This window comes from Cupriavidus sp. GW821-FHT02F09, from assembly GCF_059421605.1.
Genome location: NZ_JBWKVH010000003.1, coordinates 282526 through 331528 on the forward strand (window position 1 = coordinate 282526; position 49003 = coordinate 331528).

The 49003-nt window shown below is 66.0% G+C and carries 45 protein-coding genes (1 of these 45 cut by a window edge); 23 read left to right on the forward strand and 22 right to left on the reverse strand.

Going from position 1 to position 49003, the window contains the following annotated elements; all coding sequences use genetic code 11:
• A protein-coding gene (locus tag AC07XB_RS05785) for a thiamine pyrophosphate-binding protein (RefSeq protein WP_492826543.1) crosses the window boundary here: on the reverse strand, positions 1-797 show its beginning. The gene continues 907 nt to the left of window position 1, outside the view; the window shows 797 of its 1704 coding nt (coding positions 1-797); it begins with the start codon at positions 795-797; its stop codon lies off the left edge, out of view.
• Between the two features lie 280 nt (positions 798-1077).
• Here AC07XB_RS05785 and AC07XB_RS05790 point away from each other — a divergent pair, with 280 nt between their 5' ends.
• The 6 genes from AC07XB_RS05790 (at position 1078) to AC07XB_RS05815 (ending at position 6290) form a co-directional block, all read left to right on the forward strand.
• Entirely contained in the window at positions 1078-2169 is a 1092-nt protein-coding gene (locus AC07XB_RS05790) for a Bug family tripartite tricarboxylate transporter substrate binding protein (protein ID WP_492826541.1), read from the forward strand.
• Between the two features lie 123 nt (positions 2170-2292).
• The gene (locus tag AC07XB_RS05795) at positions 2293-3387 is read left to right on the forward strand and encodes a malate/lactate/ureidoglycolate dehydrogenase (RefSeq protein WP_492807345.1); all 1095 of its coding nucleotides are present in this window, start codon (positions 2293-2295) and stop codon (positions 3385-3387) included.
• Positions 3388-3431: 44 nt separating this feature from the next.
• The gene (locus tag AC07XB_RS05800) at positions 3432-3806 is read left to right on the forward strand and encodes a 5-carboxymethyl-2-hydroxymuconate Delta-isomerase (RefSeq protein ID WP_043355096.1); all 375 of its coding nucleotides are present in this window, start codon (positions 3432-3434) and stop codon (positions 3804-3806) included.
• Between the two features lie 143 nt (positions 3807-3949).
• Positions 3950-4741 (forward strand): 2-dehydro-3-deoxyglucarate aldolase, encoded by a 792-nt coding sequence (gene garL / locus AC07XB_RS05805; RefSeq protein ID WP_492807343.1) that lies wholly within the window; start codon positions 3950-3952, stop codon positions 4739-4741.
• Between the two features lie 8 nt (positions 4742-4749).
• A complete protein-coding gene (locus tag AC07XB_RS05810) occupies positions 4750-5676 on the forward strand; it encodes a LysR family transcriptional regulator (protein ID WP_492374258.1) in 927 nt (308 codons plus the stop codon).
• A 92-nt stretch (positions 5677-5768) separates the two neighbouring features.
• A complete protein-coding gene (locus AC07XB_RS05815; protein ID WP_492826539.1) occupies positions 5769-6290 on the forward strand; it encodes an OsmC family protein in 522 nt (173 codons plus the stop codon).
• A 15-nt stretch (positions 6291-6305) separates the two neighbouring features.
• On the opposite strand, the gene AC07XB_RS05820 is transcribed toward AC07XB_RS05815, so the two are convergent.
• The 3 genes from AC07XB_RS05820 to AC07XB_RS05830 form a co-directional block, all read right to left on the reverse strand.
• Positions 6306-7688: an FAD-binding oxidoreductase gene (locus tag AC07XB_RS05820; RefSeq protein ID WP_492374260.1), complete on the reverse strand. Its 1383-nt coding sequence runs from the start codon at positions 7686-7688 to the stop codon at positions 6306-6308.
• 284 nt (positions 7689-7972) lie between these two features.
• Complete coding sequence (gene garD, locus AC07XB_RS05825; RefSeq protein WP_492826537.1) at positions 7973-9568, reverse strand: galactarate dehydratase; 1596 nt, start codon at positions 9566-9568, stop codon at positions 7973-7975.
• A gap of 78 nt (positions 9569-9646) precedes the next feature.
• A complete protein-coding gene (locus AC07XB_RS05830) occupies positions 9647-11002 on the reverse strand; it encodes an MFS transporter (protein WP_492826535.1) in 1356 nt (451 codons plus the stop codon).
• Positions 11003-11511: 509 nt separating this feature from the next.
• On the opposite strand from AC07XB_RS05830, the gene kdgD reads away from it, so the two are divergent.
• Positions 11512-12426: a 5-dehydro-4-deoxyglucarate dehydratase gene (kdgD, locus tag AC07XB_RS05835; RefSeq protein ID WP_492826533.1), complete on the forward strand. Its 915-nt coding sequence runs from the start codon at positions 11512-11514 to the stop codon at positions 12424-12426.
• A 94-nt stretch (positions 12427-12520) separates the two neighbouring features.
• On the opposite strand, the gene AC07XB_RS05840 is transcribed toward kdgD, so the two are convergent.
• A complete protein-coding gene (locus AC07XB_RS05840; protein WP_492807334.1) occupies positions 12521-13480 on the reverse strand; it encodes a LysR family transcriptional regulator in 960 nt (319 codons plus the stop codon).
• A gap of 100 nt (positions 13481-13580) precedes the next feature.
• On the opposite strand from AC07XB_RS05840, the gene AC07XB_RS05845 reads away from it, so the two are divergent.
• The 4 genes from AC07XB_RS05845 to AC07XB_RS05860 all read left to right on the forward strand — a co-directional run bounded on the left by AC07XB_RS05845 (position 13581) and on the right by AC07XB_RS05860 (position 17930).
• Positions 13581-14849 carry a CaiB/BaiF CoA transferase family protein gene (locus tag AC07XB_RS05845; RefSeq protein ID WP_492374266.1) on the forward strand — a complete coding sequence of 423 codons (1269 nt, stop codon included), beginning with the start codon at positions 13581-13583 and terminating at the stop codon, positions 14847-14849.
• Positions 14849-15880, forward strand: coding sequence for an NADPH:quinone oxidoreductase family protein (locus tag AC07XB_RS05850; protein WP_492374267.1), 1032 nt, complete (start codon positions 14849-14851; stop codon positions 15878-15880). The genes AC07XB_RS05845 and AC07XB_RS05850 overlap by 1 nt, the downstream gene beginning before the upstream one ends.
• Positions 15856-16902, forward strand: a complete 1047-nt coding sequence (locus AC07XB_RS05855; protein ID WP_477132411.1) for a tripartite tricarboxylate transporter substrate binding protein — start codon at positions 15856-15858, stop codon at positions 16900-16902. Before AC07XB_RS05850 ends, AC07XB_RS05855 begins: the two co-directional genes overlap by 25 nt.
• Before the next feature lie 113 nt (positions 16903-17015).
• Positions 17016-17930: a helix-turn-helix domain-containing protein gene (locus AC07XB_RS05860; protein ID WP_492807331.1), complete on the forward strand. Its 915-nt coding sequence runs from the start codon at positions 17016-17018 to the stop codon at positions 17928-17930.
• Positions 17931-17939: 9 nt separating this feature from the next.
• On the opposite strand, the gene AC07XB_RS05865 is transcribed toward AC07XB_RS05860, so the two are convergent.
• The 6 genes from AC07XB_RS05865 to AC07XB_RS05890 all read right to left on the reverse strand — a co-directional run bounded on the left by AC07XB_RS05865 (position 17940) and on the right by AC07XB_RS05890 (position 24753).
• Entirely contained in the window at positions 17940-19529 is a 1590-nt protein-coding gene (locus AC07XB_RS05865; RefSeq protein ID WP_492370812.1) for an FMN-binding glutamate synthase family protein, read from the reverse strand.
• Between the two features lie 64 nt (positions 19530-19593).
• A complete protein-coding gene (locus AC07XB_RS05870) occupies positions 19594-20556 on the reverse strand; it encodes an alpha/beta hydrolase fold domain-containing protein (protein ID WP_492370813.1) in 963 nt (320 codons plus the stop codon).
• A gap of 177 nt (positions 20557-20733) precedes the next feature.
• Complete coding sequence (locus tag AC07XB_RS05875) at positions 20734-21198, reverse strand: HU family DNA-binding protein (protein WP_492370814.1); 465 nt, start codon at positions 21196-21198, stop codon at positions 20734-20736.
• Positions 21199-21544: 346 nt separating this feature from the next.
• The gene (locus tag AC07XB_RS05880; RefSeq protein WP_492826530.1) at positions 21545-23227 is read right to left on the reverse strand and encodes a class I adenylate-forming enzyme family protein; all 1683 of its coding nucleotides are present in this window, start codon (positions 23225-23227) and stop codon (positions 21545-21547) included.
• Between the two features lie 132 nt (positions 23228-23359).
• Positions 23360-24322 carry a cyclase family protein gene (locus AC07XB_RS05885; protein WP_492826528.1) on the reverse strand — a complete coding sequence of 321 codons (963 nt, stop codon included), beginning with the start codon at positions 24320-24322 and terminating at the stop codon, positions 23360-23362.
• Between the two features lie 188 nt (positions 24323-24510).
• Positions 24511-24753 (reverse strand): hypothetical protein, encoded by a 243-nt coding sequence (locus AC07XB_RS05890; RefSeq protein WP_416052523.1) that lies wholly within the window; start codon positions 24751-24753, stop codon positions 24511-24513.
• 141 nt (positions 24754-24894) lie between these two features.
• On the opposite strand from AC07XB_RS05890, the gene AC07XB_RS05895 reads away from it, so the two are divergent.
• Genes AC07XB_RS05895 through AC07XB_RS05905 form a run of 3 tightly spaced genes read left to right on the forward strand, consistent with a single transcriptional unit; the run spans position 24895 to position 27324 of the window.
• Positions 24895-25287, forward strand: coding sequence for a PepSY domain-containing protein (locus tag AC07XB_RS05895; RefSeq protein ID WP_492370816.1), 393 nt, complete (start codon positions 24895-24897; stop codon positions 25285-25287).
• A 6-nt stretch (positions 25288-25293) separates the two neighbouring features.
• Positions 25294-25995, forward strand: a complete 702-nt coding sequence (locus AC07XB_RS05900) for a response regulator (protein ID WP_492826526.1) — start codon at positions 25294-25296, stop codon at positions 25993-25995.
• Between the two features lie 3 nt (positions 25996-25998).
• Entirely contained in the window at positions 25999-27324 is a 1326-nt protein-coding gene (locus AC07XB_RS05905) for a sensor histidine kinase (protein ID WP_492826524.1), read from the forward strand.
• Between the two features lie 60 nt (positions 27325-27384).
• On the opposite strand, the gene AC07XB_RS05910 is transcribed toward AC07XB_RS05905, so the two are convergent.
• Positions 27385-28404: a DUF1338 domain-containing protein gene (locus AC07XB_RS05910; protein ID WP_492370819.1), complete on the reverse strand. Its 1020-nt coding sequence runs from the start codon at positions 28402-28404 to the stop codon at positions 27385-27387.
• A gap of 134 nt (positions 28405-28538) precedes the next feature.
• Here AC07XB_RS05910 and AC07XB_RS05915 point away from each other — a divergent pair, with 134 nt between their 5' ends.
• Positions 28539-29450 (forward strand): LysR substrate-binding domain-containing protein, encoded by a 912-nt coding sequence (locus tag AC07XB_RS05915; protein ID WP_492370820.1) that lies wholly within the window; start codon positions 28539-28541, stop codon positions 29448-29450.
• Positions 29451-29469: 19 nt separating this feature from the next.
• Here AC07XB_RS05915 and AC07XB_RS05920 read toward each other — a convergent pair whose 3' ends face one another.
• Positions 29470-29967 carry an Mpo1 family 2-hydroxy fatty acid dioxygenase gene (locus AC07XB_RS05920; protein WP_309409184.1) on the reverse strand — a complete coding sequence of 166 codons (498 nt, stop codon included), beginning with the start codon at positions 29965-29967 and terminating at the stop codon, positions 29470-29472.
• A gap of 146 nt (positions 29968-30113) precedes the next feature.
• On the opposite strand from AC07XB_RS05920, the gene AC07XB_RS05925 reads away from it, so the two are divergent.
• Entirely contained in the window at positions 30114-30824 is a 711-nt protein-coding gene (locus AC07XB_RS05925) for a Crp/Fnr family transcriptional regulator (protein ID WP_492370821.1), read from the forward strand.
• Positions 30825-30886: 62 nt separating this feature from the next.
• Positions 30887-31744: an arylamine N-acetyltransferase family protein gene (locus tag AC07XB_RS05930; RefSeq protein WP_492807320.1), complete on the forward strand. Its 858-nt coding sequence runs from the start codon at positions 30887-30889 to the stop codon at positions 31742-31744.
• Between the two features lie 9 nt (positions 31745-31753).
• Here the strand turns inward: AC07XB_RS05930 and AC07XB_RS05935 are convergent, their stop codons facing one another.
• Entirely contained in the window at positions 31754-32527 is a 774-nt protein-coding gene (locus tag AC07XB_RS05935; RefSeq protein ID WP_492826523.1) for a TraB/GumN family protein, read from the reverse strand.
• A gap of 341 nt (positions 32528-32868) precedes the next feature.
• Between AC07XB_RS05935 and AC07XB_RS05940 the strand changes: the two genes are divergently transcribed.
• The 3 genes from AC07XB_RS05940 (at position 32869) to AC07XB_RS05950 (ending at position 36578) form a co-directional block, all read left to right on the forward strand.
• The gene (locus AC07XB_RS05940) at positions 32869-33633 is read left to right on the forward strand and encodes an SDR family oxidoreductase (RefSeq protein WP_492370824.1); all 765 of its coding nucleotides are present in this window, start codon (positions 32869-32871) and stop codon (positions 33631-33633) included.
• A gap of 200 nt (positions 33634-33833) precedes the next feature.
• A complete protein-coding gene (locus tag AC07XB_RS05945) occupies positions 33834-35576 on the forward strand; it encodes a class I adenylate-forming enzyme family protein (RefSeq protein ID WP_492826522.1) in 1743 nt (580 codons plus the stop codon).
• Between the two features lie 144 nt (positions 35577-35720).
• Positions 35721-36578, forward strand: coding sequence for an acid phosphatase (locus AC07XB_RS05950; protein ID WP_492826521.1), 858 nt, complete (start codon positions 35721-35723; stop codon positions 36576-36578).
• A gap of 48 nt (positions 36579-36626) precedes the next feature.
• Here AC07XB_RS05950 and AC07XB_RS05955 read toward each other — a convergent pair whose 3' ends face one another.
• From AC07XB_RS05955 to AC07XB_RS05970, 4 genes are all read right to left on the reverse strand, one after another.
• Entirely contained in the window at positions 36627-37385 is a 759-nt protein-coding gene (locus AC07XB_RS05955; RefSeq protein ID WP_492370827.1) for an SDR family oxidoreductase, read from the reverse strand.
• Between the two features lie 61 nt (positions 37386-37446).
• Complete coding sequence (locus AC07XB_RS05960; protein ID WP_492826763.1) at positions 37447-37953, reverse strand: CreA family protein; 507 nt, start codon at positions 37951-37953, stop codon at positions 37447-37449.
• 16 nt (positions 37954-37969) lie between these two features.
• The gene (locus AC07XB_RS05965; RefSeq protein WP_043355051.1) at positions 37970-38455 is read right to left on the reverse strand and encodes an acyl-CoA thioesterase; all 486 of its coding nucleotides are present in this window, start codon (positions 38453-38455) and stop codon (positions 37970-37972) included.
• A 191-nt stretch (positions 38456-38646) separates the two neighbouring features.
• Positions 38647-38928 carry an HU family DNA-binding protein gene (locus AC07XB_RS05970; RefSeq protein WP_017226623.1) on the reverse strand — a complete coding sequence of 94 codons (282 nt, stop codon included), beginning with the start codon at positions 38926-38928 and terminating at the stop codon, positions 38647-38649.
• Between the two features lie 609 nt (positions 38929-39537).
• Between AC07XB_RS05970 and AC07XB_RS05975 the strand changes: the two genes are divergently transcribed.
• Together AC07XB_RS05975 and AC07XB_RS05980 are read left to right on the forward strand one after the other, a co-directional pair.
• Entirely contained in the window at positions 39538-40740 is a 1203-nt protein-coding gene (locus tag AC07XB_RS05975; protein WP_492370828.1) for an ammonium transporter, read from the forward strand.
• Positions 40741-40968: 228 nt separating this feature from the next.
• Complete coding sequence (locus tag AC07XB_RS05980) at positions 40969-41799, forward strand: mechanosensitive ion channel family protein (protein ID WP_492807313.1); 831 nt, start codon at positions 40969-40971, stop codon at positions 41797-41799.
• Between the two features lie 73 nt (positions 41800-41872).
• On the opposite strand, the gene AC07XB_RS05985 is transcribed toward AC07XB_RS05980, so the two are convergent.
• Positions 41873-43093: a Bcr/CflA family multidrug efflux MFS transporter gene (locus AC07XB_RS05985; RefSeq protein WP_492370830.1), complete on the reverse strand. Its 1221-nt coding sequence runs from the start codon at positions 43091-43093 to the stop codon at positions 41873-41875.
• A 387-nt stretch (positions 43094-43480) separates the two neighbouring features.
• Between AC07XB_RS05985 and AC07XB_RS05990 the strand changes: the two genes are divergently transcribed.
• Positions 43481-44062 carry a hypothetical protein gene (locus tag AC07XB_RS05990; RefSeq protein ID WP_492807310.1) on the forward strand — a complete coding sequence of 194 codons (582 nt, stop codon included), beginning with the start codon at positions 43481-43483 and terminating at the stop codon, positions 44060-44062.
• 82 nt (positions 44063-44144) lie between these two features.
• On the opposite strand, the gene mdoH is transcribed toward AC07XB_RS05990, so the two are convergent.
• The 3 genes from mdoH to AC07XB_RS06005 form a co-directional block, all read right to left on the reverse strand.
• Entirely contained in the window at positions 44145-46697 is a 2553-nt protein-coding gene (gene mdoH / locus AC07XB_RS05995; protein ID WP_492370831.1) for a glucans biosynthesis glucosyltransferase MdoH, read from the reverse strand.
• On the reverse strand, positions 46670-48253 hold the full coding sequence (locus tag AC07XB_RS06000) for a glucan biosynthesis protein G (protein ID WP_492370832.1): 1584 nt from the start codon (positions 48251-48253) through the stop codon (positions 46670-46672). Before AC07XB_RS06000 ends, mdoH begins: the two co-directional genes overlap by 28 nt.
• Before the next feature lie 544 nt (positions 48254-48797).
• The coding region (locus AC07XB_RS06005; protein WP_492826520.1) for a hypothetical protein at positions 48798-49003 on the reverse strand (206 nt) is incomplete at its 5' end.

The window sequence follows — 49003 nt, forward strand, 5'->3', positions numbered from 1 at the left end:
TAGTGCGGATCGCGATTATCGAATACGTCCTGGCGGCGGAACGCACAGGCCACCGGCAGGTTCCAGCGCTGCACGAAGGCCGCAAAATCGGCCGCCGCCTGCGCGCTCCAGTTGGCGCCGCCGGCAATCACCAGCGGGCGCTCGGCCCCCGCCAGCGCGGCAGCGAGCGCATCGGCATCGACCGCGCGCGGTGCCGCCGCCACCGGGCGATAGCGGCCAGTATCGGCCACCTCGCACAGGCCGTCCAGGACGTCTTCGGGCAGGGAAATCACCACCGGGCCGGGCCGGCCCGAGGTGGCGCAGTGGAACGCGCGTGCCACCAGCTCAGGGATACGAGCCGGATCCTCGATCTCCACCACCCACTTGGCGATGGAGCCGAACATGGCGCCGTAGTCGACCTCCTGGAAGGCCTCCCGGCCCTTGTGGCCGCGAGCGATCTGCCCAACGAAGAGCAGCATCGGCGTGGAATCCTGCGCTGCGATATGCACGCCGATGCTGGCGTGCGTGGCGCCCGGGCCGCGCGTGACGAAGCAGATGCCCGGGCGGCCCGTGAGCTTGCCGTCGGCCTCTGCCATGTTGGCCGCGGCGCCTTCGTGCTTGCAGACGATCAGGTCAATGGCGGGCTGGTCGTGCAGCGCGTCGAGGACATCCAGGAAGCTCTCACCCGGCACGCAGAAGATACGCTCCGCGCCGTGGATGCGCAGCGCGTCCACCAGGACCCGGCCGCCGGAGCGCGCCGCCGGATTGGCGGAGGAGGAAGTGGAAGGCACGGTAGCTGCAACGGATTGGCTGGTCATGGCAGAAAGGAAATGGTGCAGTGCAATCGGGCCGGAGCCGGGATGAGAGCAATCCGGAACCTCCGGGAATGTAGCGATTGTTACGTCGCGAACGCTTCGGGCGCCTGGCTTCAGGCGCATTTCTGTTATGCGTAAAACGCAAGGCTACTACCACGGCACGCGTGTAGCCTGTTGCCAGGCGATCCCACCCTGCCACATGCGCCGCTTGCCAGAGCATAGCGGCCACGTCACGCAGCGCAAAGGACGATGGCCCAGACAAAAATACAATGGAGACCAAGACATGCTTCTGCAGCTTCTGCACCTGCGGCCCCTTCGGGCCAGCCAGCCGGCCCATCAGTCCCATCCCGTTTTGCAGCCCGTTTTGCAGCCCATTTTCCGCGCCGTTTCCCCATCTCGCCGCGCCTTTGGCCTGCTCGCCTGCGCCCTGGCCGCCGTTGGCGCGCTGCCGGCCCATGCGCAGGACACCTGGCCGGCCAAGCCGGTCAACTACGTGGTGCCCTTTGCCGCGGGCGGCACCACCGACGTGCTCGGCCGCCTGATTGGCCAGCGCCTGTCGCAGATGATCGGCCAGCCGGTGGTGGTGGAGAACCGCGCCGGCGCGGGCGGCAATATCGGCTCCGACTATGTGGCCAAGGCCGCGCCGGACGGTTACACCCTGGTCGGCGGCACCATCAGCTCGCACTCGATCAATGTGAGCCTGTATCCGAAGATGCCTTACGACCCGATCAAGAACTTCCAGCCCGTGGCCCTGATCGGCACCCTGCCCAACCTGCTGGTGGTCAACGCCAACAGCCCGTGGAAGACCGTGCAGGACGTGATCGCCGCCGCCAAGGCCAAGCCCGGCGCCGTCTCCTTCGGCTCGGCCGGCAACGGCACCTCGCAGCACCTGGCCGGCGAACTGTTCTCCAGCATGGCGGGCGTCAAGCTGCTCCACGTGCCGTTCAAGGGCAGCAGCCCCGCCGTGCAAGCCCTGCTGGGCAACCAGGTTGATGTCTTGTTCGAGAACAGCGTGGCCGCCATGCCGATGATTCAGTCCGGCAAGTTCCGCGCGCTGGCCACCACGGCTGCCAAGCGCGCCCGCGAACTGCCGGACGTGCCGACCGTGGCCGAAGCCGGCGGCGCGAAACTGCAAGGCTACGAGATCGTTTCCTGGCAAGCCGTGTTTGCCCCCGCTGGCACGCCTGCACCCATCGTCAACCGCCTTGCCGCGGACATCGGCAAGATCATCCAGGAGCCCGACATGCGCGCCCGGCTGGCCTCGCTCGGGATTGAGCCGTCCGGCGCCGGCCCGGCCGAACTGGGCGCGTTCCAGAAGAGCGAAGTGGCCAAGTGGGCGCAGCTGATCAAGAGCGCCAACATCCGGCCGGAATGACGCCAGTGCATGGCTCGCATGGCTTGCCGGGTACCCAAGCCGGGCCCGGCGGCTTATCATGGGGGCCGCCATGTTCGACCGATTTCCCCACCGATCTCCCCTTCTCTTTCGAACCCCAAGCTCATGAGTGAACACCGCATCCCGACTCCCGCCCTCCATCAATGGGTGGTCGATCTCTGGCTCGCCGCCGGCTCCGATGCCCGCGAGGCCCGCCTGACCGCCGACCACCTCGTCGGCGCCAACCTGTCTGGCCACGACTCGCACGGGGTCGGCATGATCCCGAAGTACGTGATGTCCTGGCAAGGCGAGCAGCTTCAACTGAACCAGCGCGTGAGCGTGGTGCACGAGGCTGGCGGCATCCTCAGCCTGGATGGCAATCGCGGCATGGGCCAGGCGGTGACCGAGGAAGCCATGGGCCTGGCCATCGAGCGCGCGCGCGAGCACGGCGTATGCGTGCTGGGGCTGCGCGCCTCGCACCACCTGGGCCGGGTTGGGCACTGGGCCGAGCAGGCTACCGCTGCCGGCATGATCTCCATCCACTTCGTCAATGTCCTATCCAAGCCGATCGTGGCCCCGCATGGCGGCTATGAGGCGCGCTATGGCACCAACCCGTTCACCATCGGCGTGCCGGTGGCCGGCGGCGAACCGCTGGTGATGGATTTCGCCACCAGCGCGATCGCGCTGGGCAAGGTGCGCGTGGCCAACAACAAGGGTGTGACGGTGCCCCCGGGCTGCCTGCTCGACACCGAAGGCCACCCTACCGACGACCCGGCCGTGATGTTCCCGCCCCCTGGCCAGGCGCAGGGCGCGCTGCGCCCCTTCGGCGAGCACAAGGGCTACGTGCTGGCGGTGATGTGCGAACTGCTGGGCGCGGCGGTCACCGGTGGCCACACCATCCGCCCGGAGACCCTGACCCACGAGCACGCGGTCTGGAACAACATGCTGGCCATCGTGTTCGACCCCGAGCGCCTGGGCAGCAGCACCACCTTTGGCCATGAAGTGCAGGCCTTCGTCGACTGGCTGCGCTCGTCGCACCTGCAGCCCGGCACCGATGCCATCCTGCTGCCCGGCGAGCCGGAACGTGCCTGGCGCCGCGCCCGCGCCGAATTCATGCCGGTGGACAGCGGCACGCTGGCCCAGCTTGACGACGCCGCGGCGCGCGTGCAGGCAGCGCGCGGCAAGTCGCCCGGCCCGCTGTCGCGGCTGGCGGTGGACTGATCCCCCGCCCCGGCGACTCACCGAAACCTTCAGGCCTAGCGACCATGCCCCACCTCATCATTGAAATTACCGAAAACACCCGCCTCACCTGCTCGCAGGAAGAACTGCTGGACGAGGCCAATGCCGCGCTGCTGGCCTCCGGCCAGTTCGGCGAGCCGGACATCAAGTCGCGCTGCATCACGCTGACCTCCTACCGCCAGGGCACCGAAGCGCGCGAGCGCGCTTTCGTCCATGCGCGCCTGCACATCCTGGACGGCCGCGACCTGGCCGTGCGCCAGGCACTGAGCCAGGCGATCTGCGAGGTCATTGCCGACGCGGTGCGCCCGGCCAACGCGGAAGACAGCGTGCAGGTCAGCGTGGAGGTGGTGGAGATGGAACGCGCCAGTTTCACCAAGCAGATCGTCAGCGGTTCGCACTGACCCGCCAGCCCAGCAAGCCATCTGGCATCAGCGCTGGCCCCGCAGCCGGTCAAAGGCTGAATGCGGGGCCACACCGCCCTGGCAGACCGGGGTCACCGGCTGACCCATTCGCCTTCCAGACTGAAAACAGGAACACCATCGTCATGTCCTCCCTCCCGAATTCAACCTTGCCCTCGCCCCTGCCCAACCGCTTTCGTGCCGACGTGCTGGCGCACAAGCGCGTGATCGGGTGCTGGTGCTCGCTGGGCAACGCCACCACCACCGAGATCCTCGGCCTGGCCGGCTTCGACTGGCTGCTGCTCGACGCAGAGCATTCGCCCAACGACGTGCTGACCTTCATCCCGCAACTGATGGCGCTGCAAGGCAGCCTGAGCGCGCCGGTAGTGCGCCCGCCCGCCAACGATCCGGTGTTGATCAAGCGCCTGCTGGACATCGGCTTCTACAATTTCCTGATTCCCTTTGTGGAGAGCGCGGAGCAGGCCGGGCGCGCGGTGAGCGCCACCCGCTACCCGCCAGCGGGCATGCGTGGCGTGTCGTCGGTCCAGCGCAGCAACCGCTATGGCACGGTGCCGGAGTACTTCAGCCAGATCAATGACAATATCTGCGTGCTGGTGCAGATCGAAAGCCGCAAAGGCGTGGACGCGGCCGACGAGATCTGCGCGGTCGATGGGGTCGACGGCATCTTTATCGGCCCGAACGACCTCGCGGCCGCCTACGGCCACCTCGGCAACCCCAACCATCCCGAAGTGCAGGCGCAGGTGGCGCGCATCTTCGCGGCCGCCAGGCGCGCCGGCAAGGCCGTGGGCACGCTGACACCGGTAGAAGCCGACGCGCGCCGCTACCTGGACATGGGCGCGAGCTTCGTGGCGGTGGGCGTGGACCAGAGTCTCTTCCGTACCGCGACGCAGGCGCTGCGCGATCGTTTCGCCAGCTAAGCGCTGCGATGAACTCCGAGGATCTGGCCTGCTTCGTCTGCGTCGCCAACACGCAGAGCATCTCGCGCGCCGCGCTCGAAATGGGCGCGGACCAGTCCACCGTAAGCCGGCAGATCGCCCGGCTGGAAGCCGCGCTGGACACCCGCCTGTTTCACCGCAGCGGGCGCGGCGTGGTGCTGACCGAAGCCGGCCAGACGTTGATTGTCTATGCGCGGCAGGTAGCGGCCACGCTCGCCGAAGCCCGCGAAGCCATCCGCGCTTCGTCGGCGCAAGGCCCTGCGCAACTGGTGATCGCGGCGCAGCCCACCATCGCCAACACCGCATTCGCCAGCATCGGCACCGCGCTCAAGCAACGCTTCCCGGCGACCAAAGTGCGCTTCGTCGAAGGACTGGCCAGCCCCGTGCTCGCCTGGCTGGCGGCTGGCGAGATCGACGTAGCCCTGCTCTACCTGCCCGAGCAGCAAGGGGCGCTGAAGGTCGACATCCTGCTGGAAGAAGACCTGACCCTGGTCACGCCGACATCCTGGAGCCACCTCGGCCCGACCTTTCCCGTGCGCCGCCTTGGCGAAGTGCCGCTGATCCTGCCCAGCACCGGACACGGCCTGCGCGTGCTGGCCGAATCGCTCGCTGCTCGCGCGGGCACCACCCTGCAACTGGCGCTGGAATGCGACGCGTCCAATACCGTATCGATGCGCCTGGTGGAAGACGGCTGCGGCGCCACCCTGCTGCCGTTTGCCGCGGTCGCGGATCGCGTAGCGCAAGGCCGGCTGCATTCCGCCCGGCTGGTGGATCCGGTCGTGACGCGGCAGGTGGCGCTTGCCACCGCGCGTAATCGCACACCGGTGCCGGAATTGTGGGACATCATGCAAACGGTGCGGCAGTCTGTGCGCAATATCGTGATGTCGGGGGCGTGGCCGGGGGCGCGGTTGATTTGACACCTCAGATGCTGGCTGCCTGTTGCCGCCTTGAAGGTTTTGCAACCGCCGCCTAGGCTCGATGCCTGAAGCCAACGCTTGGGAGAACGCCCGTGCACGCCGACCAACTCCGCACCCTCCAGGCCCCGCTCAAGGAAAAGTACCGAGAACACCCCGAGGCTGCCTTGATCACCTTGCGTGCATCGAGCCGCCTGGGCGAGGGGGTTACCTGCCACGTCGAAACCGGCAAGGCCATGGTCCAAGCCGGCCTGCATCCTGCCACCGGCGGCACCGGCCTGAGCGCCTGCTCCGGCGACATGCTGCTGGAGGCCTTGGCCGCCTGCGCTGGCGTCACGCTGAATGCGGTGGCTACCGTGCTGGGCATCGTGCTGCGCGATGCGCGCGTGCTGGTGGAAGGCGACCTCGATTTTCGCGGCACGCTTGGCGTGAGCAAGGACGCCGCCGTGGGCTTGCGCGCGATCCGGATGCGGTTTGAACTGGATACCGATGCGCAGGCCGAGCAGCTCGAATCGCTGCTGCGGCTGACCGAGCGCTATTGCGTGGTGTATCAGACACTCGCCCGCGGTACGAAGATCGACGTAACCCATGCCGCCGGCACGGGGCCGGCGGCATAGCCTGCCGGGAAGCGTTCAGGGCTTGATGTTCTGGTTGTGGCGGAACAGGTTGTTGGGGTCGTACCGCCGCTTGACCTCGACCAGCCGGGCATGGTTCGGCCCGTACGCGGCACCGACGCGATCGCCCTCTTCCTGCGTCAGGAAATTCACGTATACGGAGCCAAGCGCGTACGGTGCGGCGGCCTGGAACACCTCGCGCGACCAGGCGATGCAGGCGGCGTCGTCGGCCGGCTCGGTCCAGCGTCCATGCACGTTCATCACGTAGTTGGCATCGCGATTGGGGTAAGCCATGGCGTCTGCCGCGACCCGGTTGGTCTGGCCGCCCATGGCGCCGATGAAGATCTCGGTGTGCGGCGAGGGCAGCTTGTTGACGTAATCCACCAGCAACGTGAGCAGGCCATCATCCAGCCCGGCGAAGTTGTGCGATTTCCAGTAGTTGCGCGCCCCCGGCGTGAGCAGAGGATCGAACGCCTGCTGCCACGCAGCAAACGGCATGGGTCCGACATGCTCGCCATAGGGCGTGCCGAGATGGCGCAATGGCTCAACCAGTTGCGGCCCGTTGGCTGGCGGCCCGATGTAGCAGATGGCCAGCGCCACGATGGGCTTGCCATGGGTCTGCGGCGGCAGGAACGGCAGCGGCGGCGCGAGCCGCATCACGGCCCACACGGTCAGCTCGTCGGGCATGCCGTCTAGGCGGTCGCGCAGGGCTTGCAACACGGCCACGCCCTGCTCCAGTGGATAGACGATCAGGCCACCATAGATCTCCGGGCCGACTGGCCGCAGGGCGAACTCGAACATGGTGACCACGCCGAAATTGCCGCCGCCGCCGCGAATGGCCCAGAACAGGTCAGGATGCTCAGTGGCGCTGGCGTGCACCAGCTTGCCATCGGCTGTCACCACCTGGGCGCTGACCAGGTTGTCCACGGTGGTGCCGTACTTGCGGCTGATCCAGCCAAAGCCGCCGCCCAGGGTGAGTCCGGCCACGCCGGTGGTGGAGTTGATGCCAAGCGGCGTGGCAAGGCCGAAGGCCTGCGCCTCGTGGTCGAAATCGCCCAGCGTGGCCCCGGGCTCGACATAGGCGCGCAGCGCGGTGGGGTCGATCCGCACCGACTTCATGCCCGACAGGTCCAGCGTGATGCCGTCATCGCAAAGCGCCAGGCCGCCGATGTTGTGGCCGCCGGCGCGTACTGACAGCGGCACGCCGTTGTCCCGCGCGAACGCGACCGTATCGATGACATCGGCCGCGCCGGCGCTTTTGACGATCAGCGCGGGACGGCGGTCGATCATGGCGTTCCAGACTTGCCTCGCCTGCTCATAGCCCGGCTCGCCAGGTTGCAGCACCTGGCCTCTCAGTTTCGACTTCAACCCATTGACCAGCTCACTCGACAAATCGGCCATGATGCACCTCGCGACGGAATCCCGGATAGGGGTTCGGCCGCGGCACTGGCCGCGCGCCACGAAGCAAGGCTTGATCCGTGCTTCATCCGTCTCCGGCGTCATGTCGGGGAGAGGATGGCATGGCGAACTGAAGGGGGGAAGGCAGCAGGCGTGGTAGCCAGGAGAAGGGCCGAATCCTTCCTCATTTAAGGTTGGCCCCCGGCGAATGTAAAGCGGCCGGGACACTGGTCCCGGCCGCGTATCGCCGCATCGATTTTCTTGGCCGCGCTGGCCGGGCTAACGGGTCAGGTTACCGGCGCCGGGTTGAACAGCACCAGCGAGTTGTGCAGCTTGTGGTGCTCGGCCCAGGTCTTCTTGCGCCCGCTCGCCACATCCAGCATCAACCGGAACAACTCCCAGCCCACATCCTCGATGGTGGCCTCGCCGGTGGCGATGCGGCCAGCGTTCACGTCCATCAGGTCGTGCCAGCGGCGTGCCAGATCGCTACGCGTTGCCACCTTGATCACCGGCACTTCGGCCAGGCCATACGGCGTGCCGCGGCCGGTGGTGAATACGTGCAGGTTCATGCCGGCGGCCAGTTGCAGGGTGCCGCAGATAAAGTCGCTGGCGGGCGTGGCCGCGTAGATCAGGCCCTTTTGCTTGAGCTTCTCGCCGGGGGAGAGCACGCCGGTGATGGCCGTGCTGCCCGACTTGACGATCGAGCCCATGGCCTTCTCGACGATATTGGACAGGCCGCCTTTCTTGTTGCCGGGCGTGGTGTTGGCGCTGCGGTCGACACGGCCCTTTTCCAGGTAGCGGTCGTACCAGTCCATCTCGCGGATCATGGCCTGCGCCACTTCCGGCGTGGCGGCACGCGCGGTGAGCTGGTCGATGCCATCGCGCACTTCAGTGACCTCCGAGAACATCACGGTGGCGCCCGCGCGCACCAGCAAGTCGGTGGCAAACCCCACGGCGGGATTGGCGGTCACACCCGAAAATGCATCGCTGCCGCCGCACTGCACACCCACCACCAGCTCCGAGGCCGGGCAGGTTTCGCGGCGGCGCTGGTCCAGCTTGGCCAGGTGCGTATGCGCCATTGCCATGATGGAATCGATCATGCTCTCGAAGCCGACGTGCTCGTCGTCCTGCAGGCACACCACGCCAACATCCAGGCCGCCGGGCAAGCTGCCGGCCGGCAACAGGCGCTCCGGCTGCAGCTTCTCGCAACCCAGGCTCACCATCATGGCGGTGCCGCCGAAATTCGGGTTCAGCGCGATATTGCGCAGCGTGCGGATCGGCACGATCGCGTCCGGCGCATCGATGGCCACGCCGCAGCCGTAGGTGTGCTCCAGCCCCACCACGTCGTCCACATTGGGATACTGCGGCAGCAGCTCGGCCCGGATGCGCCGCACCGCGTGCTCCACCACGCCCGACACGCACTGCACGGTGGTAGTGATGGCGAGGATGTTGCGGGTGCCGACCGAGCCGTCCGGATTGCGAAAGCCCTCGAAGCTATAGCCTTCCAGCGGTGGCAGCGGTTCCGCCACGCGCGTGCCGACAGGCAGGTTGTCCAGCCCGGGCGCCACCGGCATCTCGATCACGCGCTCGTTGACCCAGCTGCCCTTGGGCAGGTCGCGCAGCGCGTAGCCGATCACCACGTTGTAGCGCACCACGGCATCGCCAGCCGCCAGGTCCACCAGCGCCACCTTGTGGCCCTGCGGCACCCGCTCGCGCAGCGTCAGCCCGCAAGGAAATACCGTGCCCTCGGGCAGGCCGCCATCGTTGGCGACGATTGCCACGTTATCCAGCGCGTGGATGCGGATGTACAGCGCAGTGCCCTGCACCTGCGCAGCCGGCCGCGAACCGCGTGGCTGTTCTACTTTGATATCGATCACCGACATGTCTTTTTTCCTTGCGAAACACTTGGCCGCTGCGCCGGGGCGGCACCTGCGCAGCAGGCACCACTCAATTCAGGGATTTCAGGGATGCTTGAGCTCGACGCGCTTGATTTCCTTGACGATCACCAGGTAGCTGATCACCGTCACCAGCGCGTTGGCGCCGACAAAGACCAGCGCGCCATTGAAAGAACCGGTGGTGCCAAGGATATATCCGATCACGATCGGCGTGACGATGCCCGCGATATTTCCGAACATGTTAAAGATGCTGCCGGCCAGGCCAATCACTTCCTTTGGTGCCGTATCCGCCACCACGGCCCAGCCCAGCGCGCCGATGCCCTTGCCGAAAAAGGCCAGTGCCATGAAGCCCACCACCAGCCACTCGCTATCCACGTAGTTGCAGGCAATCATGCTGACCGACAGCAGCATGCCGGCGACGATCGGCACCTTGCGGGCCACCGTCAGCGAATAGCCGCGGCGCAGGAACCCATCGGAAATCACGCCGCCCAGCACACCGCCCAGGAACCCGCAGATCGCCGGCAGCGATGCGACAAACCCCGCCTTCAGGATCGACATGCCACGGGCCTGCACCAGGTACACGGGAAACCACGTCAGGAAGAAGTACGTCAGCACGTTGATGCAGTACTGGCCCAGGTACACGCCCAGCAGCATCCGGTTGGAGAGCAGCTGGCGCACATAGAACCAGCGCGTGCCGGAGGCTTCCTTGTCCTTCTTGCCAGCGTCGCCGCTCATCTCGATCAGGCCGCCGCCCTGCTTGATGTAGTCGAGCTCGGCGCGATTCACGCCCGGATGGCTCGCCGGGCTGCGCACCACCTTGAGCCAGAGACCAGCCAGCACCATGCCCAGCGCGCCCATCCACAGATAGACGTGGTGCCAGCCCAGCGCGTGGGTCAGCCAGGCCATCAGGGGCGTAAACAGCACCGCGGCAAAATACTGCGCGGAATTGAAGATGGCCGAGGCCGTGCCGCGCTCGGCCGTGGGAAACCAGCTGGCCACAACCTTGGCATTGGCCGGGAACGCCGGCGACTCGGCCAGGCCCACGGCAAAACGCAGCACGAACAGCGTGGTCACGGCCGCGCCGACCGTGGCGAATCCGCCGATAAAGCCCTGCAGCAGGGTAAAGAGCGACCACAGGAAAATGCTGCAGGCATAGATGCGGCGCGCGCCAAAGCGGTCCAGCAACCAGCCGCCCGGGATCTGCGCCATCACATAGGCCCAGCTGAAGGCCGAGAAGATAAACCCCATCTGCACGGCATCGAAGCCGAACTCCGAGCGCATCGCCGGGCCGGTGATGGAAAGCGTGGCGCGGTCGGCATAGTTCACCGTCGTCACCACGAAGATCATCAGCAGGATCCAGTAACGGACGTGGCTGCGACGGGTGGCCTCGCCGGCCACGCTGAGGGTATTGCTGAGATTCATGGTGTCTCCTGCACGAACCGGATTGGAGATGGGAGGCCGTCTTACGTCATACGGCTCTCGGCCATCTCGCCTATTTGGCCGGTTACGTGATATGTCATCGTATAACTTGAATTATAAGCACCCGGTTTCATCGGCAACATTGAGTGTTTACCCTAGCTCCGAGACAACTGCTCTGGGTAGGGTGCGTTAGCCGTTGCAGCGGCGCGGTTGGTCCGGGTGCTCCGACTGGAAGATGCCACGCCCCAAGCTTTCAGCCAGCTTTCAAGGCGAATTCATGAGATTCTGCCATACGCGTTCCATTCCGCGCCTGGACTGCTCCCCCCTGCCCTGTCTCTTCATATTGACGGTCGCTGGCAAAGCCGAAGGCCGAAACCCTTTGCCAAAACAAAAGTACTTGCGCATTCAAATCTCAAGTTGTACGATGACGTATCTCGAAATTGCGCAGACGAAAGTCATGCACAAGAACCACTGAACCAACACCGCCCTTGCGGGTATCAGGACCAGCCATCATGACCACACCACAAGAACTCAAGCAGATCGTCTCGGAAGGCCTGCTTTCCTTCCCCGTGACCGACTTCGACGCGCAAGGCAACTTCCGCCCCGAGACCTATGTCGAGCGCCTGGAATGGCTGGCCCCCTACGGCGCCACCGCCCTGTTCGCCGCCGGTGGCACCGGTGAGTTCTTCTCGCTGACGCCGGACGACTACGCCAATGTCATCCGCACCGCAGTGGAAACCTGCGCAGGCAAGGTGCCCATCCTGGCCGGCGCCGGCGGCCCGACCCGCATGGCCATCGCCTACGCCAAGGAAGCCCAGCGCCTGGGCGCCAAGGGCATCCTGCTGCTGCCGCACTACCTGACCGAAGCCTGCCAGGACGGCATTGCCAACCATATCGAAGAAGTCTGCAAGTCGGTCCACATCGGTGTGATCGTGTACAACCGCGGCAATTCCCGCATCAACGCGGACATGCTTGAACGCCTGGCCGACCGCTGCCCCAACCTGATCGGCTTCAAGGACGGCGTGGGCGAGATCGAAGGCATGGTCCGCATCCGCCGCAAGCTGGGCGACCGCCTGTCCTACCTGGGCGGCCTGCCCACCGCGGAAGTCTATGCCGCGGCCTACAAGGCGCTGGGCGTGCCCGTGTATTCGTCGGCCGTGTTCAACTTCATCCCCAAGACGGCGATGGACTTCTACCGCGCGATTGCCGCCGACGACTACGCCACCACCAACCGCCTGATTGACGAGTTCTTCCTGCCGTACCTGGACATCCGCAACCGCCGCGCAGGCTACGCGGTGAGCATCGTCAAGGCCGGCGCCAAGCTGGTCGGGCATGACGCCGGCCCGGTCCGCGCGCCGCTGACGGATCTGGACGAGCAGGAACTGGCGATGCTGGATGCGCTGATCAAGAAGCTGGGGCCGCAGTAAACCAGACGGGCTTGCCCAGCCAACCGCCGCAGGCGCGGCTGGCGCAGGCTTGCGCTGCTCGCGCCAATGACGTCGCGCCAACGCCGCCAAACTATCACGCGGCGTCAACCTCCGCGCCCGCCTTATGCCCGCCCCAGTTCCCCGCCTGGCTCTCCAGCCGCGCGCGGATGAAGTCCATCAGCGTGCGGGTGGCCAGCGTGGGAAACCGATTCGGCGCGGTCAGCATGTAAATGCTGTCGCCCACGCCTTCGGGCTCGTACTCGGGCAGCACCTCCACCACTTCGCCACGCCCGATCTGCTGCCACACGGCATAGCGCGGCAGCAAGGCAACGCCGAGTCCTGTCATCATCGACTCGAACAGGAAGGGATAGTCGCCGGACTGGATGCGCGGGGCGACCCGCAGGATCAGCGGCGTGCCGGCCAGCTTCAGCTTGAGATCGAAGCGCCGACCCAGCGACGCTGGCGCGATCAGGTCGCAGTGGGCAAGATCCTCCGCGCGGCTGACCGGCCCGTGCTCCGCCAGGAATGCGGGCGATGCGCACAGGCACCAGCCTACCGCGCAAATCTTGCGCGCCACATGATCCTCCGGCGGCAGGGAGGTGATCTTCAACGCCACATCCACCTCGGCGGAGATCAGGTCGCCGATATAGTCATTGATCAGCACGCGCAGGGAGATGGCCGGGTATTGCCGGGCGAACTCCAGTAACACCTGCGCCAGGTACAAGTGCCCGAGCCCTGTGGGCAGGCGGATCCGCACATCGCCGCGCACGGTCTGGCCGAGACTGTCGATGGAAGTGCCCGCCGCTTGCAGCTCATCCAGCATGCGCACGCCGTGCGCATACAGCAGCCGCCCGGCCTCGGTCAGCTCCACATGGCGGGTGGTGCGCCGCATCAGTTGCGCGCCCATATGCTGCTCCAGCGCCTTGAGCCGGCGCGAGACATTGGAGCGGGTCATGCCGCCGCGCGCGGCGGCGGCCGTGAGCGTTTTGGATTCCACCAGCGTGACGAACAGCCGGATCAGGTTCAGGTCGAAGCTTGGATTATTGTCAATCATGAGTCAACACGGGTGGCACAGGCCGGCGGATTGTCACGGCCAGGAGTACGCCCTAGCATAGGGCATCCGACGCGACATGACGACTCCCAGATCCCTGCCGATGGCCAAGACCGACCTGCAATCCGCGCTACCTTCGCATACCCCGCCTTCACCCGAAGCTGTCGACGAGCTGCCCTTCTCCGGCCTGCGCATCCTGGATATCAGCCAGGGCATCGCAGGCCCCTACTGCGCGCACATCCTCTGGCAGCAAGGCGCCGACGTCATCAAGGTCGATCCGCCTGCTGGCGACTGGGGCCGGCATGTTGGCGTGGTGCGTGGCGAGCACAGTGCGCTGTCCATCGCGTACAACGCCGGCAAGCGTGGCGTCTGCATCGATGCGGCCACCGACGCCGGCAAGGCGTTGTTGTTCGACCTCGCGCTGCGGGCGGATATCGTGGTGCAGAACTTCCGGCCGCAGGTCGCCGAGCGCCTTGGCGTTGGCTACGCCGCGCTGTCCGCGCGCAACCGGGCGCTGGTCTATGTGTCCATCAGCGGCTACGGCGCGGACGGTCCATATGCCGACCACCCGGCCTCGGACTCCGTGATGCAGGCCGACAGCGGCCTCATGCACACCAATCGCATGCCGGACGGCTCGCCGCGGCGCATCGGCATGCTGCTGGCTGACGCGGCCACCGGCCTGTACGCGGCGCAGGCCGCCGCCGCCGCCTTGTGCAGGCGCTTTCGCAGCGGCGTCGGCGCGCATGTCGAGCTAAGCTTGTTCGACGCCTGCGTGGCGCTGCAGGCCAACAATATCCTCGAATACGCCATCCAGGGCGCTGTGGCCGCCGGGCCGGTGAGCGCGCCGAATGGCGTCTTTGCCACCAGCGATGGCAGCCTCACCTTGCTGGCGCTCAACAACGCGCAATTCGGCAGGCTCTGCCGCGCGCTGGATCGCCCTGGCTGGGCGCAAGATGCGCGCTTTGCGGACAACGCCAGCCGCATGGCGCACGCGGCCTGGCTGCAGGACGCTGTGGCGGCGGTGCTTGCCGGCAAAAGCACGGCGCACTGGCTCGGCATCCTGCAGGCGCATGACATCCTTCATGCGCCGGTGCGCAACTACCAGCAAGTGCTCGACCACCCGCTAGCGGCACCGCAGGGGACCTTCCAGACGATCGAGCAGGCGGGGCTGGGTGCCTTGCCGTTTGCCGGCATCCCCGCCAAGGGCATGCGGCGGGCGGCCACCGCCGCGCCGCGTGTCGGAGAACACACCGAAGCCGTGCTGCGTGAGTACGGTGTCACCCCGGACAAGCTCGCGCAATGGCTGGAGATGGGCGTGGTCAGGCAGGCCAGCCCTCTGGCGGGCAATGCCACCGCGGGAGCCAGGGCATGATGCGGGCCCTGCTCTGCGAGCATTTCGGCAAAGCGCAAGACGTTCGCCTTGCCAGCATCCCGCGCCCGGCATTGGCGGATCCGCACGCCGTCACGCTGGCCGTGGAGTACGCAAGCGTAAGCCACGCCACAGGCCTGATGGTGGCAGGCCGCTATCAGACCAAGCCGCCGCTGCCGTTCGTGCCCGGCACCGAGGCGGTCGGCCACGTGGTGGCTTGCGGCGCCGCTGTAACCCGCCTGCGCCCTGGCGACCGCGTGGCTGCCATTGCCGACTGGGGCTGCTTTGCCGAAGAAGTCACGCTGCCCGAATACACGGTCTACCCCATTCCCGATGCGCTCGACGCGCTGCAAGCCCTGCCGATCCCCCTCTCCTACGGCACCGCCTACTGCGGCCTGGTGTGGCGCTGCGCCGTGCAGCCCGGCGACACGGTGCTGGTGCTTGGCGCCGGCGCCGGCGTGGGCCTGGCCGCCGTGGAAATCGCCCACCAGTTGGGCGCGCAGGTGATTGCTTGCGCCAGCACCGAAGCGAAACGCGCTCAGGCCCTGCAGCGCGGCGCCCAACATGCGCTCGCGCCGGAAGACCTGGCCGCCGCCGTCAAGCGTGTGAGCGGGGGGCGCGGTGCCGATGTGGTGGTGGACCCGGTAGGCGGCGACCTGTTCGACCAGGCGCTGCGCGCGGCGGCCGCCAACGCGCGGATTCTCAGCATCGGCTTTGCCAGCGGCCGCATCCCGCAAGCGCCACTGAACCTGCTGCTGGTAAAGAACCTGACGCTGCATGGATTTTTCGTAGGCCGCTACATTGGCTGGACGCCCGCCAACGAGCGGGCACAGCATGCCCACGCATTGCAAGCCGTCATGAAGACACTGTGCGGCTGGGCTAGCGAAGGAAAGATCCGACCGACCGTGTCGAAGGTGTACCCGATGAACGGGCTGGCCGAGGCGCTGGACGCGCTGGAAGCCAGGCAGGTCATCGGCAAAGTCGCAATAAAAATCAAGGAGACTAACGCATGCCAAGCCGATTCAGGGTCCTGAACACGCAACACAGTACGCAGCACACCAAGCATCGCCGGTCCGCGTTGCGCCTTGCCCTGCTGGCAACGTTGGCAACCACCGCGCTTGCTGCCTTAGGCACGTCGCCGGCCCGTGCCGCCGACGATTTCCCGCAGCGCCCGATCCGCATGGTGCTGCCTTACCCGCCGGGCGGCCCCACGGACCTGCTGGCGCGCGTGGTCGCCGTCAAGATGGGCGACACGCTTGGCCAGACGGTGGTGATCGACAACAAGCCAGGCGCCAGCGGGATGATCGGCGCGGAAATGGTCGCCAAGGCTGCGCCCGATGGCTACACCATCCTGGCCAATGCCTCGCTGCATGTGATCAACCCGAGCATCTATCCAAAGATGCGCTACGACGCCTTCCGTGACTTTGTGCCTGTCACGCAACTGGCCGATGTGCCGCTGGTGCTGGTGGTCAACAACGATTCGCCGGTCAAGACCGTGCAGGACCTGATCGCCTATGCCAAGGCCAAGGGCGGCAGCATCAACTTCGGCTCGGCCGGCAACGCGTCGGCCCAGCAACTGGCGGGCGAATCGTTCAAGTTCGCCGCCAATGTCTCGATGCAGCACGTGCCGTACAAGGGCAGCTCGCCCGCGCTGACCGACCTGATGGGCGGCCAGATCCAGTTAATGTTCGATTCCATGCCATCGGCCATGCCGTTCATCAAGGCCGGCAAGCTGCGCGCCGTGGCCGTCACCACGCTCAAGCGCGCGCGTGCCCTGCCGGACGTGCCGACGGTGGCGGAGTCGGGCTTGCCCGGCTTCAATATCAGCACCTGGTACGGGTTGTGGGCGCCGCGCGGCACGCCAGCACCGATCGTGGAGAAACTCGCGGCCCACGCCGCGCAGGCACTGCGCCAGCCCGACGTGCAGCGCCAGTACGCCGACATGGGCGCCGAACCGGTGGGTTCTTCCCCCGCAGAGTTCGCGCGCTACACCGCGGCAGAGGGCAAGAAGTGGGCCGAGATCGTGCGCAAGTCGGGCGCCAAGGCGGATCAATAGCCATCGGTGGCCATCGGTGGCCATCGGTGCGCGGCCGTGGCAAGCGGCAGCACCGATGGACAGATCCGGCCCCCCGGCGGGACAATTGTCACCCCGGTGCCCGCCCCCGCCCCATGAAAACCGTCCCGACCTACTCCCTCTATGGGGTCAACTCCAACGAGCCCCTGCTGGAACAGCTGCATTTCGAGTCGATCCCGGAGCGCAGCGGCGTCAACGACTGGGAGATCAAGCCACACCGCCATGAACGTTTCTTCCAGGTGCTCTACGTGCACCAGGGCGGCGGCCGCGCGCTGCTCGACGACCGCGAGTACCCCTTGGGCGCGCGCACGGTGGTAACGGTGCCGCCGCGTTGCGTGCATGGTTTTCGGTTTACGCCGGACGTGGATGGCATCGTCATTACCATGACCGACCACTACCTGCACACGCTGCTGGCTGGCGTGCCGGATGCGCTACCGTTGTTCGAGCGGCCCTACCATGACCCGTTCGGTGACCCGGCTGGCGGCGAGCGCGATGACGCCACCGTGCTTGCCGGGGCGCTGGAACTGTTCCGCGCGGAGATGAACGCAGTATCGCTGTGGCGCGGTGCTGCCTTGTCGGCGCTGCTGTCCTTGTTGCTGGTGGGCATTGCCCGGCGCGCTTGCGGCGCGGGTGCAACCGGGGCGCAGCCGGCGGGCAGGACCGCACGCCATTTTCAGCAGTTCCAGCAACTGGTAGAGGCACGTTTTCGGAACCACCAGGATCTGGCGGGCTATGCCGACACGCTCGGCATCTCGTCCACCCAGCTCAACCGGATCTGCCAGCAGCTTGCCAGCAGGAGCGCGCTGCAGCTGATCCATTCGCGCCTGATCGTGGAGGCGCAGCGCGACCTGCTCTATAGCGATCTCGACATCAAGCAGATCGCCTCGACCCTGGGTTTTGCGGACGCCGCGTATTTCGCGCGCTTCTTTGCGAAGCATGTTGGGCAGACGCCCAGCGCATTCCGGCAGCACGGGCGCGCCCGCCTGCCGGCGCCGCAAGCCGCGCGCTAGCGCAGTGCTTTACAACGAGAAACTGTCGGAACGCGCCAGCGGCCAGTACTTCTCGTACAACTGATAGCGGAAATTCCCGTTGATCAGGTCCCCCGGCGTGAGGAACTTGAGCAGCTCGGACATCAGCCGCACTTCGTTGGGCGAGATGCGCCGCACGATATGGTGCGGCTTGAGATCGCCCGGATGATTCAGGCCAGCGGCCTGCAGGATTTCCAGCAGCGCGTGCAGCGTCTGGCGGTGGAAGCTGGCTACGCGATCCGCCTTGTCAGGCACCACGATGGCGCGCTGGCGCACCGGATCCTGCGTGGCCACGCCCACGGGGCAGCGGTCGGTATGGCACTTCTGCGCCTGCACGCACCCGAGCGCAAACATGAAGCCGCGCGCCGAGTTGCACCAGTCGGCGCCGGTGGCCAGCGTGCGCGCCACGTCAAAGGCAGTGATGATCTTGCCACTCGCGCCAACGCGGATCTTGTCGCGCAGGTTCACGCCCACCAGCGTGTTGTGCACCAGCAGCAGCCCTTCCTGCAGCGGCACGCCGATATGGTCGACGAACTCCAGCGGTGCTGCTCCGGTGCCGCCTTCGGCGCCATCCACCACGATGAAGTCCGGCAGGATGCCGGATTCCAGCATGGCCTTGACGATGCCGAAGAACTCCCACGGGTGCCCGATGCAAAGCTTGAACCCGGTCGGCTTGCCGCCGGACAGCGTGCGCAGCCGGTCGACGAACTGCAGCAGGCCCAGCGGCGTGGAGAATTCGCTGTGCGTGGCGGGCGAGATGCAGTCCTCGCCCATGCCGATGCCGCGCGTGGCGGCAATCTCCGGCGTCACCTTGGCCGCCGGCAGCACGCCGCCGTGGCCCGGCTTGGCGCCTTGCGAGAGCTTGACCTCGATCATCTTGACCTGCGGCGAGCGCGCCTGCTCGGCGAATTTGTCGGGATCGAAGCCACCGTCCGGGCGGCGGCAGCCGAAGTAGCCGGAGGCCACCTCCCAGATCAGGTCGCCGCCTTCGGCACGGTGGTAAGGGGAAATCGAGCCTTCACCAGTGTCGTGGATAAAGCCGCCAAGCTTTGCTCCCCGGTTGAGCGAGCGGATCGCATTGCCGGACAACGCGCCGAAGCTCATGGCCGAGACGTTGAAGATCGATAACGAGTAAGGCTGGGCGCGGCCCTCGCCCACGGTAATGCGAAAGTCAGCGGAAGGGATGCGGGTCGGCGCAAGCGAGTGGCTGATCCACTCGTGGCCAGCCAGGCGCACATCGATCTCGGTGCCGAAGGGCCGGCTGTCGACCTCGTTCTTGGCACGCTGGTAGACCAGGCTGCGCTGCTGGCGCGAGAACGGCATCTCGTTGGTGTCGTCCTCGATGAAATACTGGCGGATCTCCGGGCGGATGAACTCGAATAAGAAACGCAGGTGGCCCCAGATCGGATAGTTGCGCAGGATGGAGTGGCGCGACTGGCCGATGTCATGCAAGCCAACCAGCAGAAGCACAACGGGCACAGCCAGCCATGCGGGAGAAAGCCGGTGACCGGCGGCAAGTGCCGCAAGAACCAGCAAAGCGAGCGCGGTCAGCCAGACCGCGCCGTAACGACGAGAAAGCATGGGGACTCCTAACTACTTTGGGCCGGCACCTGGCCGGCAACCCCGCGATTATCGCCGTTCCTTGTTACATCGGCTGATACCCGGTTGCAGCGCCCTGCCCGGCGCGCGCCTCCGGCTGCCGCTGCGGGGCTTCATCGGCCTGCACCGCGGCGACGATCTGCGCGAAGGCGGCATTGGATTCCGGCATTGGCAACAGCATCCACACGTGGAACATGCCCTCGTATTCGTAATAGCGCAGCGGCAAGCCCTGTTCCTGCGCAAGCGCGCGATAAGCGCGGCAGTCCGGCAACAGGACGTCGTGGGTGCCGATGAAAAGCGTGACCGGAGGCAAGCCGCGCAGGCTGCCGTAGATGGGGCTGACCTGTGCAAGCGTGACGGGATCGCCGCCGGCATAGACGCGCCCGCACTCGATGCCGCCGAGCTTCGACAACATCGGATCAAGTGGTTCGAGCACATCGATGGCCGGGTTGCTGCCAGTGGCGTCCAGGAACGGCGACAGCAAGACCAGGCGGCCAGGCAGCGCGCGTCCCGTATCCCGGGCCACTTGCGCCAGCGCGAGCGCCATGCCGCCGCCGGCGGAGTCGCCCATGACGGTCAGGCTGGCGGGTGGATTGCCGCGGACCAACTGGTCGTAGAGCGGCAGCAGTCCGGCAAAGACCTCACGATGGGTATGCTCGGGCGCCAGCGGATAGATCGGCACGGTCACCGTGGCGCCGAGCGCATCCACCAGCTTGCCGATGAAGTCCCAGTGCTGGCTGACGATATCGAAGACGTAGCCGCCGCCATGGAGATAGAGGATTTGCCTGCCGCTGTCGTTGCCCCGCGGGCGCACGGTGTAGACCTCGACGCCGGCCACAGGTTCCATGCTCACCGCATGGCGCGCCAGCAAGCGCGCCGTGGGATTCGCGCGGCCGATCTTGCGGCGGCGGCGAATTTCCTCGTGCAGCGCCTGCGCGCTGGAAAAACGCTGTTTGCGCCGGACCAGGCGCAAGGCAAGCCGCCACAGGCGGCACTGGATGCTAGGCATGACGATCTCCCGGAATGGTGCGCCGGCTTCATTGGCGGCCGGCTGAGGAACTACGGAAACGACCAAAACAGCGGGGAAAGCGGGAAAAGCTGGAGCTACGGGCACGGCTGCACATTCGCCGGATACAAAAAAGGAGCCGGCTAGCGGCTCCTTTTCAAGCTGGAAACAGGGCCCCTATCAGGCGGCAGCTGCGTCTTTCAGCTTCTTCAGCGGGCGTACCTTGACCTTGACGCTGGCCGGCTTGGCCGGGAACCAACGCTCTTCACCGGAGAACGGGTCCTTGCCGAAGCGCTTCTTCTTGGCCGGTACTTGCTGAGCCGTGACCTTCATCAGGCCGGGCAGCGTGAATTCGCCGGCGCCCTTCTTGTGCAGCGCGCTGACGATGGTGTTTTCCAGATGGGCCAGCACCGTCTTCACGGCCTTGGCGTCCAGCTGGGTCTGTGCTACCAGGTGAGCGACCAGGCTCGACTTGTTGAAGGTGTCCTTCAGCGGGCGCGGGGTCACCGCGGTAGCCGGAGCAGCCTTCTTGGCCGGCGCGGCCTTCTTGGCAGCAGCCTTTACGGGAGCGGCTTTGGTTGCCGGTGCCTTCTTGGCAGCGGTCTTGGTTGCAGTCTTCGCGGTCGGATTCGCTTTGGTCGCCATATCGATAAATATGAGTTGAACAGAATGATGTCGCACGGGATGTGGCATCCGATGTCGCTCGACGCTTCGTCGATCGACTATCGGCGTGCGGCATCGACTGAATCATAGCGGAAACAACGCAACGTCAAGGGGTTTTCGTGTGTGCGAGTGTAAAAACCGGGGTTTTCCCCGGGGTTTTTTGAGGTTTTGTCTCGCGCGGCCTGCCGTTGTGTCGCGCGGACGCAGCAGTGGATGCGTCCACGGACTCTATATACAAGGGGTAAACGCGTGATTTTGTCTTTTTTGCCACGCCGGATGCCGCGCGCGCGCCGACGATTTCAGCCGCTTTCTTGCGCGCACGGCCCCCTCAGCCGCGCAGCTCTCGCCGCAGGATCTTGCCCGTGACCGTCTTCGGCAACTCGTCGATGATCTCCACCACGCGCGGGTATTTATAGGCTGCCATGCGCTCCTTGCACCAGGCCAGCAGCGCTTCCGGCGTGACGCTGGCCTGCGGTTTCAGGCTGACCACGGCCTTCACTGTCTCGCCGCGATAGGCGTCCGGGATGCCCACCACGGCCGCCTCGCGCACCGCGGGATGCGTATACAAGACGTCTTCCACCTCGCGCGGCCAGACCTTGTAGCCGGCGGCGACGATCATGTCCTTCTTGCGGTCGACGAGGTAGAACCAGCCTTGCGCGTCCATGAATCCAACATCGCCGGTGTGGAAATAGCCGCCCGCCATGGCCTTTGCCGTCTCTTCCGGCTTGTTCCAGTAGCCCGGCACGATCATCGGCCCGCGCGAAATGATCTCGCCGACCTCGCCCACCGGCACTGGCGCGCCCGCATCGTCGCCGATGAAGGAGTCAACGTTGAAGGCGGGAACGCCGATCGCCAGCGTGCCGGAGGCCGGGTCCACCGGCGCCTCCCGGCCCAGCGGCACCACGTGGGTGGGCGAGTTGGTCTCGGTCAGCCCGTAGCCGTTGTGGATATAGTGCCCAAACTTGGCGCGGAACTGCTCCACCACACTCGGCGGGATCGGTGCGCCGCCCGAGTAGATCTTGCGCAGCGTGGCGAAATGCGCGCGCGTCGCCTCGGGATGGTTCATCAGCGCGATGAAGACCGTGATCGAGCCAATGGTGAACTCGACCCGCCGGTCGCGGATGGCCTCCAGAACCACGCCCGGCTCGAAACGACAGGCCAGCACCAGCGGCGCGGCGCAGATGAACGCCGCGGCCACGTGGCCCACCAGTCCGGTGATATGGAACAGCGGCGCCACGCCCAGGATCGGGCCGCCCTGCGCCAAGCCGATCCAGTCGCGGTACACCTGCGCATTGAAAGCAACATTGCCATGGGTGTTCATCGCGCCCTTGGGCACGCCGGTGGTGCCGGAGGTGTACACCAGCATCGCGATATCGTCTGCCGCGAGCTTGACCGGCGCTGGGCGCTGGCCCAGGTACTCTTGCACCAGCGCCAGCAGATCGGGCACGCCCTCGGCGGGCTGGCGCCGAGTTGCGGCAAACAGGCGCGGATCGGCGCGCGTCTGGAAATCCAGCTCGGACGTGGTGATCACCGCAGGCAGCGCAAGGGGCGCGGCAGCGTCGCCCTGGCCGCGCCGCTCGGCGTCGAACAGCCCGCTCACCACATCGGCGTAGAGCGATTCGTGGCAGATCAGGACTTTCGCGCCGGAGTCGGCCAGCACCAGGCGCAGTTCGCGTGCGCGGTTCATCGGGTTGACCGGCACCGCGATGGCGCCGAGCTTCCACGCGGCAACCAGCCCGATGACGAACTGCGGCACGTTCTGCAGGTACAACGCAACCCGCTCGCCGCGCGTGCAGCCGCGCGATGATAGCGCTACCGCCAGCGCGTCTGAGAGCGCATCCACCTCGGCATAGCTGAGCGTGGCGTCAAAGTAGTGGATTGCCGGACTGGCCGGCGCGCGGTCCGCGGCGGCCCGGAAAATGGACAATGCGTCGGTAAATTGCGGGGTGATGGTGTGCGGCTGGCCGGAGTTGTAGCTGGAGAGCCAGGGCTTCTCTTCATAGGGCGTCATGAGGCACCTCGATAGGCACGGCGGGTAGTGTCAAGCATAGCGCTTGGTCGAAACGAAGCTGGCGCCGCACAGTGCAAGAGGCCATTGAGGCTTCTCCACCGGACGGCGCCGAGGTCAGGCTTTTTGCCTGGCTTACTTGATGACCACCGGGTTGACCGGTGCGCCGCTGCCGTTCACTACCTTGAGCGGTGCTGCCGTATACAGGAAGGTCCACTGCTGGTCGTCCGCGCAGTCCGCGGCGAGCGGGTCCAGCTGGGCGATCTCGGTCAGGGTGACGCCCAGGTTGCGCATCAGCGCATTGTGCAGCGGCAAGGCAACGCCTGAGACCGGGTCCACCGTCACCTCGTTGGCAATCGTGTCGGTGACGAGATTGGGGATCTCCATGCGATGGAACCACTCGACCAGTTCCGGGCTGTAGGTCAGGCCCGGCTCGACGAACTCACGATAAAACTCAGCCTGGTCGCGCTTGTAGAAGGAGCCGATCCAGCCGGTGCGGATCACCAGGACGTCGTGCTTCTCGATGCGCACGCCCTGCATCTCGGCGGCGGCGAGCAAGTCGAGATGGGTGAAAGTCTCGCCCGGGGCGAGCACGTCCTTGCCGCGGTGGCGCGCCATGTCGATCAGCACGCCGCGCCCGACCACGCCGCGCTCCGCGATTGGCAGGATGCTGGCTTTTTCCAGGCCGCCGATGGTGGATTTGGCATCGTAGCCGTTCCATAGCTGATCGCCGTACCAGACATGGCCGAGCGCGTCGTACTGGGTCGAGCCCTGCAGGTACATGATCATCATGTCGTCGGCGTACTCGGCCTCGCCGGGGAACTTCGGGCCCTTGCCACAAAGGTAGTGGCCCTTGTCCATCACGTTGAGGCGGCGCGCCTGCGAACGCCCGGGCCAGACCGGGTCGCCGGCGGGGTTTCCCATCTGGATCTGCAGGGTGAAGGTCTTGCCGGAGCGCACGGAAGCCACGCCGCGCAGCGCCTCCGCCCGGGTGAGATAGTTCAGCGACCCGACCTCGTCATCCGGCCCCCATTTGCCCCAGTTCTTCGGTGCATCGCGCAACAACTCGGCTACCAGCGGGACGTTCTTCGATTCCATGCCATGTCTCCTTTTTGGATTGACCCTGAGGGATCGCACTGTGCCGGTCATGTCCGTGGCGCATGGTTGACCATGCGCACGGAACATAAATAAGAACGGTCGTGCGTTTTGTTGTGGATCGAGTGTAGGACCAGCCGCAGGCGCATGTCCAGGCATGGAAAACCCGCCGAGGGTTTCAGGGGCCAGCTTCAATCGTCCAGCCCGAAGGCCAGCAGTGGCCCGAGCACCAGTGCCCCGAGCACGATCATGGACAGGCCGCTGTCCATGTGCTTCCATTCATGCAGCACGGCCCGCGCGTCGACCTGCGCCCAGAACAGGGACACAACGCCCAGCAGGACGACGATCACCGCCGCGGCCAGCGCGATCCCGTCGCGCGTGGCGCGGCGGTGGATTTCGGAAGGGCTATCATTCGAGATGCGCACGCCTTGCATGGCCAGACTCCTGGAAAACTGTGACGATGACGATCAATGCAATGGCGCCCATTGTCGTGATCCCTGCCTGAACCCATGCTGAGCGCGCCATTCAGCTTGCGTTCAGGCAAGGCACGGCAGACTGCTTCGCTCCATCAAGGCTTGCTCACAACCGTATTGCCCCGCTCGCTCACGCCATTGCCTTCGTTCCGCACCGCATCCCTGCCTCGCGCTCTGCTGCCGCTGCTAGCCGCCTTGCCGCTGCTGCTGGCGGCCCCGGCGCCCGCCCATGCCGACAAGGACGCCGACCGCGCCCGCGCCGCCGTCCAGTCGGGCGAGATCCTGCCGCTCACGCGCATCCTGGAGGCGGTGTCGGCGCAGTACACGGGCGACGTGATCGGCGTCAAGCTCGACCGCGACGATGGCGTCTGGCAGTACGAAGTCAAGCTGCTGCTGGCAAGCGGCTCGGTGGCCAAGCTCGAATACGACGCCAAGACCGCCACCCTGCTCAAAGCCAAGGGGCGCGATCTTGAGCAAGCCCGCAAGAAACCCTGATCCCCCATGCGCATCCTCCTGGTAGAAGACGAGGCCGTGCTGGCCGCCCAGATCCACGCCAGCCTGGTCAGCGCGGGGTACGCGGTCGATACCGCCGCGCACGGCATCGATGCCTGGCACCTGGGCGCCGAAGAGCCCTACGATGCCGTGGTGCTCGACCTTGGCCTGCCCGGGCTCGACGGGCTCTCCGTGCTGCGCCGCTGGCGCGCGGCGCAGGTGAACCTGCCGGTGCTGATCCTGACCGCGCGCGACAGCTGGACCGACAAGGTGGAAGGCATCGATGCCGGGGCCGACGACTATCTCGCCAAGCCCTTTCGCATGGAGGAGTTGCTGGCCCGCATCCGCGCGCTGATCCGCCGCGCCCATGGCATGTCCGCGCCCGAGCTGGCCTGCGGCCCGGTGCGCCTGAACGCGCGCACGGGCGTGGCGACCGTCGACGGCGCCGCGGTGGTGCTGACCGCCCATGAGTTCAAGGTGCTGGATTACCTGATGCACCACCCGGGCGCGATCATCAGCAAGGCCGTGCTGACCGAGCACATCTATGCGCAGGATTTCGACCGCGACAGCAACACCATCGAAGTCTTCATCGGCCGGCTGCGGCGCAAACTCGGTGTGGACGTCATCGAGACCGTGCGCGGACAGGGCTACCGCCTGCGCCCTCCGGCGTCTGCCGAAGCCCCCGCAATCTCTACAAACGCCGCCAACTGACCCATGCGCCAGTCATTAGCCATCCGCCTGCTCGCGGTCGCGGCCATCTGGCTGGCCGCCGCGCTCGGCGGCACCGGCTGGCTGCTCTCCACGCTGTTCGCGCGCCACGTCAACGACACCTACGTGCGCCAGCTCGACAATCAGCTCACCAGCCTCGCCGCCGCCCTGGACTGGAGCGCTGACGGCAAGCTCGCCCTGACCCGCGCCCCGGCCGACCCGCGCTTTGAACTACCCTACTCCGGCGCCTACTGGCAGGCGCAGGCACCGGGCGCCACGCTGCGTTCACGCTCGCTCTGGGATGCCGAGATGCCCGCCACGGTGGGCAACAAGGTAGCGGGCAGCCATGCCGAGATCCGGCCCGGGCCCAACGGGCAATCGCTGCTGGTGGTGTCGCGCCCCATCGTGCTGGCGTCGGCCGATACGCCGGTGATGCTGTCGGTGGCGCTGGATCGCACCGAACTGCGCGCGGCGCGCCAGGCCTTCAACCGGCTGCTGGGCTGGTCGCTCACGGCGCTGGGCGCGGGCCTGCTGCTGGCGGTGGCGGCCCAGGTAAAGTTTGGCCTCGCGCCGCTGGCGCGGCTGCGCCAGGCGCTCGCCACCCTGCAGGCACGCCGCGAGAGCCGCCTGGGAGGCACGTGGCCGTCCGAGGTGGTGCCGCTGGTTACCGAGATCAATACCTTGCTGGCGCGCAACGCCAATGCGCTGGAGCGCTCGCGGCGCCAGGCGGCCGACCTTGCGCACGCCGTCAAGACGCCCCTGGCCATCCTCGCCAACGAAGCCGAGCGCCTGCCCGGCGAGGCGGCCCGCGCCGCCGCCAGCCAGGTCGAGGCCATGCGCCGGCAGGTGGACCGCCACCTGGCGCGCGCACGGGCGGCAGGGGCTGCGAGCACGCGCGGGGCGCGCATCGCCGGCCCAGCGGCAGGCGAGCTGGCGCGCGCGCTGACCCGCCTGCACAGCGGCCGCGAGATCGATATCCAGGTGGATGGCGACGGGCACTTCGCCGGCGACCGCCAGGACCTGATCGAGATCCTCGGCAACCTGCTCGACAACGCCTGCCAGTGGGCGCGCTCGCGCGTTCGCGTCAAGCTCGTGGAGCGCGGCGGCATGCTTGAGGTTACGGTCGAAGACGACGGGCCGGGCATGCAGGCCGAGGCCCGCGAACTGGCCACAGCACGCTATGGGCGGCTGGATGAGTCCGCTGCGGGCAGCGGACTGGGCCTGGCCATCGTCAGCGAGATGGCGGCCCTTTATGAGGGTGGGCTGGAGCTAGGCAACAGCGAACTGGGCGGATTGCTGGCTCGCCTGCGCCTGCCGGCTGGCCAGCCGTAAACCAAAAAAAGGCCGGACGGGCCGGCCCCTTCTCTTTCTCCTGCTACCGCATTGCCCGCGTTAGCAGGCCGCCGTCATCTTGAAGATGCCTTGCGCATTGCCGGCATCGAACGACAGATCCAACGTGCCGCCAGCTGCCTGCGTCGCGGGCACGAAATCGCGCGTGATGAACTCGTAGAACGAGCCCGGCACGCTGCGCTTGACCACGACGCCGTCGGCGCCGACAAACCCGCGCTCCACCGGATCGGCCTTGAATGCCGTCTGCAGGACCCGCCCGGAACGCGACACTTCCACCGAGTCCTTGATCGGGCGGCCCAGGCTGCGTTGTGCGTCCGCCACGGCACGCACATCCGCCACGCGGTCGGTGGCGTGGTTGAAGGCATTGCCCTCGGTGGAAATCCAGGCCATCTCGGCCGATTCCTTCAGCAGCAATTCATAGTCGGCCAGCGCCGGCTCGGCATGTTGGCGGGCGAAGCAGGCTGCCAGTTGCGGCACCAGGCGTGCGGCGTCGGCCATCGGCAGGCTCGCATCGCGCTCGAGCAGGGCCAGTTGCGCGACGGCTTCGTCGCCGAGCGGATCGACGGACTTGGACACCACGCGCGACACGGCGGACTGGAAATCGGCACTGAAACGCTCGGGATGCAACTCGCTCAGGAAGTACTGGGCGATGTCGTCAGGCAGGTCGGCATGCGCATAGGAGCGGCCGGTCATGCCGATGCGCTCGAGCGGATAGGTGCCGTTGAGGCGGTAGCCCAGCGGGCCCAGGATACGGGTGAAAGCGATCTCGCCCGAGGGCAGGCTGCCGCAATCCCACTTCACCGTGCGCAGCGCGCCGTGGTCGAACACCACTTGCCCGCCCGCCTGGATCACGTCGCGGGTATAGGCCATGCCGGTCGGCACGCGCTCGAGAATGCCGGCGAACAGCACCATATTGAGCGCCTGTGCCACTTCGGCACGGCTGGCCTGTTCGCTGGTAGAAGACAGCAGTTGCGGGGAAACATTCATCAATTGCAGCAACTCGGCTGCCTGGGTTTCGCCACAAACAGTCTCGAGGAGGCGTTGCAGATTCGGCTTCGTCATGATCAATGCGCTGAAATGTGTTTGTTTTCGGGGGATGGCGGGGGCCGACGGCCTCCGGATGGGGCTTATTGTGCGACTGCGGCAGAGTTCGTACAATTGATAACTTCGCACCAACTTCCTTCCAAAAACGCACTATGCGCAAGGGCATACCCAGCCTCACGGCACTCCAGATGTTCGAGGCCGCGGCGCGCCTGGGCAGCTTTACCCGCGCCGCCGACGAGCTGGCGGTCACGGAGAGCGCGGTTTGCAGGCAGATCGCAGGGCTGGAAGCGCGGCTTGGCGTGCCGCTGTTCCACCGCATCCGCAAGCGCATCGTGCTGACGCCTGCTGGCGGGACCTATGCCGAAGAAGTGCGGGAACGGCTCGACCAGATCGAGCAGGTGACGCTGGATGTGATGGCCCAGCGCCCGCGCGGGCGCGCCATCGAGTTGGCCATCGGACCCACCTTTGCCAGCCAGTGGCTGATCCCGCGCCTGCCGCTGCTGGCACGCGCCCTGCCCGATCTCACGTTGCATCTCTCGGCGCGCACCGAGGCATTCGAGCTCAGTGATACCGCGTTCGACGCGGCCATCTATTACGGCGAAGGGCTGTGGCCGGGCACGCAGGGCGAGCGGATCCTGCAGGAAGGCCCGTCGGTGCCGGTGTGCAGCCCCGCCTTGCTGGGGCGCCGCAAGCGCCTGGACCTGGATCAGTTGCTGGAATTGCCGCTGCTGCACCTGAACACCCGCTTGCGCGCATGGAGCGACTGGCTCGCCGCCGCGGGCGCGGCACTGCCGGCGCAGGCTTTGCGTGGCCCGCGCTACGACCTCTACACCATGCTGGCGCAGGCGGCCGCCGCCGGCATCGGCGTGGCGCTGATCCCACGCATTCTGATCACCGAGGAACTGGCGCAGGGGCGGCTGGTGGTGCCGCTAGCCACGCTGCCGGCGGAGACCGACAATCGCAAGGCCTATTACTTCGTCCACCGGCGCGGCCTGCCTCCCGACGACAAGGTCTTGCAACTGCGCGACTGGCTGCTGGAACACGGCGCGGAACACGGCGCTTAGCTGCCGGGCGCGCCGAAGGTCAATGCGCGTGGGCGCTGACGGCCTCGCGGGTGTCCCGCGCCAGGCCCATTGCGAAAGCCACTTCGGCCACCAGGAAGAGCGGCCCGACCAGAAGCCCGGCCAGGTCATCCACAAATGCAGGCTTGCGGCCTTCGTAGTAGTGCCCGATGAACTGGATGAGCCAGCCCGCCACGAAAAGGCCGATGCCCCAAGCCAGCCAGGCGCCGGTGGACAGCGCAGCGATGGCGCCGCCGGCGTAGACGAAGCCAGCCAGGATCACCGTCATCGCCAGCCCGAACCCCGCCGACAGGCGCAGGTAGAACAGGCAGGACAGACCATAAACGACCATCGCCGGCGTCAGGTACGCCGGACCGGCGTCAAGCGGCATGGCCGGGCGGGCCAGCAGTGTGGTCACGGCCAGCACAATCATGGGAATGCCGATGAAATGACTGAACACATTGCGCGCGTCGCGATGATAGGCTGCGTAGTTAGCCAGGTGGTCGATCAGTGTCTTCACAGGGTCTCCTGCCGGGGCGTCGTTGTAGCCGCGTATTTGCAGCCGCGTACTGTGGCTACGCGTTGTGGCCGTATATTAATAGGCATCAAAAAGCCCGTCTGTCCGGTTTTTGACAGTCGGCAAGAGCATCGATCAAGGAGACCATCATGCGCCTGGCAACCCGTGGCCAGCACGAGCCGGCCCTGGATCCGCTGCGCGCCTTGCGCGGCGGGAGCTGGTTTGGCGCCTTGCCGTCGACCATGCAAGACACCCTGCTGCGGGACGCGGCCACGCGCAAGCTGGCGGCCGGCCAGATGCTGTTTACCCGCGGCAACGCCTTTGACGGCATCTACGGCGTGACTGCCGGCACGGTGCAGATCGACAGCCACAGCGAGTCCGGCAAGGCCGCCTTGATCGGCCTGCTGGGGCCGGGCAGCTGGTTTGGCGAGATTTGCCTGTTCGACGGGCTGGCGCGCACGCACGACGCCCATGCCACCAGCGCGGCCACCGTGATGCACCTGCAGCGCGACAAGCTCTACGCGATGCTGTCGGCGCATCCCGAATGGTGGCGCGAGTTCGGCAAGCTGCTCGCCGCCAAGACGCGCGAGGCCCTTCATTATGTGGAAGAGGCGCAGTTGCTGCCGCCGCTGGCGCGCACCGGCCGCCGGCTGGTCGCCATTGCCCAGGCCTATGGCGACATGCCCGGGCTGGAGCGCCGCTCCGTGCATATCCCGCAGGAACAACTCGGGCAGATGCTCGGGCTGTCGCGCCAGACCGTCAACCAGGCCCTGCGCGAGCTCGAAGCGCGCGGGCTGTTGCGGCTGCACTATGCCGACATCGAGTTGATCGACCTGCCGGCCTTGCTGGCGCTGACCTGACAGTGCCGCCCTGCCCGATCCCTTCAGCCTACGCTGGCAGCGCAAACCGAACATCCATCGCCATGACCTATCTAGACGACACCCGCCTGCAAGCCTATCTCAGCCGCATCGGCCACGCGCTGCCGAGCCAGCGGGACCTCGCCACGCTCGACAGCCTGATCGCGGCACAACTGGCGCGGATTCCCTTTGAAAACGTCGACGTGTTGCTGCAGCGCCCGATCAAGATCGGCCTGGACGCGGTGTTCGACAAGCTGGTCACCAACGCGCGCGGCGGCTACTGCTTCGAGCAAAACACCTTGCTTGCCGCCGCGCTGCGTGCGCTTGGCTACGTGGTCACGCCGCTGGCTGCGCGGGTGCGCTGGAACGTGCCGGAAGACGTGCCCACCATGCAATCGCACATGCTGCTGCGCGTGGAGGCCGCGCATCACAGCTATATCGTGGACGTGGGCTTTGGCGGCCCTACCCCGTATCGCGCCATGGCGCTGCCGCAGGCGGAGCAAGCCGATCCGTCGTTCCCATACCGCCTGTCCTGCGTGGAGACGACAGGTGCGGCCTTTCACGTGTACGATCTGGAGGTCAGGACCGCAAGCGCATGGTTCAAGCTCTACCAGTTCGATCTTTCGCCGCAGCAGGCCATCGATTTCGAGCCACGCAACTGGTACACCTCCACCCACCCCGACAGCCTGTTCCGCAACGCCCTGACCCTGGCGCGCTCGCAAGGCGACACCCGGCTGACGCTGATCAACGGCGACTTTGCCGTGCGCGCGGCTGACGGCAGCGTGCAGCGCCAGCAACTGGAGACGCCGGCTGCCATTGTCCAAGCGCTGGGGGACCGCTTCGGGCTGGCGCTGGATCTTGCCAGCGAGGCGCAATTGGCCCAGCTATTGCCGGCGCTGATTGAGGCGCGCGGCAACAGATAGGTGTTCGCTTCACCAGGGTTCGGGCAGCAGTTCGAGCCCGGCGGCCCCAAGCAGCGCCGGCAGCCCCGCGTCGCCCACCATGTGCAGGGCACCGGCCACGATCAGGGTTGGCACGCGATCCGCGACCAGCGCCTGGATTTTCGGCATCCACTGCTGGTTGCGTGCGTCGACCAGGACCGCCAGCGTGTCCGGCCATTGTGCGCGGCGCCGCGCTAGCAGCGCGCCAAACGGCCCGGCCTGCCCTTGCCGCCACCAGCGCACCATATCCGCCGGCTCCGCTGCGGCCAGTTCCGGTTGCTCGGCAAAGAATGCCAGCATCGATACCTGCTCGGCCAGCGGCACGCACTGCAACATCCGCAGCGCCTCGGTGCCATCCTCCAGCGCGTCCGTTGCCCGTCCATCGACAGCGGCGCGCGCCCACAAGAACCGATCGACACCATGCTGTGCCAGGATGCCGTGCCTGGCGGCCACCGCGAACTGCAGATGCATCGCGGCGAACACGGGGCGCAGCCGCTCCAGTTCCGGGCCGGGCAACCCGAAATCCAGCCAAAGCGCCCGCACCTGCGCAAGCGTAGCCGGCTGCAGATGGTGGCTGAGACTATCGCCTTGCGGAAAATACGCCGGCGCGAAGTCCGGCGCCTGGTCCAGCGCCACCTCGAAGACCACCCGAGCCGAAGCTCGGTAGGCGCGCTCCGCGGCCGGCACCAGTGCAGGCAAGGGCGCATCCAGCACGTGGATCGCCCCAAGCAGGTAGACCTCGGTATTCTTGATTTGCCAAAGCATGAAACGCTTACCTCGTCCTTTGTGGCCTGTTGCAGCCTGTTATGACCTGTTCGCCGTTTGTGGGTGCGGACATCATGCCGCTGTCTTGCCGACGTCATGCACCGAATGCATTGCCAACAGAAAATTCTCTGATAAGCCGGGCCGGCTGCCGATTTGCTTGTGGACTGAGCCATGCCTCCCAACCATAATGTACCGGCCGGTAGCACTATGGTACTGACAAGCCCCTGCATGAACCGCTGTGCAGAACACGCCGGGCCGTGCTGCCAAGATGCAGATTCACCAGCGCCTTTTAAAGATCATCTGGTCCCGCCCCGCGAGGACCAGGACACCAGGAGACACGCATGTCATTGTTCGACCTGACCGGCAAGGTTGCCGTCGTCACCGGCTCATCACGCGGCATCGGCCGCGCCATCGCTGAGCAGATGGCGGTGCAAGGAGCCAAAGTGGTGATTTCCTCGCGCAAGGCCGAGGCCTGCCAGGAAGTCGTCGATGCCATCAATGCCAAGCATGGCGCCGGCACCGCGATTGCCGTGCCCGCAAATATCTCCTCCAAGGAAGACCTGCAGCGCCTGGTCGACCAGACCAACGGCACGTTCGGCAAGATCGACGTACTGGTTTGCAACGCGGCGTCCAACCCCTATTACGGCCCGATGAGCGGCGTGACCGACGAACAGTTCCGCAAGGTGCTGGACAACAACGTCATCTCCAACCACTGGCTGATCCAGATGGTGGCCCCGCAGATGCTTGAGCGCAAGGACGGTTCGATCATCATCGTGTCGTCCATCGGCGGCCTGCGCGGCTCGCCCACCATCGGCGTGTACAACGTGTCGAAGGCAGCCGACTTCCAGCTGGCGCGCAACCTTGCGGTGGAGTTCGGCCCGAGCAACGTGCGCGTGAACTGCATCGCCCCTGGCCTGATCCGCACCGATTTCGCCAAGGCGCTCTGGGAGGATCCGGAGCGCTACAAGCTGTCGACGCAAGGCGCGCCCCTGCGCCGCATCGGCGAGCCGGTGGAGATTGCCGGCGCCGCGGTGTTCCTGGCCTCCTCGGCCAGCACCTTCATGACCGGCCAGGCCATGGTGGTGGACGGCGGCGTCACGATCTGAGCCGCCGCGCACCTGCTGTTCCCGTTCCGGGCTCGCTCCAGGGCCAGGGCGCAAAGCCCGATGCCTGAGGCCTGAGCCGGGGCACTTCGTGCCCGCGTGCATTGCCGCCCGCATTTCCGAGCAGGCGCGGCACGCGGGCAAGCTTGCGCGCCGGCATGCCAGAGCGTTGCCCATCCTGCCATGCAGTCAGGGAGGCACCGATGTCGAACAACCCGCAATTCGCTACGACCTGGCCAGCAATCAGCCTGGCCGAGGCCCACGCCCGCCTTACCGCGCCCGGCGCCCCTTTCGAAACCGAAACGCGCGTGATCCGGGGCATTACCACCGTCGTCTGGAAAAACGCGCCACCCACGCTGCGCGACCTGTTCCTGCAAGCCCGCACGTTGGGCGACAAAACCTTTGTCGTCTATGAGGACGAACGTGTCTCGTACGATGCGTTCGCCCGCGCCGCGCTCACCATCGCGCATGCGCTGATCCGAGATGGCGTGACCAAGGGCGACCGCGTGGCGCTGGCCATGCGCAACCTGCCGGAATGGCCGGCCGTCTTCTACGGCGCCTTGCTGACAGGCGCCATTGTCACGCCGCTCAACGCCTGGTGGACCGGGGCGGAACTGGAGTACGGCCTGGCCGACTCCGGCAGCAAGATCGCCATCGTTGACGATGAACGGCTGGGCCGCATCATTGAGCACCTGCCAGGCTGCCCCGCGCTGGAGAAAATCTACGTCAGCCGCGCCGATGCGCCAGCCAGCGACGCGCGCATCAGCCAGCTGGAGAGCCTGATCGGCACGCCGGACCAATGGGCATCGCTGCCGGAACTGCCGGTACCCGATGTCGCCATCGACGCCGAAGACGACGCCACCATTTTCTATACATCAGGCACCACCGGCAAGCCCAAGGGCGCGCTCGGCACCCACCGCAACGCCACCAATGTGGCCGTGGCCGCCGCGTTCAGCCCGATGCGCAATTGCCTGCGCCGCGGCGAGGCGATCCCCGCGCCCGATCCGGCCGCGCCGCAAAAAGGCATGCTGCTGTCGGTGCCGTTCTTCCACGTTACCGGTTGCATGGCGGTGCTCAACGGCGCGCTGGCCAGCGGCACCAAGATCGTGTTGATGCGGCGCTGGGACGCCGTGCGTGCCATGGGCCTGATCGAGCGCGAGCGTTGCACGGCTGCCGGCGGCGTGCCCACCATCGCCTGGCAGATCATCGAGCACCCGGAGCGCGAGCGCTTCGACCTGTCGTCGCTGGAAAACGTCAACTACGGTGGCGCCCCCGCTTCGGCCGAGCTGGTGCGCCGCATCAAGGAAGTGTTCCCGCATTCGGCCCCCGGCATTGGCTGGGGCATGACCGAGACCTCGGCCACCTTCACCAGCCACAGTGCAGAGGAGTATGTGGAGCGTCCCGAAAGCGGCGGCCCGGCCTTGCCCATCGGCGAGATGAAGGTGGTGGACGGGCGCGGACACAGCTTGCCCACCGGCGAGACCGGCGAGCTCATGGTGCGCGGCGCCAATGTGGTGCGCGGCTACTGGAACAAGCCGGAAGCCACCGCGCAAACATTCATCGACGGCTGGCTCAAGACCGGCGACATCGCGCGGCTGGACGAGGAGGGCTTTGTCTATATTGTCGACCGCATGAAGGACATGCTGATCCGCGGCGGCGAGAACATCTACAGCATCGAGGTGGAAAGCGCGCTGTACGATCACCCGGCCATCATGGATGCGGCACTGGTCGGCATCCCCCACCGCACGCTGGGCGAAGAGCCCGCGGCCGTGGTCAGCCTGAAGCCCGGCGCGCAAGCCACCGAGGCGGAGTTGCAGGCGTTCGTGGGCGAGCGGCTGGCGGCCTTCAAGGTGCCGGTGCGGATCGTGTTCTGCCCCGACATGCTGCCGCGCAATGCCAACGGCAAGATCCTGAAGTCGACACTGCGCAAGATGTTCGAAGCCTGAACCCGGGCGCTGGACAAGATCAGGATCACCCAGGCGGCAGTGAACGGGAGCACGGCCGCTTGCTTGCCGTTACCACGCCGGTCCGACGGCGATTACGGGAACAACCAACAGATAACAGATAACAGATAACAGATGCGGATGCAGATGCAAGCAAATTCATTCACCAGACCTTTCCTGCCCTCCGGCAACCGGCTCGCGGGCTTGTCCGTGCTGGGCACTGCCTTGCTCCTCGCGGGCTGTGCCGGCCAGGGCCAGGGCAGCGCCGCTGCGCCGGTGCCGGAGATACGGCCTGGCATTCTCGCCGGCTACCTGCCGGCGGACGCACGGCCCGATAGCCTCGCCCTGGTGCCACCGCCGCCCGCACCCGGCTCCGCGGCGCAAGCCCTGGACGACGAGATCGCGCGCGGCAACCAGGCGCTGCGAGGCACGGCACGCTACCGCCAGGCAGCAGTCGATGCCAACCTGAAATTCCCGCAGGCCGAGGGGATTTTCTCGTGTGCGCTGGATGCGCCGATATCGCAGGAGCAAACCCCCCGGCTCTACCTGCTGCTGCGCCGGACCCTGGCCGATGCGGGACTATCGACGTACGGCGTGAAGGACAAATATACGCGCGCCCGGCCGTTCGTGGTCAACCAGCAGCCGAGTTGCACGCCCGCCGAGGAAGCCATGCTTTCCAAGGACGGCTCCTACCCTTCGGGGCATAACGCCATTGGCTGGGCGTGGGCGTTGATCCTGGCGGAAATCGCGCCGCAACAGTCCAATGTGATCCTGGCGCGCGGGCTGGCCTATGGGCAAAGCCGGCTGGTCTGCAATGTGCATTGGCAAAGCGATGCGACGCAGGGCCGCATCATGGGCGCAGCTACCGTGGCGCGGCTGCATGCAGACCCTACCTTCCTCGCAGATCTTGCGGCAGCCAAAGCGGAGGTTGCGCAAGCCCGTGCCAACGGGCTGCGGCCGGCCGGCGACTGCCGCGCTGAAAGCGAGGCACTGGCGATCAAATAGCGGGAGACGCCTGGCCGGCGCGATGCCGGCCAGACGCTTGCGCCAGGTTCAGCCACGCCCGACGAAGGGCATCTTGGTGGCCATCACGGTCATGAACTGCACATTGGCACCCAGCGGCAGGTTGGCCATGTGCACCACCGAGCTGGCCACATGCGCCACGTCCATCAGCGGCTCCGGCGCGATCTCGCCGTTGGCCTGCGGCACGCCGCGCGCCATGCGCGAAGCCATATCGGTGGCGGCGTTGCCGATATCGATCTGCCCGCAGGCGATGTCAAAGGCGCGGCCATCCAGCGAGAGGCTCTTGGTCAGCCCGGTAATGGCGTGCTTGGTGGCCGTGTATGGCACCGTGTTGGGCCGCGGCGCGTGCGCCGAGATCGAGCCGTTGTTGATGATGCGGCCGCCGCGCGGGCTCTGCGACTTCATCAGCGCGAAGGCCGCGCGCGAGCACAGGAACGCGCCGGTCAGGTTGGTGTCCAGCACGGCCTTCCATTGCGCCACGGAGAGTTCATCGATGGACACCGCCGGCGCATTGATGCCGGCGTTGTTGAACAGCACGTCGAGCCGGCCGAAATGCTCGCGAACCTGGGCGAAGAGCCGCTCCACCGAATCCGGATCGCTGACGTCGCATTGCACCGCCAGCGCCGTATGGCCCTCGGCCTTGGCTTGCGCGGCCAGCGCCTCGAGCGGCTCGGCGGTACGCCCGGCAAACACCACCCGATAGCCTGCCACTAGCAGCGCCTGTGCCACCGCCTTGCCGATGCCGCGGGCCGCGCCCGTTACCAGCGCAACCTTGCCTTGCTCATTCATGCTGTCTTCTCCGGACTGGATTGTTGAATGGATCGTGGATCGTGGATCAGGAAACGGATGCCTACTTGACCGGAATCGGCGTGGCCGGCGCCACCGGCACAGCGGTCACACTATTCTGCGGGCTGCCGGACACGATGCGGTCCGAGTAGGTCAGATAGACCAGGGTGTTGCGCTTGCGGTCGACCGTGCGCACCACGTGCAGAGTCTTGAACAGGATCGACATGCGCTCGGAGAACACATTGTCCTGCTGGCGCAGCGGCCCCTTGAACGTGATCGGCCCTACCTGACGGCAGGCGATGGAGCTTTCCGGCGGGTCTTCGGCCATGCCCAGCGAGCCCTTGATGCCTCCGGTGCGGGCACGCGACACGTAGCAGGTCACGCCTTCGACCTGCGGATCGTCATAGGCTTCGATCACGACCTTGTCGGAGCCGGTCATGCGGAAATTGGTGCTCACGCTGCCGATTTCCTCGGCATGCGCAGCCGGCGCCAGCAGCGCAAGCGCCGCCAGAAGGCCGGTCAGGGGCCACCGCGGCCCACGGGAAACGCGATGGGAACGCCCGGATGGCATGGCCGTGCCCCCCACCTCAGGACACCGTGCCGGTGATTTCATCGTGCCGTTTTTCCATTTCCTGGCGCAACTGGCGGCGCAGCTGGGCTGCGGCAAAGCGCTGGCGCTCGACTTCGTCGCGGGGCACCAGCGGCGGCACTTCGGCGGGCGCACCGTTGTCGTCCACAGCGACCATGGTGAAGTAGCAGCTGTTGGTATGGCGAACCAGCTTGCTGCGGATATTCTCCGTGATCACCTTGATGCCGATTTCCATGGAGCTGCGGCCGGTGAAATTGACTGCCGCCAGGAACGTCACCAGCTCACCCACGTGGATGGGCTGGCGAAACACGACCTGGTCGACCGACAGCGTGACCACGTAGCGCCCGGCATAGCGGCTGGCACAGGCGTAGGCCACCATGTCGAGGTACTTGAGGATGGTGCCGCCGTGCACATTGCCGGAGAAATTGGCCATGTCCGGCGTCATCAGCACGGTCATGGAAAGCTGGTGGGACAGGTCATTCATGATGAAAATCCGGAATCTGGAAGCGGCCGGGCCGACCCGCGGTGCAGGTCGAAAGGCTGGCGCCGACGATCGGCAGTTTAACCCGGAACGATCGCCCTGCCCTGCCCCCGAGAACGTCAAAAAGCACCCCGGCACCAATAAAAAAGCGGCCCAACGGGCCGCCTTCCTGTTTGCGCCTGGGCGCGGACTACTTATTTCTTCTTGTTCACAGCGTCCTTGAACCCTTGGCCGGCAGAGAACTTGACCGTCTTGGCGGCCGGAATCTTGATGGTCTCGCCAGTACGCGGATTGCGTCCGGTACGTGCGGCGCGCTTGCCGGAGCTGAAGCTGCCGAAGCCCACCAGCGTTACCGAATCACCCTTGGCAACCGCCTTCTTAATGTTGTCCAGAGCGGCATTCAGCGCGCGCTCTGCTGCAGCATTGCTCAGTTCCGCGTCAGCGGCGATGGCAGATACCAGTTCACCTTTATTCATGGCTGATTTCCCTTGTTGGTCGTCTTGATCGGAGTGTCTGCCACGCGGCAAATTACCGATCGGCGCAGTCTAATCCGCGCTTTACGCATTGGGCAATCCCCAGTGGCACCAATGCAACGAAAAAAGCCGCAAATCCTTGAGTCAAGCGCCTTTGCGGGGAATTTACCCTCCTTTTCCGTGCTTTCAAATGCGGCCGGTGAGAGTAATGGTCATTCGAACGCCGGTACACGATGACAGGCGTCGCTTGACGAGGTCAGACCTGCGCTGTGTACGCCTTGCTGCCGTCAAAACCGCCCAGATGGCTTGGTCGGCGGTATGCCAATGGATTTGGATGGATGCGCCTCCACGGTCCATCATGGTGCATGAAATCCGTGAGCGTGCGCCCCAAATGGGGGCATTGCCTCATTTTGGCGCAGCCTCCATGTGCCTGGCATACCCGGCGCATGCTATTCGGCTGCAGGTTATGACTTCTCAATCCGTGCGCCGCCCCCTTCGAGCGCGACAAATCGGTGCAAATCCCACCAACACGGTGCAGATCCCGGCCTGCGATGCCCCAGACTGGTACGCTTTTTGCGTACGTGTGCTCCCATTTTGCGCATAGAGGATTGTATGGACAAATGGAAGAGCGGCACCGATGCCCTGTTCATCTTGCTAGGGGCGATCATGGTGCTCGCCATGCACGCGGGCTTTGCGTTCCTGGAGCTGGGCACGGTGCGCAAGAAGAACCAGGTCAACGCACTGGTCAAGATATTGGTGGATTTTGCGGTTTCCACGATCGCCTATTTCTTTATTGGCTACACCGTGGCCTATGGGGTCGAGTTCTTCACCAGCGCCCATGCACTGGCGGAAAGAAGCGGCTATGAGCTGGTGAAATTCTTTTTCCTGGCAACGTTTGCCGCCGCCATACCGGCGATCATTTCTGGCGGCATTGCCGAGCGCTCGCGCTTCAATCCGCAACTGGTGGCCACCTTCGTGCTGGTGGGCCTGGTCTACCCCTTCTTCGAGGGCATCGTCTGGAATAACCGCTTTGGCGTGCAGGACTGGATCGCCTCGGTCGCGGGAGCGCCGTTCCACGACTTCGCCGGCTCCGTCGTGGTCCACGCCATGGGCGGCTGGATCGCGCTTCCCGCCATCTTGTTGCTGGGCGCGCGCCGCGGCCGCTACCAGAAAGACGGCCGCATCAGCGCGCACCCGCCCTCGAACATCCCGTTCCTGGCGCTGGGCGCATGGGTACTGGCGGTAGGCTGGTTCGGTTTCAATGTCATGAGCGCGCAAACCGTCGACAAGATCAGCGGGCTGGTGGCCATCAACTCCCTGATGGCCATGGCCGGCGGCACGCTGGCCGCCTGGGCGGCCGGCCGCAACGACCCCGGCTTTGCCTACAACGGCCCGCTGGCCGGGCTGGTGGCGGTCTGCGCCGGATCCGACCTGATGCACCCGCTGGGCGCGCTGGTCACGGGTGCCATCGCCGGCGCGCTGTTCGTCTACCTGTTCACGCTGGCCCAGAACAAGTGGCATATCGATGATGTGCTGGGCGTCTGGCCGCTGCACGGGCTGTGCGGCGCATGGGGCGGCATTGCCGCCGGCATCTTTGGCAGCCAGGCGCTCGGTGGCATTGGCGGTGTTTCGCTCGGCGCGCAGTGCCTCGGCACCCTCCTTGGCATCGCGATCGCCCTGGTGGGTGGCACCGTGGTTTACGGCACGCTCAAGAAGGTCGTGGGCATCCGGCTGGACGCTGAATCGGAATACAACGGCGCGGACCTGTCACTGCATCGCATCTCCGCCACGCCGGAGCGCGAAACCAACTGGTAAGGCACGGTGCAAAGGGAATTGCGCCCTTGCGCCACGCCCCCTCACCTGCGACCCATGCCCGCGAGTGGCGCCCTGCGCCCTTTGCGGCCATTTTGTGCTTGAACTTCCGCTCGCCGCGTAGCAATAATGCGTTGCCCACCTTCGCGCCCCGCCGCCGATGCGCCCCGGGCATCCGCTGCTTGATATTCGTTGCCTGTATACCTGCCGAGCCAGCAAGGGAGAAACGCGATGGATGCTACAACGCTGCAGAAGTATCAGGATGTCGTCGTCGCCTATGCGACGGAAGTCGGGTTCAAGGTTCTCGCCGCCCTCGTCTTCTGGGTGATTGGCCGGTGGCTGATCCATGTCGTGGTGCGCATGGTGCAGGGGTCCCTGACCAAGCAAAAGGTCGACCCGACCTTGCTGCGCTATGTCGGTTCCATCGTCACGGTGACCCTGAATATCGTGCTGATCATCGGGATCCTGGGTTACTTCGGCATCCAGACCACCAGCTTTGCCGCACTGATCGCGGCGGCCGGCATCGCCATCGGCATGGCGTGGTCGGGGTTGATGTCCAACTTCGCGGCAGGCGCCTTCCTGGTGGTGCTGCGGCCCTTCAAGGTTGGGGATTTCGTCACGGTAGGCGGGATCACCGGCACCGTCAGGGAGATCGGCCTGTTTGCCACCACGCTGGACACGCCCGACAATGTCCTCACCGTGGTCGGCAACAATAAGATCTTTGCGGACACAATCCAGAACTTCAGCGCCAACCCGTACCGCCGGGTCGAGCTCAAGGCCCAGCTAGCCGGCAGCACGGACGTGGCGGCGGCCGCCACCCTGCTAAGGGAGCGGCTGGCCGCGCTGCCCAACGTTCTGGCCGAGCCGCCGCCCGACGTCGAGATTATCGAGTTCACCCTGGTAGGCCCGGTGCTTGCGGTACGTCCGTACTGCCATACCGACCATTACTGGCAGGTGTATTTCGACAGCAACCGCGTGATCCGCGAGAGCTTTGGCGAGGCCGGCTTCGCCGCGCCAATGCCAGCCCAACTGGTGGTGCTGCAAAACGGCGCGGCCGCTTAACCGTGTATCGATGGGATGGCGCGGCCACGCTGAGCCAGGCCGCCCCGCTATCGCAGCGGCATCGGAGCCCGGATCATTCGGCGCCGTGCACTGTCGCGCCTGAACGGCCGAAGGCCCGCATCAGCACGGCGCCGGTACCGCAAACGCCCATGACCACCGCCAGCGGCAACGCGCTGCCGTCCCGCCAGAAGCTGACGGCAGCGCCGGCCAGGGTACCCAGGGAGAATTGCAGCGTTCCCATCAATGCGGAAGCGGTGCCGGCACGATGGCCCTGCTGGTCCATGGCCAGTGCCGAGGCGTTCGGCAGGATGCAGCCGAGGCTGGCGATGAACACAAAGAAGCCCGTCAGCAGCACCGGCAGCGGCGCCAGGCCGGCGAGCACGGCCGCGGCCAGGACAAGGCCGGCCAGGCACGGCGCAAGCAGCGCGCCGCGCAGGACGTGGTCCAGCGTGCGGTTGCGCACCAGGCGCGCGTTGAGCTGCGACATGCCGATCAGGCCCAATGCGTTGGCGCCGAACACGAAGCCGTAATGGGAGGGATCGATGCCATGCAACTCGATCAGCACGAACGGCGACCCCGCAATGTATGCAAACATGCCCGCCTGCGCGCAGCCGGCCGACAGCGAATAGCCGACAAAACCCCGGTCTCGCAGCAGCTCGCCGTAGTTCGAGAGCACGCGGCCCAGGCGCAACGGCATGGCGCTGGCGTGGTCGAGCGATTCCTCCATGTAGCGGTGGACCACCCACAGGATCAGCAGGCTCGCACCGCACAACAACCAGAAGATGGCGCGCCAGCCGAATGCCGCCAGCACGGCGCCCCCGATGATGGGCGCCAGGATCGGCGCCAGGCCCATCACCAGCATCAGCGAGGAGAAGGCGCGCGCGGATTCATGGGCCTCCAGCCGGTCGCGAATGACGGCGCGCGCCATCACCATGCCCGCGCAGCCACCCAGGGCCTGCAGGAAACGCCACAGCATCAGCGCATCGACGTCACTCGCGAGCGCGCACCCGGCCGCGGCCAGCGCGTAGGCCAGCAGGCCGACATACAGCGGCGGCTTGCGGCCAAAGCGGTCGCTGATCGGGCCATAGAATGCCTGCCCCACCGCCAACCCGACCAGGAACGTCCCCAACGTGAGCTGCACGCGGCCGATATCGACCCCGAGATCCCCGGCCAGCGCCGGGAAACTCGGCAGGTACATGTCAATGGAAAGCGGCGCCAGCGCGGTAAGCGAAGCGCATACCAGGAGCCAAAGCGGAAAGCGCCCGGATTGTGGGGCGCGGGTGGAGCGGGTCATCGAAACTTCCTGAGGAACAACTAGGCAGCCGGCACGGCCACCGGCGCCCAATGCGTCAACCGGCTAGCGGCGTAGCGGCACGGGAGCGGCTAAAGACGTAATTGTTGCATAGCGTAACAAGCCGCGCACTCGGCACGCCGCGCGGCGATGATGCAAGCGCACGTCCGACCGGACGCGTGCAACTGTGATGACGGGCCTGGCGATACCGCGGCATTGCGGCAATTTCGGGCCTCGCTTCGCCGCGGAGTGGAGGAGTGCGTGGCTATCAACGGCAGCGACGCCAAGGGTACAATGCCAGCCTGTCGGCCGCCTGGGGCGGACGATCACGCAGCCCGACGCACCGCGGGAACCCACCCGATGGTGCGGTTCCCGGCAACGTTTTCCTGCATGAGAACAAGATACAAACTGCTTTCTGTCTGTTTTGCCCTGGCCGCCGGCGCGGCTAGTTTGCCGTGGGCGCAGCGCGCGCATGCGGCACCGGCTCCAGCCAGGGCCGCCGCCTCCGCGCCTGCCCCCGTGGTGGTGGACGAGGCCGATGCCCTGGCGCAAATGCTCAAGGGCGCTGCCACGGGCCAGAATACCGGCGCGGCAGGCGTGCCTGAATTGCTGCGCAATACCGCCCGCCCCGACAACATATTGTCGCGCGCTTGCCGCCAGCTCAACGACGCCCTGCCCATCGAGATCGATGGCGAGACGCGCTTGCGCCGCTGCCAGTCGGTCCCTGGCAAACATATCCTGTTCCAGTTGGAGCTGACCAAGTACCGAGGCCCCATGCTGGACCTCGCCAGCTTCGAGCTCAGCTACGCTGCGCCGCTGCAGCGCAATATCTGCGCGAACCGGGACGTTGAAATCCTGACCAAGCTGGGCATCAGCATGATGTTCCGCTACATGACGCGCAACGAGCGCGGCGAGCGTCGCGTTGGCGACGTCTACATCAACGCGCCCATCTGCTCCTCGGCACTGCGCTAGACCCTGCCAACCCCATTTGGCATTCCTGCCGGGATGCCGGGCCTTGCCTCCGGGAGCAGGCGCGCCGGCTCCCGGGCATAGCTCAGGCAAGCCGTGGACGCAACGGCACCACGTTGGCCGCACGCCGGGGCAACACACGGGTTTCTTTCCATCGCGCGTGCGCCAGCGGTGAGCCCCATACCAGTCCATGCAGTTGGGCGAGCGCAAAGGGATCGCCCAGCAACAAGTGTTTCTGGGTAGCCGACAGCGCGTCCGGGCCGGCGGTGAGGGCCTGCTGCACCAGCGCGGCGTGCTCCGCTTGCGTAGCCTGTGGCTGCACCACGCGCGACGAGGCGGTCGCGCACATCAGCGCATTGGTCACCGGGTCGACAACGGCATCGATAAATGCCGGAGGCTCTCCCGCTGCCTCCACGTGCTTTTGCATGGCCACCATCTCGCGCGGGGGTGTGGCCTCCTCCGGCGTCACGAACAACCTGGCTCCGCGCAGCGCGCGGCCCAGCGAGACCCGCGACAGCCAGACCGAAAGCGGAATCGAGCATACCAGCGAGCCCACGATCGGCAGCAGCCACCAGACAAAATTCGGGTCCAGCCACAGCACCAGCCCGCCCCAGGCCAGGCCCAGCAAGGTGTGCATGCCGTGGCGGCGGAACGCCTCGCCCCAGGTGGTCTGCGCATCTTCACGCGGCGGCGACTTCCAGGTAATGCCCCAGCCGCTATAGGCCGCCACCACGAACTTGGTGTGAAACAGCATGCGGACCGGGGCCAGCAAGGCCGACATCACGACTTCGATCAGCATCGACAGCACCAGGCGCAACGGCCCGCCATAGCTGCGCGCGTCCTTCATCAGCAGCACCACGCTGGCGATCTTGGGCAGGAACAACAGTGTGGCGGTCGCCGAGAACAGCGCCAGCGCCTTCTCGGGATGCCATTCCGGCCAGGTCGGGAACAGCTGGTAAGGCTGCGTGAAGTACTCCGGCGGCACCAGCGCGTGCTTGGCCAGCATGATGGTGGACAACACCAGGAACAGGAACCACAGCGGCGCCGACAGATAAGCCATCACACCGGTGAGGAACACCGCGCGGTGCACAGCGTGAAAGCCCTGCTTCATCCACAGGCGGAAGTTCATCAGGTTGCCCTGGCACCAGCGGCGATCGCGCTTGACCTCATCGAGCAGGTTCGGCGGGAGTTCCTCATAGGAGCCCTCCAGGTCATAGGCAATCCACACGCCCCACCCGGCCCTGCGCATCAAGGCGGCCTCGACGAAATCGTGCGAGAGGATTTCTCCTGCCAGCGGGCCCTTGCCGGGCAATGGCGCCAGCGCGCAATGCTCCATGAACGGCTGGATGCGGATGATGGCGTTGTGGCCCCAGTAGTGCGATTCGCCGAGCTGCCAATAATGCAGGCCAGCGGTAAACAGCGGCCCGTACACGCGCGTGGAAAACTGCTGCACGCGCGCATACATGGTCTCGCGGCCCACGGCCAGCGGCGCGGTCTGGATGATGCCGGCCCCCGGATTGCCTTCCATCAGCTTGACCAGCGTGGTCAGGCACTCGCCGCTCATCACGCTATCTGCGTCCAGCACCACCATGTAGCGATAGGCGCTGCCCCAGCGGCGGCAGAAGTCCGCCACATTGCCGGTCTTGCGCTTGACGCGATGGCGGCGCCAGCGGTAGAAGATTCGGCCAAAGCCGTTGACCGCGCGGCAGGTTTCCATCCACGCATCGGTCTCGGCAGTGCGCAAGTCCGGGTTGCCGCTGTCGGACAGCACGAAGAAATCGAAGCGGGCCAGCTCGCCGGTGCGCTCCATCGACTCATAGGTCGCGCGCAGCCCGGCAAATACCCGGGTCACGTCCTCGTTGCAGATCGGCATGATGACCGCAGTGCGCGCCTCCTCCGCAATCGGCCCATCCACTGCGGCCGAGCGTGAGATCAGATGGCGGTCGCCGCCTTTGGCCAGCACCAGGAAACCCATCATGGCAGTCCAGAACCCAGCCGACACCCACGAAAACAGGATGGCGAAGAGCGCCAGCACGGCGATCTCGAGCGGATCGGTGCCGTGATAAGGCAGCACCTTGGTCATGAAGTATGTAGCTAGCGCGGTCTGCCCGGCTACCAGGCCAAGCAGTACCCATCGGCGGTGCTTGCCCGCCGGGTGCCATTTGCCCTCGGCATCGGGACCGTCATGTAGCGTGTCCCAGGTTTCCGGGACTGGCGGGCGGCCCAGCATGCGCCTGCCCAGGTTGCGCAGGAAGCCGGTGACGATGTGCGGAGGCCACGCCCGCGGCACCATGGAAGCGCGTTTGGGTTCGGGGCCGGTGTCGATATGCACGGTGCCGTCCGCACGACGCTGCACCAGCGGCTCGCCCGACGCCAGCGGTGCGCCATAGGCAAGATTGAGGCGGCGCCCCACCGAGCCGTAGGATGGGCCCGCCGGGGATGGCTCGCCGTCTTTGGCCGCGAGTGTGCGCTGCAGAAGATGGATGGCCGACTCAGTGTCGGCGGCGTCGCTGCCAGCGACGTTGTCAAGCAGCTCGCGACGCTGGTCGGGCGAGACAGGAACGCGATCGAGATAGCGCTCGCATGCCGCCGCCGGAGCGGCGCGCCGCTTCAGCCTGGGGGTAAGATGTAGCTCCACGTCTCGGATAGGGTTGTATTGCCGTTGCGAAGATAGCCGCGCAATTCGACCGGTTTGTTCTCGTCCTTGCGGCGCACGACCATGGTCATGCGCCAGCCGCCGGTGGCCGCATTGCGTTGCGTCGAAGTGTTCAGCAGCTCCCCGTTGCTGTCGGCCGAGATCACCGGATCGATCCGGGTATCGGCGGCCAGTTTCTTGAAGGCCGGGCCTTCAAAATCCACCACCAGCGAAAAGCTGGTGTCGTCCTGCTTGCGGCTGAGGCCCTGGCCACGCCGCGTTTGTGTCACCCACGACAGCGGCGGCTGTTTGTCGCCGTCCTTCTGCCACAGCAGCCGATACTCGAAATCGAAAGGTTGCTTGGGCTTGGGCGGGGTGTCAGGCACCCAGTACGCCACGATGTTGTCGTTGGTCTCGTCCGGGGTCGGGATCTGCACCAGCTCGACCCGGCCCGAGCCCCAATTCCCCTTGGGCTCCACCCAGGCGCTCGGCCGACGCTCATACCACGCGCCAATCTCCTGGTAGCTGCTGAAATTACGATCCCGCTGCATCAGGCCAAATCCTTGCGGATTGGTCGCGGCAAACGAGGTCACCAGCAGGCGCTTGGGATTGCTCAGCGGCCGCCACAGCCACTCACCCGTGCCGAGCTGCACCGAGAGGCCGTCGGAGTCATGCACCTCGGGCCGATAGTCCGGCACCGAAGAAGGTTGGTTCTCGCCAAAGAGGTACATGCTGGTCAGCGGTGCCAGGCCAAGCTTGGTGACGTTTTCCCGCATGAACAAGCGCGACTTCACCTCCATGACCGTCTCCGTGCCTGGCCGGATCACGATCCGGTACGCCCCGCTCACGCGGCGCGAGTCCATCAGCGCATAGATGGTCAGTTGCTTGTCCGCTGGCGATGGCCGCTCGATCCAGTACTCCACGAAACGCGGGAACTCTTCGCCGGAATTGAGCCCGGTATCCACGGCCAGGCCCCGCGCCGACAAGCCATACCACTGGTCCTTGCCCAACGCGCGGAAATAGCTGGCGCCCAGGAAAGAAACGACTTCGTCCTTGCCCTTGGTGCTGTTGAGCGGATAGAGCACGCGGAAGCCGGCGAAGCCAAGCGTCTTGAGCTTGCTGGTATCGACCTTGTGCGGCCCGTAGTTGAACGCGGACGGATCGAAGCGGATCTCGCGGGCACTCCCGCTCACCACTTCATTGATGCGCACCGGCTGGTCGAACACCATGCCTTCATGAAAGAAGGAGAGCTCGAACGGCAGCTTGGCATTGCGCCACTGATAACGCTCAGGCTTGTATTCGATCTCGCGGTAGCGCTCGTACGGCAGCTCGCGCAATTCACGCGGCAGATTCTGCGCGGGTGCCTTGTAAGGACTTGCGGCCAGCTGGCGCGCGCGCGCCGCCACGGTGTCGAAGTCGAACGCGTGCGCCACCACGGCACACAGTGCCAGCATGCCGCCGCACAACCACCTGCCCAGGCGCAGTGCGCCTGTGTTCGCAGGCGCCAATGCACGGCGCTGGATAGATTCGACGGTCGGCAAGGTAACGGTTTCGGACATGAATGCCAGTGACGGGCGTAGTTGGACGGTTACGATCAATCAAACACCGCAGCAAAAGGCGGGCCACCATGCGAGCGGAATGACTGAAGCAACGGCGGGATGCCGGCCAGCGCGAACCGGGGGAAAATGTAGGGGATCTCGCTGCGCATCGCTTTTGACTGGGTGCTGAACCTGTGCCTGCATGTATCGGGACGTATCCGACTTGCTGCAATGCGCAATAAGACCTTAACAACTCGAGACTAAGAAGTCACGTTTCGATCACGCAACGTTTGCAACAATTTGAAACCCCAGCCATCCGGACGCCGCTTTGCGCGCGCCGCTCGAGCCCAGGCATCACATTGGGCATACCGTCGAATCATCGCTTGGTGCTTCGCAGGGCACGTTCGGGGCACAGCCATTTCTTCAGCGATTACCCCTACGGCGCCACCACGCATGAGCAAGGCGGAACGCGAACATCGGCCCCCTGCCCTCAGACCGCTGCGCCATGTCCTCTACATAGCGGCAGCCCCCGAATCTGCAACGCTAGAATACGGATCGCACGCCGTCAACGTGCGTGGCGAGCACGTGCGCAGCACTGGAACGGCGCATAGCGCACCTGCAAAATCGTGCACTGCACTGGAATCATGCGGATGGGGTCCGCCGCGCCCAAAAAAAAGAGAGGCCGTAGCCTCTCCAGATTGCTGACAAAGCCTCCCCAACGCGGGAGGCTTTGTTCATAATGGAGCGATGCTAAGAGCACCCGCCCCTTAC

What these genes read in the sequence shown, in the direction of transcription:
- AC07XB_RS05790 (WP_492826541.1), top strand. Translation starts at nt 1,078, where the DNA reads ATGCTTCTGCAGCTTCTGCACCTGCGGCCCCTTCGGGCCAGCCAGCCG.
- AC07XB_RS05795 (WP_492807345.1), top strand. Translation starts at nt 2,293, where the DNA reads ATGAGTGAACACCGCATCCCGACTCCCGCCCTCCATCAATGGGTGGTC.
- AC07XB_RS05800 (WP_043355096.1), top strand. Translation starts at nt 3,432, where the DNA reads ATGCCCCACCTCATCATTGAAATTACCGAAAACACCCGCCTCACCTGC.
- garL (WP_492807343.1), top strand. Translation starts at nt 3,950, where the DNA reads ATGTCCTCCCTCCCGAATTCAACCTTGCCCTCGCCCCTGCCCAACCGC.
- AC07XB_RS05810 (WP_492374258.1), top strand. Translation starts at nt 4,750, where the DNA reads ATGAACTCCGAGGATCTGGCCTGCTTCGTCTGCGTCGCCAACACGCAG.
- AC07XB_RS05820 (WP_492374260.1), bottom strand. Translation starts at nt 7,688, where the DNA reads ATGGCCGATTTGTCGAGTGAGCTGGTCAATGGGTTGAAGTCGAAACTG.
- garD (WP_492826537.1), bottom strand. Translation starts at nt 9,568, where the DNA reads ATGTCGGTGATCGATATCAAAGTAGAACAGCCACGCGGTTCGCGGCCG.
- AC07XB_RS05830 (WP_492826535.1), bottom strand. Translation starts at nt 11,002, where the DNA reads ATGAATCTCAGCAATACCCTCAGCGTGGCCGGCGAGGCCACCCGTCGC.
- kdgD (WP_492826533.1), top strand. Translation starts at nt 11,512, where the DNA reads ATGACCACACCACAAGAACTCAAGCAGATCGTCTCGGAAGGCCTGCTT.
- AC07XB_RS05840 (WP_492807334.1), bottom strand. Translation starts at nt 13,480, where the DNA reads ATGATTGACAATAATCCAAGCTTCGACCTGAACCTGATCCGGCTGTTC.
- AC07XB_RS05845 (WP_492374266.1), top strand. Translation starts at nt 13,581, where the DNA reads ATGGCCAAGACCGACCTGCAATCCGCGCTACCTTCGCATACCCCGCCT.
- AC07XB_RS05850 (WP_492374267.1), top strand. Translation starts at nt 14,849, where the DNA reads ATGCGGGCCCTGCTCTGCGAGCATTTCGGCAAAGCGCAAGACGTTCGC.
- AC07XB_RS05855 (WP_477132411.1), top strand. Translation starts at nt 15,856, where the DNA reads ATGCCAAGCCGATTCAGGGTCCTGAACACGCAACACAGTACGCAGCAC.
- AC07XB_RS05860 (WP_492807331.1), top strand. Translation starts at nt 17,016, where the DNA reads ATGAAAACCGTCCCGACCTACTCCCTCTATGGGGTCAACTCCAACGAG.
- AC07XB_RS05865 (WP_492370812.1), bottom strand. Translation starts at nt 19,529, where the DNA reads ATGCTTTCTCGTCGTTACGGCGCGGTCTGGCTGACCGCGCTCGCTTTG.
- AC07XB_RS05870 (WP_492370813.1), bottom strand. Translation starts at nt 20,556, where the DNA reads ATGCCTAGCATCCAGTGCCGCCTGTGGCGGCTTGCCTTGCGCCTGGTC.
- AC07XB_RS05875 (WP_492370814.1), bottom strand. Translation starts at nt 21,198, where the DNA reads ATGGCGACCAAAGCGAATCCGACCGCGAAGACTGCAACCAAGACCGCT.
- AC07XB_RS05880 (WP_492826530.1), bottom strand. Translation starts at nt 23,227, where the DNA reads ATGACGCCCTATGAAGAGAAGCCCTGGCTCTCCAGCTACAACTCCGGC.
- AC07XB_RS05885 (WP_492826528.1), bottom strand. Translation starts at nt 24,322, where the DNA reads ATGGAATCGAAGAACGTCCCGCTGGTAGCCGAGTTGTTGCGCGATGCA.
- AC07XB_RS05890 (WP_416052523.1), bottom strand. Translation starts at nt 24,753, where the DNA reads ATGCAAGGCGTGCGCATCTCGAATGATAGCCCTTCCGAAATCCACCGC.
- AC07XB_RS05900 (WP_492826526.1), top strand. Translation starts at nt 25,294, where the DNA reads ATGCGCATCCTCCTGGTAGAAGACGAGGCCGTGCTGGCCGCCCAGATC.
- AC07XB_RS05905 (WP_492826524.1), top strand. Translation starts at nt 25,999, where the DNA reads ATGCGCCAGTCATTAGCCATCCGCCTGCTCGCGGTCGCGGCCATCTGG.
- AC07XB_RS05910 (WP_492370819.1), bottom strand. Translation starts at nt 28,404, where the DNA reads ATGACGAAGCCGAATCTGCAACGCCTCCTCGAGACTGTTTGTGGCGAA.
- AC07XB_RS05915 (WP_492370820.1), top strand. Translation starts at nt 28,539, where the DNA reads ATGCGCAAGGGCATACCCAGCCTCACGGCACTCCAGATGTTCGAGGCC.
- AC07XB_RS05925 (WP_492370821.1), top strand. Translation starts at nt 30,114, where the DNA reads ATGCGCCTGGCAACCCGTGGCCAGCACGAGCCGGCCCTGGATCCGCTG.
- AC07XB_RS05930 (WP_492807320.1), top strand. Translation starts at nt 30,887, where the DNA reads ATGACCTATCTAGACGACACCCGCCTGCAAGCCTATCTCAGCCGCATC.
- AC07XB_RS05935 (WP_492826523.1), bottom strand. Translation starts at nt 32,527, where the DNA reads ATGCTTTGGCAAATCAAGAATACCGAGGTCTACCTGCTTGGGGCGATC.
- AC07XB_RS05940 (WP_492370824.1), top strand. Translation starts at nt 32,869, where the DNA reads ATGTCATTGTTCGACCTGACCGGCAAGGTTGCCGTCGTCACCGGCTCA.
- AC07XB_RS05945 (WP_492826522.1), top strand. Translation starts at nt 33,834, where the DNA reads ATGTCGAACAACCCGCAATTCGCTACGACCTGGCCAGCAATCAGCCTG.
- AC07XB_RS05950 (WP_492826521.1), top strand. Translation starts at nt 35,721, where the DNA reads ATGCAAGCAAATTCATTCACCAGACCTTTCCTGCCCTCCGGCAACCGG.
- AC07XB_RS05955 (WP_492370827.1), bottom strand. Translation starts at nt 37,385, where the DNA reads ATGAATGAGCAAGGCAAGGTTGCGCTGGTAACGGGCGCGGCCCGCGGC.
- AC07XB_RS05960 (WP_492826763.1), bottom strand. Translation starts at nt 37,953, where the DNA reads ATGCCATCCGGGCGTTCCCATCGCGTTTCCCGTGGGCCGCGGTGGCCC.
- AC07XB_RS05965 (WP_043355051.1), bottom strand. Translation starts at nt 38,455, where the DNA reads ATGAATGACCTGTCCCACCAGCTTTCCATGACCGTGCTGATGACGCCG.
- AC07XB_RS05970 (WP_017226623.1), bottom strand. Translation starts at nt 38,928, where the DNA reads ATGAATAAAGGTGAACTGGTATCTGCCATCGCCGCTGACGCGGAACTG.
- AC07XB_RS05975 (WP_492370828.1), top strand. Translation starts at nt 39,538, where the DNA reads ATGGACAAATGGAAGAGCGGCACCGATGCCCTGTTCATCTTGCTAGGG.
- AC07XB_RS05980 (WP_492807313.1), top strand. Translation starts at nt 40,969, where the DNA reads ATGGATGCTACAACGCTGCAGAAGTATCAGGATGTCGTCGTCGCCTAT.
- AC07XB_RS05985 (WP_492370830.1), bottom strand. Translation starts at nt 43,093, where the DNA reads ATGACCCGCTCCACCCGCGCCCCACAATCCGGGCGCTTTCCGCTTTGG.
- AC07XB_RS05990 (WP_492807310.1), top strand. Translation starts at nt 43,481, where the DNA reads ATGAGAACAAGATACAAACTGCTTTCTGTCTGTTTTGCCCTGGCCGCC.
- AC07XB_RS06000 (WP_492370832.1), bottom strand. Translation starts at nt 48,253, where the DNA reads ATGTCCGAAACCGTTACCTTGCCGACCGTCGAATCTATCCAGCGCCGT.